Raw genomic sequence first — 56,764 nt, 5'->3', positions numbered from 1 at the left:
GTCGTGACCTTAGGCATCAGAACGAAGACCAGAAACCACGCGACAATATAGGCTGCCACGGCGCCTTTTAGGAATTCCGTGGTGCCAAGGACGGGATTTTCCTTCGTGGCGAAAAGCCCGCAGACCAGCGTCGTGATGGCAATGAAGCCAAGGCCGTTCGGCCAGGCCGTTACTTCATAAATATAGGCTGTGATCAGAACCGCGCAGGCACCACGCAGGCCGTTATGCACGGCTTCACGGGTGTCTCGATGGGTTTCGAGCTGGAAATGGAAGTGATCGCCTTTGATGCGATGCGTGCTGGCCTCGTATTCCTTGATGGCCTGTTCCAGATCGCCCAGAAGCTCTCCGAGCGAGACGAAAAGCACGCGCTCGTCCAGTCGGTCATCCAGCATCTCCGGGCTGGCATCGGCCGCGTCAAAGGGCTCATGCCCGGGGATGGGTTCAAGATCGGGGCGAATATCGGTTTCGCGATGCGGTGCAGCATACAGGCGGCAGACATCGCGAAAATGCTGTAAATCCGCCAGGAGGGCAGGGACGGAATTTTGGTCGGGCAGGCGCTTTGGGAACTGCTTCAGAAAAGCGAGGATCTCGTCTGCGGTTCTGGTAAATGCCGGGTGATTATGGTTGAGCACCTGAAGGCGCATGGCCATTCCGAAGCCGCGTGACAAAAGGGCTGAGACAGCGGCGAGGGCAGCGCGCGCATGGTCGCCTTCATGACCGTGTGGCCCCATTTCAACTTCGGCAAATTCGATCTGGTCATTGATGGTGAGGATTGTGCCGAACTGACGGCGGGCTGCGTTCAGTGCGCCGCGTTCTTCGCCCAGAAGGCTGCACAGAGTGGTCGTGACGAGGACAAGTGCCGATTCAAGTTTCTGTCTGAGCTGTGCGCGGGCATGTCGTTCCTGACTCGTGGCAAAAATGAGCCCCATGAAGGCTTCACACAACACGCCGAGCACGATGTATGTGCCGCGCGACATCGCGACCATAAAGATATTGTCGGGATTAGAGGCAGCGCCCATGCAGATGATGGAACAGGTATATCCTGCAAGAACAAGGGCATAGGAGCGGAAGTTGCTAACGAATGTCGCAAACCCGCTGCACAGGCCGATCCAGAGTGCGATCATGGGGAAGAACAGCCATGGCGCCTGTGGGGCAATGGCCATGATGGTGATGGCCGCAATACCGCCACTGATAGTGCCGACGATACGCCATTTGGCCTTGGACTGACTTTCGCCGCGGCTGGTTTGCGCGACGGCCCAGACGGTCATGGCGGCCCAGGCCGGGTCGTCCAGTTCCATCCAGAACGCAATTCCGATCGCCAGACAGGCTGCAATGGTGTTGCGCAGTGCAAACGTGACGGATGAAGGGCTGGGCGCATACAGCCACGAGAGAAAAGGACGCGCCCGCGGCCGCAGAGGTGCCGGCCGTGTGGTCGTATTATCCGGAGTCGGTTGTCCCGAGGAGATGGTGCTGCCACTCATTGCGAGGGTTTCTTAGCCCTAACGGCATTATCCGGCGAGGGCTGAAATTGCCATTCTGAGATCGGTTACGAATTTTGTATATTCGCGTGTCTTCGACTCCTCATCTGGCAGGCGGAGCAGATAAGACGGATGGACGGTTACCAGACCAATACTTCCGTCCTCCAGAGGAATATGTCTTGAGCGTTCGCGCGACACTGTCACCGGACGTCCAAGAACAGCACTGGCGGCTGTAACGCCCAGCATGACCGTAACTCCGGGAGCCAGAACCCGGCGTTCTGCGGCGAGCCACGGCGCGCAGGCAGTCACGTCGGATGCATCCGGTTTCTGATGAATGCGGCGGTTTCCTCTGGGAATAAATTTGAAATGCTTGACGGCATTGGTGATCCACGTGTCGGCACGATGGCCACCAGCTTCGCGCAGGGCACGATCGAACATTTGTCCTGCTGGTCCGACGAAGGGGCGTCCCTGAAGGTCTTCCTGATCTCCGGGCTGTTCGCCAACGAAGATGATGCGGGCCTTGGGGTTGCCTTCTCCGGAAACGGTCCGTGTCGCTGGCCCGCACAGTTCACACATCCGGCAGTCGATCGCCCTGGCGCGGAGGCTGGCGAGTGAAGGAGAAGACGCAATATCTTCGGAGGCAGGATGCAGGCGCACCGGCGCAATTCCGTTCCACCAGGCATTGCTGCTGCCAGCGGTCGCGAAACTGCGTGCGGACTCGACAAGCCCGGACGAGGGCAGATCATCACCTGTAAAGCCCGGTCCGAAGTGAGGATGCCGACCGTCCCAGTAAAGCGTTCGTTCAGGCGCCATCACGATCCACGGTGTGGGGCGCAGATTTGACAATGCCTCTGTCTGACTGTCGATCAGTGCAGCGGTATGAGACGTGCGAATGATCTGACATTCCGGGGTGCGGGCATCTGGCATCTGACAGCGCAGGTCGAGCGCTTTTTCCTGACTTCCCCGTGCGAGCCCTTGCAGGCGCTGAGTCAGCTCATCAGGTAATGGCATGCCGTCACGTAAAGTCTCGAGTGTGAGATACAGAAGATGCAGCCTGTCAGGGGCTTCAGATACGAAGACAGCCGGAAACAGCGCAGCAAGCGCGCGTGGGAGGCTGGTCGTCGAGGGGGCCGCAGGAAGGTCCCGCATGGCAGAGGGGGCATAGAGGGACGGTGGGGCTTTTATGATCCATTGTATTGAATCGGCCGGAACCCTGTCATGGAGCAGTTTGCGCGCCCATGCACGCCAGCCGGAAAAATCACTTGTTGTTGAAAGCGTGACAGTTTCTCGGGTCATGTCGTCGTTCCAGTTGTAAGGCTCAACACAGGAGACTTTTGTAGGCGCATACGGCTATTTTTGTTTGCGGGTTATTTTGATATGGTGATAATCAAGGTTAGGAACAGGAATACGTCAAATATTTCCATGCCGCATTTACCTGACCCTTTGCAGGCGTTAAGGGACTGAAAAATCATTCGAACGGATAGGATGAGATATTATGTCTGAAAATACTTCCAATACAGGCCTTCTGGAACTTACAGCCAGAATCGTTGCTGCCCAGGCATCCCGCGGATCGCTCGAAGCGGAAGCGCTGCCAACCCTGATCCGGCAGGTGTATGACGCATTGTCAAAGGCTGGAGTTCCTGAAGAAGCGCCGCAGCCTGAGCGCCCGCAGCCGGCAGTGCCCGTCAAACGCTCTGTTTTCCCCGACTACATCATCTGTCTCGAAGACGGCAAAAAGCTGAAGATGCTCAAGCGCCATCTTCAGAGCGCCTATGATATGACGCCGGAACAGTATCGCGAACGCTGGGGTCTGCCCGCGGACTATCCTCTGGTGGCTCCGAACTACGCACAGCGCCGTTCTGCCCGGGCACGTGAAATCGGTCTGGGACGGAAGATCAGTGCGGCAACCGGCGATGGCAAGAAAGAGGCCGCTCGTGGACGTCGTGCCAAGAAAGAAGACTGATCTTTTTTGACCGTGTCCGGAAAGCAGGAGCAGAATTCCCGTCATGAGTGCTGAACTGAATCTTTTCCTGACCAATCAGGTGAAGCATCGTCAATTACTGTTCTGGCGGATCGGAGCGCTCATTGCCTTTTTCGGCGCGGTCGTCATTTCCATGATGGGTCATCGTGGTTCTGTCGGCCCGAATTTCAGCCACAAACCGCATATCGTCCGTCTTGCCATCAACGGTGTCGTCCAGAACGATGTGACGCAGATCGTCCGTGCCCTGAAACAGGCTCAGGGCGCACCCGATGTGACCGGACTGCTTCTGGTTGTGGACAGTCCGGGTGGAGGCGTAACAGGCGGTGAAAGGCTTCATGACGCGGTCAAGCGCTTTGCCGCAGTCAAGCCGGTATCTGTTTCGATGGGAGATATGGGGGCATCTGCGGCCTATATGCTCTCCGTGCCGGCGCAGCATATTGTTGCCTTGCCTTCAACACTGACCGGGTCGATCGGTGTTATTTTCCAGCGTCCTGATGTCTCGGCTGGTCTGGGGCGTCTGGGCATTGGCGTGGATGCGATTACATCCGGCGCCATGAAAGACCAGACAGATCCGACCAGCGCCCTGACTCCCGAAGGGCGTCAGATGCTTCAGGGCATTGTTAATGATCTGTTCGCTCAGTTCGTTTCGATGGTTGCGGATGGCCGTCATCTGACGGAAGAAAAAGTCCGCAGTATGGCGGACGGACGTGCCTATACGGGACGGCAGGCCATCTCTCTGGGACTTGTCGACGAGCTTGGAGATGAAGATGCGGCCCGGCTGTGGCTCAGAAAGCGGCTGAATATCGGGACGTCCTCCTACCCTGTGGTGCCGCTGATTCCTGAACGCTCGAAGCGCTGGTATCAGTGGCCGGGGAAAAAGGCGCTGCTGACAGGGTTGCTCGGGCGAAGTTTCTCCAGTGCTCTTGACCGCGAGGGCCTTGACGGAGCCGTTGCGATTTTGCAACTCTGATGACCTGTTTCAGAAGGCGGAGTCAGGTGGAACAACTGTCATGACTCGATCCGAACTTATCGCCGAACTGGCGGAAGCTTATCCGCACCTTCTCACCCGCGATATAGAACGCATCGTTCACGCGGTCTTTGACGAAATCGGCTCCGCACTGGCTCGTGGAGATCGTGTGGAGCTGCGCGGATTTGGGGCATTTCTTCCCCGTGAACGGGCCGCCCGGACAGGGCGGAATCCCCGGACAGGCGATATCGTGCCTGTTGAGGAAAAGAGCGTTCCATTCTTCAAGGTTGGCAAGGAACTCCGGGAGCGTGTCAACCAGCGCCTGTCCTCACCTAAATCCAGAAACTAATCCCATTGTGTCCAGGCGGCATCAGGTGCCTTGCAAGGTGATGTCTGGAGCCGGTCAAGGCTGGTTTGGCAGAGGGCTTCCGCGGTATGATGAGGCCATGAAGCCTTTTCCGCATTTTCTGGTGGTATCTGTCTGGGTCGTGGGTTTGTCTCTTGGGGCTTCGTTTCTGACCCCCTCGGCGGCATGGGCTCATGGCTTGGTGAAGCCTGTCGGGAAATCCATGTCCCACCATAGGGAAAAGACCCGTGCATCGCAGGCGGCTGTCTGTTACCGAATGGCTTCCGGCGTTATTGTACTCGAACAGATGCCCAACAACGCACGCCGCCTTGGGCGGGGCGGCGGATTTGCGCCAATTGGGGAAGCAGTTTTCCGATCCAGCAATCGGCCTCATGCCTGTACCCCGACCCATGGTCGCAGAGGATAGGAGGCACAAAAGCCTCTTGGTTTTTTCCCCTTATTCCTGGCCTTTGAGATTGCTGATTTCGGAAAGAAGGAAATCGCGGAATACTGCGATCCGCTTTGAAGTCCGCAGTTCTTCCGGATAGACGAAATACGCCTCAACCAGAGGAACCTGCTGGTTCGGCAGAATCCTCACAAGGTCGGGATAGCCTGTTGCGGCATAAAGGGGCAGGGAGCCGATGCCGGTTCCGGCCGCAATGGCATTCGCGACGGCCGAGATGTTGTTGATCGCCAGACGACGGCTGCCCTGCCGCGCAACGCCTTCCTGACGCAGAAGATCAAGCAGCCAGTTCACATTCGGTAAAGGCAGATGCCAGCCCGCAAAGCTGATGATCTGGTGGTTGGCGAGATCTTCGAGCGTCTGCGGGGTGCCGTGGCGCTCAAGATAGGCGGCGCTGGCATAGATCGGCATGGGAAAGTTGGCGAGATGACGCTGCACCAGATCGGGCTGTGTGGGCGGGTGCAGTCTGATGGCGACATCCGCTTCACGCATGCCCAGATCCAGATCCGCATCTTCGAGCAGAAGTGTGACCTCGATGTCGGGATGCAGTTCCAGAAAGCGGTTCAGACGTGGAGAAAGCCATGACAGGCCAAAGCCCGTTGTCGTGGTAATCTTGATCTTTCCAGCTGCCCGTTCCTTGCTCTCGCTCAGGAAAGCCTGGGTCAGAGCCAGTTTGGAGAAGACTTCGCGGACCGTACGGTTCAGGACATCACCCTGTTCCGTCAGAATCAGTCCACGCGCGTGCCGATGGAACAACGGCACGCGCAGGACGTCTTCAAGCGCAGAAATCTGACGGGAAACCGCCGACTGGCTCAGTCCCAGCCGGTCACCGGCATGGGTAAAGGAACCGGCTTCAGCGACGGCATGAAAAATCCGCAGCTTGTCCCAGTCCATCTGGTTTTCTCCCCGTTCGCCAAGGCGACGGTCCTCGTCCTTTTTACCCATATGTCCCGGCGTTATCCGTCAAGATATGTCGTTGAATGGACGAAACTGTCTGAAGCACGCGCGAGGGTCAAGTTTTTGTCATGGCAGGTATGCCAGAAAGATATCGTTCGGCTTCCAGAGCGGCCATGCAGCCCGTTCCGGCCGCGGTGACAGCCTGTCGGAAAATGCGATCCTGAATGTCGCCGGCTGCAAACACGCCTTTGACGGATGTTTCGGTTCCGCTGCTTTCGGTCAGGATATATCCGTCGCTGTCACAGGCGACTTCGTGCAGGAAAGGACCCGTGTTCGGCGTGTGACCGATGGCCACAAAAACTCCATCGACATCCAGCCGCGAAAGCGCGCCCGTCTGGGTGTCCTTCAGTACAATCCCGCAGACCACTTCCGGTTCGCCCGAGCCAAGAACCTCCTCGACAGCCTGATTCCAGTGAACTTCGATTTTCGGGTTGGAAAACAGGCGTTCCTGGAGGATGCGCTCGGCGCGCAGGCTGTCCCGGCGATGGATCAGATGCACTTTGTCCGCGTGATGCGTCAGATACAGCGCCTCCTCGACCGCCGTGTTGCCGCCACCGATCACAGCCACCGTCTTGCCGCGATAGAAGAAGCCATCACAGGTCGCACAGGCAGAGACACCGCCGCGCTGCAGGCGCTTTTCCGATTCGAGACCGAGCCACCTGGCCTGCGCGCCCGTCGCGATCACGACAGTGCGGGCCCGGAATTCGTCTCCCGAATCTCCGGTCAGCCGGAAGTATCCGTCCGGCCCCGGACCTTTTTTCAGGTCAGCCTGAACGATCAGGTCATAGATCAGGCGCGTTCCGACATGTTCGGCCTGAGCGCGCATCTGTTCCATCAGCCAGGGCCCCTGCACAGGAGTCGCAAAGCCAGGATAGTTTTCCACATCCGTCGTGATGGTCAGCTGGCCACCGGGCTGCATTCCGGTCACGAGAATCGGCTTAAGACTTGCGCGGGCCGCGTAGATTGCCGCCGTGTAGCCAGCAGGGCCAGCGCCCACAACCAGCAGATCCGTATGATGGATTTCGGGCATGATTGGTCCTCAAATGATATCAGGCCCCTTCATATAGGGACTTCGGACGCATGTGCCATCTTTGCGGATCATGTCGGCTGACATATACGTCAGATTGAAATGAACGCTTCTCCGCACTCCGCACCGATTGAACTGGATGCCATCGACCGGCAGATCATCGCCGAACTCCAGGCCGATGGACGCATGACCAATGTGGAACTCGCCCGCCGCACCGGGATTTCCGCGCCTCCCTGCCTGAGGCGGGTCCGCCGGCTCGAGGAGCTGGGAATCGTCAAGGGGTATCATGCCGAAGTCGATGCCGCCCTGCTGGGGTGGTCCCTGAATTTCTATGCCCTGATCGGCCTTGATAGCCAGAAGGGGAGTGTCCTTGAGGCCTTCGAAGCCCAGGTCGGCGCATGGTCCGAAACGCGCGAATGTCACATGATCCGGGGCGGCGGCGATTTTCTCGTGCGTCTGGTCGCCCGTGACGCCGCCCATCAGAATGCCCTGACACGCCTGCTGACGGACAGCCCGCATGTCGTCCGTGTCCAGACCCTCCAGACCATCCATACGAGCCGTGATCTTGCCGGCGTGCCGATCTGACCGGCTGAACCCATGACTGCTTCCCGGTTGCTGTCTCTTCCGGCCGAACTGAGCGTCATCGTTCCCTGCTACAACGAGGTTTCCAATGTGGCACCGATGGTTGCCGCACTGGAAGGCGCGCTTGAGGGGAGGGCATGGGAAGTTATTTTTGTTGATGATAACTCACCGGATGGCACCGCGTCCGAAGTTGTCCGTCTTGCACGTCTGGACCCTCGGGTCCGGGTGTTGCGACGGGTTGGGCGCCGTGGGCTCTCTTCTGCTGTCATCGAAGGCATCCTTTCGTCCAGTGCACCCTGGGTGGCGGTCATGGACGGGGATCTGCAACACGATGAATCCGTTCTGCGAACCATGCTTGCTGAATTGCAGGGTGGCGCCGAGCTTGTGGTGGCAAGCCGACATGTGGATGGTGGCGATAGTGGAGGGCTGGCCGGACGCTGGAGGCATATGCTCTCCGATACCGGGATCCGGGCTGCACAGGCCGTCATGCCGCACCCGCTGAGCGATCCGATGAGCGGCTTCTTCGCCATGCGACGGGATCTTTTTGAATCCTTGTTGCCACGCCTCTCCGGGACCGGGTTCAAGATCCTGCTCGATCTGGTGATGTCTGCTCCCAGAACTGTCCGGATCGTCGAAGTGCCGTTCGTGTTTCGCCCCCGGCTGGCGGGCGAGAGCAAGCTTGATGTCATGGTCCTGATCCAGTTTGCGACCATGGTGCTCGACAAGCTGGCCCATGGCTGGCTGCCCACACGCTTCATGGCCTTTGCGCTGGTCGGTCTTATGGGCGTGGTCGTGAATGTGAGCGTCATGAATTTTGCGGGGGCGTGTGGCCTGAGCTTTTCCTGGGCACAGCTCGCCGGAACCGCGGCTGCCATTCTGACGAATTTTCTGCTCAACAATCGCTTCACCTACCATGATCGCCGCCTCAAAGGGCAGAAACTCTGGAGGGGGCTGGCCATCTTCGTCGCAGTCTGTTCGCTGGGGGCGGTCGCCAATATCGGCATTGCCCGCATGATGCTGGACAGCGCGGGTCATGGTCACTGGGACCGCTCGTCTGCTGCGGGAGCTGTCGTTGGTGTGGTCTGGAATTACGCGGTGTCCTCCACACTTGTCTGGCGCTGAAACCGTGAGTGAAAATATGCGGAATATCCGGCTGTTCTGGGGGCTTCTTGCGGGACTGACGATCATCCGTCTGTGTCTTGCCGCCAGCGTTCCGCTGACGCCGGACGAGGCGTATTACTGGGTCTGGTCGCGCAATCTTCAGCCCGGCTATCTGGACCATCCGTTCATGGTGGCCCTGTGGATCCGTATCGGAACGTGGGTCGCCGGGGATACGACAGTGGGAGTCCGTCTGCTGGGCCCCCTGTCTGTCCTGCCGGGAAGCTGGGCGCTGTATCAGGCGGCCCGGCGGCTTCTCCCCGGCTGTCCGTGGCCACAATCGGGACTTAGTGCCGCGCTTTTGCTGAATGCCACCCTGATGCTCGGACTGGGTGCCGCGACGATGACGCCCGATACGCCACTGCTGTTCTTCATTACGCTGTTTCTCTACACACTCAGCCGCGCGATTGATCCGGAGCTGACATCGCGCGCGGCTCTTCCGTGGTGGATTGGCTCGGGCCTTTTGTTGGGTCTGGCTTTTGATTCAAAATATACCGCTGTCCTGATCGGTCTGGGGTTGGGGGGGGCGGTCCTGACGACGAAGCGCCTGCGTCAGCAGCCCGGTCCCTGGCTGGCTCTTCCGGGACTGTGTCTGGCGACGTCCCCTGTCATCGTGTGGAATGCGATGCATCAATGGGCCAGTTTTCTCAGGCAGGGCGGACGGACAGGAGACTGGCATCCGGCGCGGGCGCTCCAGTTTTTGGGGGAACTGTTGGGCGGGCAGATCGGGCTTGCCACGCCGCTGGTTTTCATTCTGTTTGCGGCCGGACTTTGGGCCTGTCTCAAGCGTAACAGGCTTCTGGCGTGGCTGGCTCTGGTGCCGACGGTCGTGTTCGTGACCCATGCTTTCGGGGATCGCGTACAGCCCAACTGGCCTGCCGTCATCTATCCGGTTCTTGCCCTCGCAGCACTGGAAGCCGGATGGCGCATCCGCTGGGCTGTAACCAGCGGACTGGTCATCACCATGATTGTTTGCATCCAGGCAATGTTTTCGCCGCTTCATCTCGTCCCGCATCGTGACCCTGTGCTGCGCCTTACGGGAGGATGGGATGAGTTTTCCCGTAAGGTTGCGATGCAGGCAAAAGCGCAGGGCGCGACGGCTCTGGCCGCGGAGGATTACGGTCTGGCATCCCGTCTGGCATTCACGCAGAATATTCTTCCCGTTACCGGAACGGATCAGCGCTGGCATCTTTTCCACCTTCCTGCGGTAAAGGCGGCCAAAACGGTCATGGTTGAAGAGCAGAGGCATGGTGTGGAGGCGCAGGAGGCCGCAACATTCTGCCGTAAAGTCCGGGGGCAGGCCATCCGCTGTTATATTGTACACGGGCCGGATTTTGTCGCTGGCGTGCAGCTTCCGGGGCGTTCTTAAACCTCTCCTTAAGAACTCGCCTGTCATACTGAGGCCACTCAGGAGGCGGGATGTCCAACCAGAACGGCAAAGAAGCACGAAAGATCATCATCAAACGTTTTGACGTTGTTGAAGGTGGTCATCACGGCGGGGCCTGGAAGATCGCCTACGCCGATTTCGTAACGGCCATGATGGCGTTCTTTCTGGTTATGTGGCTCATCAACGCCACGACGGAAGAGCAGCGGAAGGGTATCGCCAACTTCTTCAATCCGATGGCCGTCTGGAAAGACATGCCTCCTCCCGTCGATAATGTTCTGCCTGCGGCTCCTGAGCCCGTCTCCCTGGAAACAAAGGCCGTGGCCCTGAAACCGGGCAAAGACCAGTACGGAAAACCGGTTCAGGGAGGCGCTTCGGGCGCACAGACGGCCAGGGACCAGAACGCTTCCAGCGCTCATACGGCCCAGATCGTCGTTCTGCATGACAGTCAGATCCAGCCCGGAGAACCGCCTGTTACGTCCTCTCCTCCGAGCCCGGATCAGAAGGCCGAACAGGCTGCCAGAGTGGCTGCGGCCCAGAAAATTCAGGCTCTGATCGGCACAACGCCGGAACTCGCCGACGTCCGCTCGCAGGTTTCGGTTACGGCGGGTGATGACGGTCTTCATATCCAGATTGCAGATTCCGAACATCAGCCGATGTTCGCCCTCGGCAAGTCTTCTCCTGATGCCCATGCGGTTCAGTTGATCAAGGCAATCGTGCCCTATCTCGAGAAACTGCACGGCAAGCTGTCCATCGCCGGTTACACGGACGCCGCGCCTTATCGTCCCGGACAGATGAGCAACTGGAGCCTGTCGAGTGCAAGGGCAGTCGCCGTGCGGGATCTGGTGGTTCAGAACGGCTTTCCGGATGGACGCCTGAAATCCGTCAGCGGATATGCCGACCGGAACCTGTTTGACCCCACTCAGCCTCTCAATCCCCGGAACCGTCGCATCGTGCTGGTGCTGTCGCCCGATATTTCTCAATAAATTCAGGTCAGTCAGGAAGTTTTCGGATGTTCATCATTATCGGTCTGGTTGTTGTTCTGGGCTGTGTTTTCGGATCGTTCGTAGCATCCGGCGGGGCCATTGGCCCTCTCGTCTCCTCAATGCCTTTCGAGCTTCTGACCATTCTGGGGGCTGCTGTCGGAACCTTTCTGATGGCCAACTCCATAGCCGCCGTGAAGCACCTGCCGGGTGGCCTGAAGAAGGCCATGAAGGGCTCGCAGTATGTCCGGTCAGACTATGTCGACCTTCTGAGTCTGCTTTTCCATATTTCGAAACTGGCCTCTTCCAAGGGGTTCATGGCGCTTGAATCCCATATCGAAGATCCACAGGGCAGCACGGTTTTTGGCGCTTTTCCAAAAATCCGGGACAATTCCCATGTCTGTTCGTTCATCTGTGACTATCTGCGTATGGCAGGCATGAATGCCACCGATCCGTATCAGATGGATGAGGTGATGGGGAATGAACTCAAAAAAAACATGCGGGAGGAAATGCACCTCTCCCACGCACTCCAGTCTATCGCTGATGCGCTGCCGGCACTTGGGATCGTGGCGGCGGTTCTTGGCGTGATCAAGACAATGGCCTCCATCAGCAAGCCTCCAATCATTCTGGGTGAAATGATTGCGGGCGCTCTGGTCGGAACATTCCTTGGTATTCTTCTGGCCTACGGAATTGTCGCGCCGATTGCCAGCCGACTGGGGGGCGTGGTGGAGGAAGAATCCTCTTATCTCGATCTCGTGCGATCCGTGATTGTGGCGCATCTTCAGGGGAATGCCCCTCAGGTTAGTGTCGAAATCGGTCGTAAAAGCATTCCCTCCGATCTGATGCCGAGCTTTCAGGAAGTAGAGGAAGCTGTCAGCGCAGCAGCTGTGGCCTGATTGTCCGGATGTCTTTACGATGCCGATATTGTCGGTATCGTAAAGGCGTTCCATGTCTCCTGTTCTTGCGAGAGTACTCTGTCTGTCTCTCTCCATCCTGCCGCTGGCAGCGTATGCGGGTCCATCTTCTCTTCCATCGCCTGCCGAGCTGAGTCAGACGGACGGTGCCACGGCGCTGAAATGGGTGAGGGCACAGAACGCCCACACAGAAGCGACGCTCACTTCTGATCCCCGCTACAAGCCTCTCTACCAGAAAATTCTGACGGCCCAGCAATCTCCGGCACGTCTTGCGCTCCCTACACAGCAGGGCGGGGAAATCTGGAACTTCTGGCAGGATGATCGTCATACACGCGGGATATGGCGCAGCACTTCGACATCCTCCTTCCAGTCCGGCCATCCGGAATGGAAGATGCGTTTCGACCTTGATGCGCTGGCACAGAATGAGCATGCCAACTGGGTCATGGAGGGTCTGGACTGTCTCAGCCCGCAGGACCGGTTCTGTCTCATGTCGCTGTCAGAGGCGGGAGAAGATGCTCATGTGGTCCGGGAATACGACACACAGGCAGATACTTTTGTTAAAGACGGCTTTGATCTTCCTTCCGGAAAGCAGACGGCCATCTGGGTTGACGCCAATACACTTCTGGTCTCGCGAGACTGGGGGGCAGGCAACGCCGGGCTGACGCGTTCGGGCTATCCCTATTCGGTTCGGCTTTTGCATCGTGGGCAGAAACTGGCCCAGGCTGTCGAAGTCTATCGTGGTCAGATCACGGATATGGATGTGGCGCCAGAGCGCCTGCGTGATGAAAAGGGCCGTGAACTTTTCCTGATCAGCCGTCATCGGGATTTCTTCCACACGGAAGTCAGTCTGTTCAATCCTGCAACGCAGACGCTGACCCGGCTGCCTCTGCCGGAAAAATATGACAGCCTGTCCTATCTGGATGGCCAACTGGTTCTGCATCTGTTGCAGGACTGGACACTGGCCGGTCAGACATTTCATGCAGACAGTATTGTTGCGCTCGACCTGAAAAATCCTGCGGCTCCCCGGACCATCCTCTCGCCGACATCCCGTCAGACGATCGGGGATGGCATGGGGGACGCCCTTGCCGTGACAAAAGATGGTCTGGTGGTTGTTGTGTACGACAACGTCCAGCCTGTCCTGAAGCTCTATCGTCATGGCGCGAGCGGAGCATGGACGTCGCGGTCGATTTCCTTACCTGGGAATATGGCGGCTGAAATCGTTTCGTCAGATCCCGGACTGTCGCAGGCCTATCTCCAGCTTGAAGGCTTCATTCAGGCGCCACAGATCTGGAGCCTGAATACGACGGCCCAGACCGCTCAGCCTCTGTATCGCCAGCCCAATCTGTTCGATGCATCCAATCTGGCTGTCGAGCAGATGTCGGCCACCAGCGCGGATGGTACGGCCATTCCTTATTTCATTGTGCATGCCAAAGACTGGCGGAAGGATGGCGCCCGTCCGACGTTGATGACGGCTTATGGTGGGTTCGGGCTGTCCTATCTGCCGGTCTATCATCCCGATCTCGGGATTACATGGTTTGACCGGGGTGGCGTTTACGTCATGGCCAATATCCGTGGTGGCGGAGAATTCGGACCCGCATGGCATGATGTCGCGCGTCGGGAAGGGAGGCAGAAAGCCTATGACGATTTTGCGGCCGTTGCCCGGGATCTGACGGCACGCCATATCACATCGCCACGGCATCTGGGGCTGCGGGGACGGTCCAATGGCGGTCTGCTGGCGGGTGTGGAGTTCACCCAGCATCCGGAGCTGTGGAATGCTGCCATTATCGGCGTGCCGCTTCTGGACATGATGAATTACGAGCAGATGGCGGCAGGAGCGTCCTGGGCCGCCGAGTATGGCAGCGTCTCGGAGCCGGGGCCGCGCGCGTTCTGGGAGAAGATGTCGCCTTTGCAGAACCTGAAGGCGGGCGTGTCCTATCCGGAGCCGTTTATTTTCACCTCAACGCGTGATGACCGGGTCGGTCCGATCCATGCGCGTCGCTTCGCGGCCCGGCTGGAAAGCCTGAAACAACCCTTCCTGTATTATGAGGATGTGGAAGGCGGCCATGCCGGTACGGTCAATGCGGCCGAGGTCGCGCATGAGCGGGCTCTGGAAGCCATCTATCTCAGCCATCGACTGATGGACGCGCAGTAAGCCGTACTCATCCCCTGTCCGCAGATGGCGGGCAGGGGAGTAGGAAGCCTTTGGGCATAAAAAAAGCCGCACTTCCGAAGGAGGCGGCTTTTTTTTCCGTTCGGAGGACGGGAAAGCTTAGAAGCCTTCACGCTCCAGACGCTTACGCTCCATCTTGCGGGCGCGACGAACAGCTTCAGCTGCTTCGCGGGCGCGCTTTTCGGAGGGCTTTTCGAAGTGGCGACGCAGCTTCATTTCACGAAACACGCCTTCGCGCTGCATCTTCTTCTTGAGCGCCTTAAGCGCCTGGTCAACATTGTTGTCACGAACGAGAACCTGCACGGTGCCGTCAACTCCTTATGGGCCCGCTCTTCAGCGCCACCCGTGATATGGCAATCCAACTAAGGATGGTGCCCTTAACACATCTTTTGCGGGGAACGCAATTCATTCGGCCATGCTTGAATGGATTCTTCGCAAAGCGCACTCTGCGGCGTGCATTTGCGTTCCCTAGGATGCACAGCCCGTCGGAAGGAAGATGATTTCATGGCCCTGCTCAAGATTGCCCGGATGGGCAACCCCGTCCTGCATCAGGTGGCACAGGCCGTTTCTGACCCGAAAGCCCCGGAAATCCAGTCTCTCATCGCAGACATGATGGAAACGATGGCAGATGCGCGCGGGGCAGGACTGGCAGCGCCTCAGGTTCATCAGCCGCTGCGGATGTTCGTCTATCACGTTCCTGCAAGCCGTGTGGCGAATCCCGAGGAGGCATTGCTGCCCCGCGTTCTCATCAACCCCGAAATTGTGCCTCTTGGGGAAGAGATGATGATCTGCACCGAAGGGTGCCTGTCGATTCCGGGGCTGCGGGCGGACGTGCCGCGTTATGCAGCGGTGCGCTATTCCGGGCTGGATCAGGACGGGGTGCTCGTCGAAGGCGAGGCGACGGGGTTTCATGCCAATGTCCTGCAACATGAAAACGACCATCTGGACGGCATTCTCTATCCGCAGCGGATTACCGACTTCGATCGCTTTGGATATGTGGAGGAAGCTCTCCGGTGACAGCCAGGTCCATGGACATTCCATCATCTGCGACGGCGCATCTTTATCTGCGGGAAGACCGTATCCGGCAGTCCTATGAGGCCATGATGCTGGCCTGGCGGACCCTGAATGCCGACTGCGAAATTCTTCTGCGCGAGAGAGGGCTAGGGCCGGCGCATCACCGCATTCTTTTTCTGACAGCCGCGCATCCGGGAATTACCCCGGGCGCGCTTCTGAACAGCCTCGGCATCACCAAACAGTCTCTTGGCCGCGCTCTGGGGGATCTTCGGGAGCGCAGGCTGCTTGTGCAGGAAGAAGACCGTCACGACCGCCGCAAACGTCCCCTGCGCCTGACGGAAACCGGGGAAGCCCTTGAACGCGAGCTTTTCCTTATGATCCGCGAAGTCATGACCAAAGCCTATCGTGAAGCAGGCATGACGGCCGTGGAAGGGTTTCGCCGTGTCCTCACGCCCCTGCAGGCACCAGTCGGAAATCCTGTCCCATGAGTGACGAGCATATTCTGGTCGTTGATGATGATCCGCGCCTTCTGCGGCTTCTCCAGCGTTATCTGTCCGAGAATGGCTATCGTGTGAGTACGGCCCTTGATGCTCTGGCGGCCCGCGACGTCCTGCAACGGATTCAGCCCGATGCACTCGTTCTCGACGTGACCATGCCGGGCGAGGACGGTCTGTCCCTGACCAACAGCCTGCGCAGGGATGGTCTGTCGCTTCCGATTCTGCTTCTGACGGCACGGGGAGAGCCTGCGGATCGGATCGGTGGTCTTGAAGCCGGTGCGGACGATTATCTGGGCAAGCCATTCGAACCGCGTGAGCTTCTGCTGCGTCTGCGGGCCCATCTTCGACGTGTGGTGCCCTCATTGCCAGTGGTGGACGAAGTTCCCGACATCCTGCGGCTGGGAGAGCTGGAATTCGATGTCAAACGCGGGCTCCTTAGTGGCCCTCAGGGAGCCGTGCATCTGACGGGAGGAGAATCCGCACTCTTGGGCGTTCTCACCAGCCAGCCCGGAACGGTTCTCTCGCGTGAAGCCATCGCCAGGGCGCTGGAGATGGACGAGATCGGCGAACGTGCCGTCGACGTTCAGGTCACGCGCCTGCGGCGGCGGATCGAGGTGGACCCCAAGGAACCCCGTTTCCTTCATACCGTGCGGGGCAAGGGCTATGTTCTCAAACCGGGACGCTGACCCGGCGCTCGAGCGGGACGATGCCTGGCAGAAGCTGGACCGTCCGTTAAGGCGTATCCTGCCGCGCTCCCTCATGGGGCGGTCGATGCTGATTGTGCTTATTCCCCTGCTGGTCACGCAGGCGATTGCGCTGGGCCTGTTTTACGGGACCTATCTGAACGTCGTCTCCCGCCGTCTGTCAGATGGCGTGACGGGGGAAATTTCGCTTGTCATTGCCATGATCGAGCACACTTCTTCCGGCGCGGAACGGGCGCTCATCCTTCAGGACGCGTCCTCACGGACCCAGCTGGGCTTTTCGTTCCATCCTGCCGAAACGCTCTCCCGGCACGGGACGAATCATGTTCTGGGTCCGATGGATGACGATTTCGCCCGTTCCATCCAGCAGACTCTCGGCAGCTCCTATGATGTGGACTGGTCTGGAGCGCCCCAGACCGTGCGCGCCTCGATCCAGTTGCCGCAGGGCGTGATGGTGGTCATGGTCCCGGCCAAACGCCTGAATATCGGGCCGATCTGGCTTTTCGTCGTCTGGGCTGTCAGCAGTTCCATTTTGCTGTTCCTGATCGCCGGGCTGTTCATGCGCAATCAGGTGCGCGCCATCCGTCGTCTGGGGCATGCTGCCGAACTGTTCGGGATGGGGCGGGATCAGGGACCGATCCGCCCTCAGGGCGCGCGGGAGGTACGGCAGGCCGCCGTTGCGTTCAATCGCATGCAGGCGCGGGTGAACCGCTTTGTGGCGCAACGTACGGCTGTTCTGGCCGGGGTCTCGCACGATCTGCGGACGCCCCTGACACGACTGCGTCTGACGGTTGCCATGATCCCCGCCTTCGGCCCGATCCGTGCCGAAAGCCTCAAGCCAGATCTGGCGGATATGGTCACGGATATCGAGGACATGGAGCGCCTGATCGGCAGCTATCTGTCATTTGCGCGTGGAGAGGGGGCGGAAGATCCCGTCCTGACAGATCTGAGGGGGATGCTTGAGGATGTTGCGGCTGCCACGCTGCGGGCGGGCGGGCATGTGCTGGGGGTCGAAGGCCGGGAGGGCGTGGAAGCTGTGGTCCGGCCTGATGCCCTGCGACGCGTTCTGACAAATTTGGCAGAAAATGCCCGCCGTCATGGAGGGGCGATGCGGTTTTCCCTGCGTGAAGGGACGCGGAATATCGAAATCGCTGTGGAGGATAACGGACCGGGCCTGTCGGCCAGCCGTCGTGCCGCCATTTCGGAACTCAATGGCACGAGTGGCAGCCAAGATGGACAAAGCGGGGGTCTGAGGCTGACGATCGTACGGGACATCATTCATGCCCATGGCGGGTCCATCCGCCTGATGGATAGCCCGCTGGGAGGTCTGGGCGTTCTGCTCAGCCTCCCGAAATAATCAGGCTTTCAGAAACTTAGGGCAGCGAGTTGCCGGCGCCGCCATTGCCGGTGCCCTGACCGCCCATCGGTCCGGTGCTTCCGCCGAACTGGCTGCTCATGCCGCTCATCGGGTTGTAGCGGCCGACATTGCCCAGCAGTTCCTGCAGGATGGACGAACTGGTGCCTGGCGTTGGTGTCTTCGCGCCCACCATGCCGACATACATCGCATTCTTCTTGTTGAGTGTGTCCACCTTGCGCAGGACGCCCCCATTATCGAAATTCAGGACAACAACCTCCTGTTTCTTGACGCTCGGGAAGGTCAGCGGCGTAGGCGACGTGATCATCGAGACGTAGATCCAGGTATTGTCGTCGAAGGTCGCATGCGCCGTCGGCGATCCCAGCAGATCGAGCACGTCCGTGCGTGTGCTCGTTCCGGGCACGAGCTGGGCATAATCGGTCTTTTCGATCAGGGAGCCACGCGGCTCGGGAATCGGGGAAAAGAACGAGCATCCGCCGAGCAGCAGCGGAACGCATGCCACTCCGGCCTGTGCGAAACGGCGAAGGAAGCGTGTTCTGCTTTGGGGCGTCGGGGAAGATGCGTTATTCATGGATCCGGAAACTATCCTGTGCAAGAGAACCGCTTCACTGAGCGCGTGCCCGAATGGCGCCTGCATGTCAACGATTTCCCCCATATTCCGGGGGCTGGAGTGTCTGAATGTCCCATTCTCCTGAATTTTCCCGACGCATCCCTTTCAACCGGCTGGGATCGGGGCTGGGCGAGACGATCGAGGCCTCACCTGCCGAGCGTGCGGCCCTTGCAGCCCGTCTGGGACTCCCCGAAATCGAAGCGCTGACCTGTCGCTTTCGTCTGACGCCCGCAGACAACCGGAGCGTTCTGGCAGAAGGCCACCTTGCGGCGAAAGTCACGCAGACCTGCGTCATCACGTCCGAACCTTTCAAGGATGTTCTGGCCGAGACTTTTTTCCTGCGGTTCATCCCCCTAGAGGACATGCCCGAGGACGAATTCGACATTGATTCCATTGATCTGGATGGTCCTGACGACGTTCCGCATGATGGAAAGGCCCTTGATATCGGTGAAGCCACAGCGGAACAGCTTGCCCTGATGCTGGACCCTTATCCGCGCAAACCCGGCGTCGGTCTGGAAAATGCGGTTGACGTGGCGCCCGCAGAAGGGGAAGAAGGGGCTGAGTTGTCTGGCGAAGGGCCGGATGGTCCGCGCCGTCCCAATCCGTTTTCAGCACTTTCCGCGCTGAAAAGCGGGGACAGGAAAGAATAAAATCCGACGTCTGACTTGCGGGTTTCCTCAGGCTCTGCTAGAGCCGCCCGCCTGAACTCGACGTAAATACGAGACGACGAACAACAGGGCACCGGATGCCGCGGGGAGCGGAGCAGGGGTGCCGACACAGAAGCAGAAAGAGGCATAAAAGCCATGGCCGTCCCTAAAAGAAAGACTACGCCGTCCCGTCGTGGCATGCGTCGCAGCCACGATGCCCTGACCGTCGAGGCTCACGCAGAGTGCTCGAACTGTGGCGAACTGAAGCGTCCGCATCACGTTTGCAGCCACTGCGGTCACTATGACGGCCGTGAAGTGGTCGCTGCTGGAAACAGCGGCAAGGGCCTGAAGACCGCCGTCCGCGCCTGATCCCTACCTGCGGGTCCGCCATCTCTCAGGAGTACGGCCCCGCATCTGTGATGCTGTCCGGGAAACTGTCTCAATGACCAAAGCGCCTGTCACGCCCGAACGTGACATCGCGGCCTCCGGGCCTTATGCCCTCGCCGTCGATGCAATGGGTGGTGACAGGGCCCCGGATATCGTCCTTGCCGGACTTGATCTGGCTGCCGACCGGCACCCGAAGGCCCGTATTCTCCTGATCGGAGATGAAACCCTTCTCAGGGCCGCGCTGGCCAAACATCCCAAAGCTGCAGGCCTGTGTGATATCCGTCACTCAGAAGCCAGTATCCCCATGGATATGAAGCCGACGTCCGCTTTGCGCGTTCGGGGCTCTTCCATGCGCATGGCTATGGAAGCGGTCGCCGCAGGTGAAGCTCGCGGTGTTGTTTCTGCAGGCAACAGCGGTGCCATGCTGGCTCTTGCGAAAATCATCGTCAAAGCCCTGCCGGGGATTTCCCGGCCTGCCATGGCCGCGGTTCAGCCGTCGGCCCGTGGTGATGTCGTGATGCTTGATCTGGGTGCGAACATTGCCTGCGATGCGCGCAATCTGGTCGAATTTGCGATTATGGGCGAAGCTTTCGCTCAGGCCGCGCTCGGTCTTCCGTCTCCGACCATCGGCCTTCTGAATGTCGGTTCAGAGGAGTTGAAGGGAGACGATCGGCTGCGGCAGGCTTCTGAACGTCTGAGAGAAAGCCCTCTGGCGCCACAGTTTCATGGCTTTGTCGAAGGACATGACATTACAGCCGGAACAACCGACGTGATCGTGACGGACGGTTTTACCGGCAATATTGCGCTGAAAACCGGCGAAGGTGCACTGAAACTTGCCTTCGGACTCCTGCGGCGCGTTTTTGAAACCAATCTGCTGACCCGCCTTGGATATCTTCTGGTCAAACCGGGACTGGAGCGGATGCGGGAATGGATTGACCCGCGTCGCTACAATGGGGCCCTGTTTGTCGGTCTGAACGGAATTGTCGTAAAATCACATGGTGGAGCGGACGGTGAAAGCTTTGCCGCAGCCGTAGATGTTGCCATGGATGCCGTCACGCACCACCTGAACGACAAGATCCGTGATCGTCTGGAGCAGCTTGGGATGGGAACGTCCGAGCCAACTGAGACCGTATCCACCAGGGCTGTTCCCGAACCTGTGAGCTGAAAAATTATGTCCGATCCCATTCGTGTCCGCCTGACGGGTGTTGGGGGCTATCTGCCGCGCGACGTCGTGACCAATGACGACCTTGCCCTGAAATATGGCATCGAGACTTCGGACGAATGGATCAGGACCCGAACCGGCATTGCCCAGCGGCATATCGCTTCCGGTGACGAAACCACGGCCAGCATGGCTGCCAAGGCTGCCCGGCAGGCTCTGGACTACGCAGGCGTCGATGCTTCCGAGGTCGATGCGGTTCTGGTCGCCACGGCTACTCCGGATCAGGTTTTCCCCGCCATGGCAGTGCAGGTTCAGGCTCTCCTGGGCATGACGACAGGTTTTGGCTTCGACCTCAGCGCCGCGTGCTCGGGTTTTGTCTATGCTCTGGCGACGGCCCGGGCGTTGATGCAGGCTGGTCAGACGAAAAAGATTCTTGTCATCGGAAGTGAGGTTTTCTCGCGCTTGTTGGACTGGACGGACCGCTCCACCTGCGTCCTTTTCGGGGATGGTGCGGGCGCGGTACTGCTGGAAGCCAGCAGTGAGGGCGAGGAGGGTATCCTCTCCACCCATCTGCACTCCGATGGCCGGACGGGCGATATTCTTTATGTGGACGGTGCTGCGGGATGTGCATCAGCAACGCAGCAGTTGCGGATGCAGGGACGCGAGGTGTTCCGCCACGCCGTGGTCAAGCTCTCGCAGGCCGTGGATGAGGCGCTGGCGGCCAATGGTCTGACCGGTCAGGATATCCAGTGGATGGTGCCGCATCAGGCCAATCTGCGGATTATCGAGGGTATGGCGAAGAAGCTGGCACTGCCGTCGGATCGGGTCGTGGTGACGGTGGACCGTCATGCCAACACCTCTGCGGCGTCCATTCCGCTGGCTCTGAATGAGGCTGTGCGGGACGGCCGGATTCGCAAGGGAGATCTGGTCCTGATGGAGGCGCTGGGTGGCGGACTGACATGGGGGTCCGCTCTCGTCCGGATGTAGGCCCGCGCCCCATTCGGGGCTGGTTAATGATTGATTCCTTTGACTGTTCTGTGCGTCATGATACGCAAGTGACATGAGCACAGTCACGCGCGCGAATCTTGTTGAGCATCTCTATAGCCGTGTTGGTCTTTCCCGACACGACTCCTCCATGATTCTCGAGAGCCTTCTGGGCGTGATCTCCGATCGCCTCGAAGCAGGCGAATCTGTGAAACTGAGCGGATTCGGAACGTTCTCCGTCCGCCAGAAGGGAGAGCGCATCGGACGCAATCCCAAGACTGGTGTGGAGGTTCCCATCCTTCCCAGAGCCGTATTGGTGTTCAGACCTTCCCAACTTCTGAGGGATCGGATGAACGGTTCCGAGAATGCCGTTACCGAGGCATCGTTCCATGACAGATAAGTCCATATCCGAGGCCAATGCGTTGCCGCCGAATGACGATCTCCCGACAGGTCTGGAAAAGGTCAGAAAGGCCCCGGATGCCTATCGGACCATCAGCGAAGTTGCCGAGGAACTGCATATTCCCCAGCATCGCCTGCGGTCATGGGAGACCATTTATCCGGGCGTAAAGCCGTTTCGCGGGGAAAGTGGGCGGCGCTATTACAGTCCCGAGCATATCGAGACGCTTCGGTTGATTTCGGACCTGCTTTACGTGCAGGGCTACAAAGGGCAGGGAGTTTTGCGGGTGCTGCGAGAGCGCCGCGCTCAGAAAGCACGGGCCGGTCAGAAAGCCGTTGCCGAGATCGTGCCGGAAGCGCTGCCTGAGATTCCAGCCGCGGCTGTGGAGCTGGTGTTTGCTCCGGCGGTGACTGCTGTTGCGCTGGTTGAGGAAGATCAGTCATTTGCGGAGACGCCGCTGGTTGCAGACATTGTTGGCGATGAAGACGTTAATGCTGCTCCCGCAATCCATCCTGACGACGAGGTTACTTTTCCGGAACGTCCAGCCGAAGCTCACAATATTATCGTAGCCGAGACGCTTGACGCTCCGGAAGAAAATGAGATCGCCGAAGCCGAAGCCGAAGCCGAAGCCGAAGCCGAAGCCGAAGCCGAAGCCGAAGCCGAAGCCGAAGCCGAAGCCGAAGCCGAAGCCGAAGCCGAAGCCGAAGCCGAAGCCGAAGCCGAAGCCGAAGCCGAAGCCGAAGCCGAAGCCGAAGCCCACGATTCTGCACTTCTTCTGACCCTGCGTGACGAAAACGAACTTCTGTTCAGCGCGCTCGAAAAGACCGAGGCCGAAAACGGCCTGCTGCGGGCGGAACTGCGGGAAATTTTCGAAGAGCTTCAGAATTTGCGAAATCTTCTGCCAGTTTAGTCACAATCCCCCATTGCGGTGAGGGTGGGACACTGCTAAACCACCGCCACCGCAGGACGACGGGCAGTAGCGCAGCCTGGTAGCGCACCAGTCTGGGGGACTGGGGGTCGTGGGTTCGAATCCCGCCTGCCCGACCAGTCCTGCGGTAATATTTTTTCCTTAAAACTCAGTGTCTTTTGCATAGATCCCTTTGCGGGGATTTGTCTCTGTCCAGAGCGTCCATAGCAGATGCAGGGCGGACATGATGGCCGGACCAAGGAAGAGGCCCAGCAGACCCCAGGTCTCGGCGCCCCCAAGAATTCCCAACAGAACCCACAGGAACGGCATTTTCGTGCTGCCACCAATCAGTGCGGGGCGGATGAAATGGTCCGCTATGAAGATCACGACGGAGCCGATGGCAGCCACGACGATCGCTCCGATCATGCTGCTTTTTGCCAGCAGCAGCAGCGCCACCAGCCCGACTGTCGGCCATGCCAGAAACGGGATCATGGCGGCTACAGCCGTGACCATCGCAAACAGCAGGGGCTGTGGGGCGCCCGTCGACATATAGACGATCCCCATGATCGCCCCTTCGCCCAGACCGACCAGAACAAGCCCGGCCAGCGTCCCGTGGACTGAGGAAATCATCTGCTTGGCGAGGCTTTCTCCCTGCTCACCGAACAGCCGCTGTGATCCCAGAAGGCATTTGCGGATAACACTGTCGCCATCCTTCAGCAGGAAAAACAGTGTCAGGAGCGAGAAGGCGAACAGGGTGCCCCGGCGGGCGAGCTGCGTGCCTACCTGTCTGGTCATCTGCATTCCATGTCCAACATCGACGGAATGAAGCAGATGGGAGAGGCGCTGCGGGCTGGTCATGTGGTTCTGCCACCAATTGGTGGCCTGGGTGGCCATGAAAGGCAGGTGTGGCACCCATTCCGGCATCGGAATGCCGTTGTTGCGCACGTCATCAATCCATTCCAGCGCGCTTCGTGCCTCATCCGCGACTTTCACCCCAACCAGCGAAACAGGCACCAGAAAAATCAGCGCCACGGCCAGGGTAAAGATCATGGGCAGCCAGTCGCTGCGGCCGAAGCGCAGTTCAGCGCGGCGGTAGAGCGGCCAGATGGAAATGGTGAACACGCAGCCCCACAGAAGGGCCGGCAGGAAGCCCTTGAGGGTATAAAGGCCTATCGCCACGAAAAAGAGTGCCAGAAAGCCCCGTGCGCGCCGCTGGATCGTTCCCGTGGAGGCTGAAGCCTCTATCGTGATGGTGTCGGGTGATGAGGAAGAAGAAAGATCGGTCATGGGACTTCCGGAAGAAAAACATGCCTGAACTGTCGTCTTGCGCAGGGAGAACTGCCTTGACGAAAAGAGTCCGGATGAAAAGAGGCGTCAAAAAAAACCGGGAAACGTTGTTCCGCATGGGCGGAACTATTCCACGGGAAGGCTTTCAAATGAAGAGCAGCCGGACTGGATGGCCAGTCCGACTGCCTGCTGGCTGAAACGTTTCTGATAGATCTGGCGAATGGTTCTTAAATGAGCCTGAAGGCTGCGGTCTGTGGCAGAGGCGATAATCCAGACGATTCGCGATTTTTCCTGAATGACCCTTTGTCCGGCAGCATCATACCACTGCCCCTGAGCGTCGATAATGGTAAAACCTGCCGGAAAGCGTGGTGTGATTTCACTGTCCACGAACTGTTGCCAGTCCTGCGTGTCAATCACGCTGCCATCAGGGCGGGTCAGGCCGAATGCCAGACGGATCTGCAATCCGTCTTTCGCGCCGATTTCCCGACACAGATTGGGCGTGACGCTGACGGGCACAATGCATCCGCCCAGCAGAGGGCTCGTCAGGATCAGGGAAGCGAATGCTCTTCTCACGCTGCCTGTCCGGAGAGGGCGCGGCGTAGAATGGAAGCGTCGGCGGGATCGAAAAGACCACGCCGGAGGAAGAGGTCGATCAGGACGAGATTGACGTTGAACTTGAAATCATTCGTATCCCGGACCAGTGCCATGACCCGCTGAATGGGCAGAAGATGGAAGCTCTCCACTTCTCCGTCCTCCGCGACGGGCACGAAGTCTTCGGGAAGCAGAAGATCATAGCAGTGCAGGACATCACGCCGCAGCCCTTCAGGCCGCTCAAGAGCATAATGGATCCGCCCAACACGCTGTGCTTTTGCGGCCAACCCGGCGGGGATACCGGCTTCTTCCTGCGCTTCCTTGATTACGGTCGTCTGCGGATCGAGGCCGGCACTCATGCCCCCGGCAACCAGATGATCCAGTTTTCCCGGATCAAGCCGCTTGCTCATGCTGCGTCGCGCCACCCAGAGGAAAAGCCCGTCTGCCCGCTCGACCAGTCCGTTCAGATGCACACCTTCGGCCGCGAGGCCCAGAACCGGAATGGCCCCCCGGTCCACCTGTCCGAGAACGGCGCCGCTGTCATCGCGTACGTCGAAGGCTTCGTGATGGGAGGTGTAGAGGCCCATTTCGCAGAGCGTGCGGGACAGGGGAAAGAGGTCTGCTCCGGAACTCACTCCGAATGTCCCCGATTTGTGAGCCTCAAGAGTTTCAAGCGCCTGAATCGTAGAAGGGGTGATCCAGCCGATCTGTGAGGCATCGCAGAAGAACGGAGTGCGGCTGCCTGGCAGGCCGGCGTTGTTGCAGGCTGCGATATGCCGCAGAAACGGCGCAAGGGTGCGGGAGAAAGATTTATTCGACACAGCAAGATATGTCGCATGCAGGGCGGCCATTTGCAAAGCACCGTCAGCACTTCCACATAGTCGATCCATGCTCAAAAAAACCGATTCGACGTCTGAAGCGCTTTCCCTTCGTGTTCTGTGGCCCCTGATTCGGCCTGAGAAGCTCTGGCCCGACGCGACGCGTATCGGCTTTGCACTGGTCATTCTTCTGGTGGAAAGTGCGACCGCCGTTGCGACGCCCTGGCTCTTCAGTCGTATGGTGAGCAGTCTTTCGCGTCCGGAAACCCTTCTGGCTGTCCCGGTGTGGCTGATAGCCCAGTATGCCGTCATCCGCATTATTTCCGGACTGGCGAGCCCATTGCGGGAATTTCTGGTCAAGCCGGTTGAAACGGATCTTGAGCGTCGTGTTGCTGTCCTCGGGTTGCGGCATCTGCATGATCTGAGTGTCCGCTTCCATCTGGACCGGCAGACGGGCTCCCTGACCCGGACGCTCGATCGTGGGGCCGATGCTGTCGGAACACTGCTGTCATTGGCGCTGTTCAACGTTTTGCCCAACGTCATTGAACTCATCATGACGCTGACTGTCATCCTGAAAATCTTCGACTGGCGGTATGTCGCACTGCTTCTGGTGGCGCTGGGGCTGTATTCCGCCGTGTCTTACGTTTTTACCCGCCTGAGGATGACGGCTAGACGGGCCCGGAACCGTGCCAGCAATCAGGCCCAGCACCAGCTTGTGGACAGTATCCTCAACTTCGAGACGGTGCGAAGTTTTGCCAATGAAACCCATGAAATTGACCGTTACGACGCGGCCCGCAGAGATCTCCGGAAGGCGGAAATCAGCCTTCAGCGTTATGTCAGCCTGTCCCAGATCAGTCGGGGATTTCTGATAGCCGCAACGACCACGACGCTTCTGGCTATGGCGGCGCATGATATCGTATTGCACCGTCTCGCGGTGGCGCAGTTTGTCCTGATCGGCAGCTATCTGAGCGGGCTTTATTCGTCCGTGGGGGCCCTGAACTATGTCAGTGCCGGATGGCGCAATGCCCGCGTCGATCTGGAAAACTATCTCGAGCTTCTCGCCATCCGCTCGGAAATCACCCAGGCTCCGCAGCCCGTGCATCTTGCGGGGAAACTGTCGGAGGCCGGAGCAGCTGCGGTTGCGTTCCGCCATGTCTCCTTCGGCTACAGTCCTGCACGGCAGATCCTGCATGATGTCTCCATCAGCGTACCCGCAGGGACGTCTCTCGCGATTGTCGGCCATACAGGCTCGGGTAAATCCACTCTGGGGCGCCTGCTGACCCGCGCCTACGATCCCACGGAGGGCTCGGTCTGTATTGACGGGCATGACCTGCGTGACATCGCACCAATCGACATCCAGAACATCATCGGGACGGTCCCGCAGGATACGGTGCTCTTCAACTCCAGCATTGGCGACAATATTGCTTATGGCGATCTGTCGGCCTCCCGCGAAGATATTGAAAGCGCGGCCCGAAGTGCGCAGATCGACGCGTTCATCCGGGGGCTTCCCGACGGGTATGAGACCGTGGTCGGGGAGAGGGGGCTGAAGCTTTCAGGGGGGGAAAAGCAGCGTGTGGCTATTGCCCGCGTCATTCTCAAGGACCCGCGCATCCTGCTTCTGGACGAGGCCACGAGTGCGCTTGATACCCGCACCGAGGTCGCCATCCAGAAGGAGCTGGCCATCCTCTCCCGAGCGCGCACGACGATCATTGTCGCACATCGTCTGTCCACCGTTCAGGATGCAGATTGCATTGTCGTACTTGACGCGGGGCGTGTGGTGGAGCAGGGAAGCCACATGGAACTGCTGTCCGCAGGTGGTCATTATGCCGCAATGTGGGCCGCACAGGCCGGGGAAAACGTCTCCGGGGGTTGACGAAGCCCCCAACCATACGTCATAAGCCGCGCCTGATTTACGGAACACGCCGGACCTCGCTGTCCTGCGTCATCCAGCATCGAGGAAAGTACCACCATGTCTCGCCGTTGCCAGATCACGGGCAAGGGCGTGCTGACGGGCAACAACGTCAGCCACGCCAATAACAAGTCCCGCCGTCGTTTTCTCCCGAACCTGCAGGAGACCACGCTGATCTCCGATATTCTCGGTGCTTCGGTGCGTATGCGCCTGTCCACCAACGGTATCCGCACGGTTGAGCACAACGGTGGGCTGGATTCGTTCCTGCTGGGTACGCCGAACCGCAAGCTTCCGACGGAAGCCCAGGTCATCAAGCGCCGTATCCTGCGCGTTCAGGAACGCAAGGCTGCCCAGACCGCCTGAGGAATCTTTGCCGAACTTTGTTTGGTAACAAGATTGCTCTTGAAAACCATGGCGGTCTGGGTCATTCAGCCGCCACTGGGATAAATCAGGTTCGGTCCTTTCACAGGGCCGCAGCGGAGGTGTTTCGGTCCAGGCTGAAACACCTTTCATTGTATTTTGGAGGTTCTCCGTGTCCGAAAGCGTTCAGGAAGCCAAGTCGGCTCTCTCGAAGATTCGCAACATCGGTATTACCGCGCACATTGATGCCGGTAAGACCACGACGACCGAGCGTATCCTGTATTACACGGGTGTCTCTCACAAGATCGGTGAGGTCCACGAAGGCAACACCACCACTGACTATATGGCGCAGGAACGTGAGCGTGGCATCACGATCACCTCGGCAGCCGTAACCTGTGAGTGGAACGACCACCGCATCAACATCATCGACACCCCGGGCCACATTGACTTCAACATCGAAGTCAACCGTTCGCTCCGCGTGCTCGATGGCGCGATCTTCGTGATCGAAGGCGTGGCCGGCGTGCAGCCGCAGTCCGAAACGAACTGGCGCCTTGCCGACCGTTACAACGTTCCGCGCGTCATCTTCATCAACAAGCTCGACCGTACCGGCGCCGACTTCTACTACGCTTTCAGCACGCTGAAAGAGAAGCTGGACATCGTGGCCGTTCCGCTGCAGCTCCCGATCGGCGCCGAAGAAAACTTCGTTGGCGTGGTTGATCTGGTCGAGATGCGCGCCATCGTGTGGGAAGGCGGCGAACTCGGCGCCAAGTTCCACTACGAAGAGATCCCGGCTGACCTGAAGGAAAAGGCTGACGAAGCCCGCCAGGTCCTGCTCGATACGGCTCTGGCCGTCGACGACGCAGCCATGGAAGAGTACTTCGAGAAGGGCGACGTGGACGTTGCAACCCTCAAGAAGTGCATCAAGAAGGGTGCCATTTCCGGTGAATTCCGTCCCGTCATGTGCGGTACGGCCTTCAAGAACAAGGGCGTGCAGCCCCTGCTCGACGCAGTCATTGACTACCTGCCGGCTCCTGACGAAGTCGAAGGCATCCGTATTGCTCCACCGGAAGGTGAAGAAGTCGATGAAGACTTCCTGCCGATCGTTCCGGTCGATCCGGATGGCAAGTTCGCTGGCCTTGCGTTCAAGATCATCTCCGACAAGTACGGCACGCTGACCTTCGTTCGCGTCTATCGTGGCGTTCTGAACTCCGGTGACACCATCCTGAACACGACGAAGGGTCACAAGGAACGCGTCGGCCGCATGTTCCAGATGCATGCCGACAAGCGCCAGGAAGTGAAGTCCGTCGGTGCCGGTGATATCGCCGCATTCGTGGGCCTCAAGGACACCGTTACGGGTGACACGCTTGCCGATGCCGCCGATCCGGTGGTTCTGGAGCGTATGCAGTTCCCGGTTCCGGTTATCGACATCTCTGTCGAGCCGAAGACCAAGGACGGCGTCGAGAAGATGACGCTGGCTCTGCAGAAGCTGACGGCTGAAGATCCGTCCCTGCACCTCAAGACCGATCAGGAAACGGGTCAGACCATCCTGTCCGGCATGGGCGAGCTTCACCTGGACATCATTGTTGACCGTCTGCGCCGTGAATACGGTGTCGATGCCAACATCGGTGCGCCTCAGGTGGCCTATCGTGAGACGATCACGAAGACCCACGTCGAGACGTACACCCACAAGAAGCAGTCTGGTGGTTCGGGTCAGTACGCTGAAGTCAAGATCGAGTTCGCTCCGTCTGACAAGCCGGACGAGATCATCTTCACCAATAAGGTCGTCGGTGGTACGGTTCCGAAGGAATACATCCCGGCTGTCGAAAAGGGTATCCGCATGCAGAGCACCACGGGTGTTCTGGCCGGCTTCCCGACCGTGGACTTCCAGTTCACGCTTCTCGACGGTAAGTACCATGACGTTGACTCGTCGGCTCTGGCCTTCGAAATCGCCGCCAAGGCTGCTTTCCGTGAAGGCATGAAGAACGCCGGTCCGGTGATCCTCGAGCCGATCATGGACGTTGAAGTCACGACCCCGAACGATCACGTCGGTGACGTGGTGGGCGATCTTAACCGCCGCCGCGGCATCATCCAGAGCCAGGAAACGTCTGGTTCGACCGTGATGATCCGTGCACAGGTGCCGCTGAAGGAAATGTTCGGCTACATCTCGCACCTGCGTTCTGCAACGAAGGGCCGTGCGTCCTTCACCATGCAGTTCCATCACTACGAAGCCGTTCCTCGTAACGTGGCTGACGAAATCATCGCGAAGTCCGCCTGATTTTTTCGCCCCGGTGAAACATCAGACCCCGCCAGAGCAATCTGGCGGGGTTTTTTTGTGTCCAGTACCGTCAAAGAGAGAGCGATGTCCTCGTGTGAGCCTCTGAGATCCGTTATTGCTATTTTGCCCGTGAACAATCTTCTGCAGGCCGAGCAGTTCTTTGCGGCACTGGGCTTTTCGCCCCAGGCTGGCAGTTCAGCTGAATACCGGCTTTTGCAAACCCCGGACGGAGAGGAGCTTCATTTGACGCAGGCCGTTTCCGGCTGGGTCGAAGCAGGACGCAATCCTTTCGGTCTCTATTTCCGTCGTCCGGATGTGGATGCGCTGGCACGGCTCTTCGCGGGCCAGGTTCTTGAAAAGGAAGGGCCGTCGATCAAGCCCTGGGGCATGTATGAATTCGCGGTCAATGGACCGGATTGTGTTCTGGTCCGCATCGGCTGGCCTGCTCGTACAGTCTGAGCATAAAAAAAGGCTGCGGAAGGTTTCCCCTCCGCAGCCTTGTCTGATTTTTCAGGGATCAGTGCAGATTGTCTGTCCGGCGGATGAAGGCCGCAACATTGTCGTGCAACTGCTGGAGCGTCGCCGGATCCACATAGACCATGTGGCCGGAAGGATACTGGGCGTATTCGATGTTCTTCTGCAGGCTTTTCGCCATCGGCAGGTGCTTCATCTCATAGACGCCTTCGAAATACGGCGTTGCGAGATCGTAGTAGCCTGCGTTGAGCATCACGTGCAGGTTCGGATTGGTCTTCATCGCCATGGCCAGATCCGTCATGACGTTCGGCTCGCCCTTGGGCTGGTAGCCGTGACCGGGCTGCCGGTGGTGGCTGTCCCAGTGGCCCTGGCTGTTATAGAGGCGATAGTCCTCGTCCGTGCCATATTTGAGTGTGTTGCGGACATAGTCGTTGAAGGCCGTGACATAAGCAGAGCTGATGGCGCTGGACTGCGGATCGTAATCCACTTCCTGGCTCATCGGGTCAATCGTCGGGCTTGAATAGCGCGTATCCAGACGGCCCGTCGCCATTCCGGTCTTGGCCTGAAGCTGCTGGTCGAATTCGCCGCCATTAACGCGCAGATCGGCCCGCAGGATGTAATCGACCGGCAGACCTGTGTAATCATGCAGCTTCGCCGCAATCGCCTGACGCTGGTCTTCCGGCAGATCAGCACCCTGACGCAGGGCCAGCGTGTAGTCGGTCATCGCGAAATGCTCGACTTCGCGCAGGAACGCCTTCAGATCCGGATGTTCGGCAGGCAGGCAGTGATGATACCACGCGGTTGCTGCATAGGTCGGCAGAGCCAGCACATAGGGGTCGTCCATGCCGGCATTGAACTGCGGACTGTCATCGCTGTTGTCGTAGTTCAGGATCTGTGACAGCAGGATTACGCCGTTGAAGTCGATGTTTTCGTCCTGCTCAAGGTCATTGATGACCACGGCCGAACGCATCGTGCCATAGCTCTCGCCGAACAGGTATTTCGGCGAATTATAGCGATGATACTTGGCGAGGAACTTTGAGATGAAATGTGTGAAAGCTTCGCCGTCACCGTCAACACCCAGAAATTCCTTGTCGGCATCCTTCCCGGCAATTCGGGAGAAACCTGTTCCCGGCGCATCGACAAACACCACGTCTGAAACATCCATCAGGGACTGCGGGTTGTTGATGAGCGCGTAGGGTGCGGCCGGAAGGTGTGTGTCACCCGGCGTGTTCACACGACGCGGACCAAAGGTGCCCATATGCACCCAGACCGAAGCTGATCCCGGCCCACCATTATAAAGGAACGTGATCGGACGTTTTTCCGACGGAACACCTTCCTTGAAATAGGCGGTGTAGAACATGGACGCGACCGGAGCAGTTTTGCTGTCGTCGTCCTTGCCGCCATCAATCTTCGTGCCGCGCTTGGCCAGAACGTCGCTGGAATCGTTGTAGTCGGCGCCATGTACCAGAATGGTTCCCGCGACGGCCCGGTAGGGGATCGTGGCGCCATTGACCGTCACCGTCCCGTTCGTCACGCTGTCAGCATTGGGTGCCGGTGTCGCGGGACCTGCGGCCAGAGCAGGCACAGCCATCATGGCTGCGCCCAGAAGAAGGGCCTTGCGAAGCATGCAGGGGAACTTTCCGTTAGGGTTTGTTACAGGGAGCTTTTAGACGGACGTAGCCCTCACCGACAAGGGTTCCGGCTACGTATCATTCTTCAGCCGAAAGCCCTGTTGGCGTGCATGATGGCGATCCCCACCTCGCGCAGCAATGCAAAGCACTGCGACAGCGGCTCGAAAATTTCCTGATGCTCCCGCGCAAAACCGCCAGCCTCAGCCGCATCGCCCGGTTCTCCGAAATCGAGATTGGCAACGCTGGGAACCGTGAGGGGGAACAGGTCGTCCAGAAGGTGCAGCGCACGCGGCACATCCAGACAGAGGATCAGGTTCGTGATGGACTCCCGTGTCAGGCTGTTGCGGGGTCCGAAATACGGAATACGCGTCGAGAGGCACCACAGGCGGTCGATAAGAGCGAAGCGGATCGCATGGAGCAGCTTTTCACGAGCTGCCATGCGTGGCGCATCAGGCCATGCAGCGCGCAGTGCGATATGGTCTGCCTGAATACGCCGGAACATTGCAGGGCCGCTCGTCCAGAAACGCAGCAGCTCCAGTCCGTGCGAAATGCCTAGCAGGCTCTGCCGTTCCTCGTCGCTCTGGGCGTTGGCTGCGCGGTCCAGCCAGGTTCCGGGGTCGAGTTGATGGATCGTTGTCCGCAGGACGTCCAGATCGGAATGAGCCAGTGCCTGACGGGCGAAATCCATGGCTTCGCGGAAGCGCGATGATTCTGTTGCGAACTGCTCGAACGTCTCGGGATGGCGTTGCGCCGCATTGCCCAGCCCGTGCAGCACATTCGCCCACCAGCCGAGCTGCTGGAGGATCGCGTTATTGGGAATGGCCCGAAGCTGGCCGGGATGGGTGATGCGCGTCACGGTCGCGGCATCCGACTGACGTGCGGATGGGCGGGAGCCCGTCTTGTCGATCAGTGACGGCCCGAATGCGCTGAGCAATGCGGCATAGCCCGGATCATCGACCAGCGCGCCCATGTCGAGTGCGATGGTGGAGAAGAAATCGGCTGCGAAATCGGGGCGTGCATAGACCGGATCTTTCGTGTCCTGCGGGACTTCGGCCGTATGCTCGGCAAGAGTGGCAATCGTGGACGCCGCAAGAGCCTTCGTTCCGAACAGCGTGTAGCCGTCGCCACCCTGAAACGCGGTTTCAACGCGGCAGCCGATCCCGGCTTCGCGCATGGCCAGTCGCGTGCGGGCAGGGGAGAAATAATCCAGGCGCTGACGCAGGCTGAAAGGATGCGCGCCGCGTCCGATGCTTTCGCCGTGCGTATCGAACAAGGTGAGGGAAACATCCTCCAGTCCGTGTTCCGCCAGCAGGGAGAGGGTCCGCATCCGCAGGCGCTCGACCAGATTGGTGGCGGCAAGCTGTCCGACATAGCGTCCCGAATCGGAATAGCCGAACTGAAGCGATAGTCGTCCGTTCGCCTTCAGATAATCGCGCCAATGGCTTGAACGGAAAGCTTCTTCCAGAATGGTCTCGCCATTTTCGAGCGCGCTTTCCGTTTCAAAGAGCGGCGAAATTTCGATCTGGTGATCCTCGATCCCGAACAGCCGTGCCAGCCAGAGCGTCGCCAGCAGTGTATACCCGCTTTCGGTCTCGGCGATGAGGAAGCGGATCGGCGATCCTGAGTCGATGTGCTTGAGGATCTGCGCCATGGTCATCATCAGCCGCGCGGCGGAGGCAGGCTCGACCAGCAGCGAGCCGAAATCCACGGCACGGGGCGTCAGGTTCGAAAGGGCCTCGTCGATCTTCGTCAGCAGAACGCGACGACGCGAGGGCAGGGCCGGATCGTCGGTCAGGCCCAGTCGTGTGCGCGCGACATTATAGATCTGTGCCGCGTTCAGACGGGTATGGATGCGGGCAATTCCGAGGCCGTGGTTCATGAACCCGGCACGCAGCGTCCGCAGGTGCAGCAGGCTGTCTTCATCCAGTCCGGAAGCGGCATCCTGAAAGAGCGGCAGAAGCTCGGCGGCATCCAGAAGCGCCTTGTCGCGGTGTGAAATCAGCGTCTGGGCAAAATCACGGATGGTTTCCGGCGCGGCATCCCGTCCGGTCGGGCAGGCCGCGTGCTGCGTCTTGACGGCTTCGATGGCCCGGCGCGTGCGCATGGCCAGCGCACTTTCCTGCAGACCCAGCCGCTCCAGCCCATCCGTCAGACGATGAAGCTGGGACGACTTCAGTTCGAGCCGGATGCGCAGCGTATCCCACCAGCCGATATCGTTACGTCCATCCGTATCGAAGCCGACCCAGCTCGCCAGAATCACGGGAGCGGGATCAACGTGGCTGTTTTCGCCCGACCAGCGCTGGGACATCTCCCGCAGGAGTGCTGCTGTCAGGTCATCGAGGGCATCCCGGCCCCGCAGGATGGCCGCCAGTGCAAGGGCCTGCTCCTGCGCCAGTGTCGGCGGTCCGGGACGGCGGTGCGTTTTCAGGCACGGGATCGGCGTTTCCGGATTTTCTGCCCGCTGGGTCAGGATGTCATACACCCCGTCTGCCAGTGCGAACGTCGGATGTGCGGTGAAAACCGCGGCAATCTTCGGCACGGTCAGCGAAACCGCGTCCGGAACCTGAGCCACCAGACGCTTTGCCACGGCCTCAAGCCGCTCCTGCGGGGCAGTCTCATCAAGGCCGACATAGGCGCGCAGATGTGCGGCGCGGTCCACGAAATGCTCGTCACGCAGGGCGCGTACGACGTTCCCGATCTCGGCAAGGCGCGCTCTGCTCGCGTCCGGATCGTCGTTGGACAGATCCTGCCCGATGGAGGCAATCAGGTCTTCGAGACCATCACGTTCGTGGAGCAGCCGGGACGTCATCGCGTCAATACGGTCATGGAGAGACGGATCGAGCCGGGAGGCGCAGTCAGACATCGGGAGCAGTCTCGCTTCTGCGGAAAAAAGAAAAAATGGACCGAAAACGGGCCGCAATACTTTTCACGCCCTGCTGCCAAGCGCAACCTTGCTCTGTACGCGACAGCCCGTCGGAATGATGCTATCTGTCCGCAGATGCATGCGGACACGCCCCATCCCGTCTCCAAATCCGGCCCCGCAGGTCTTTCGCCCCGGTTCATGGCCGGTGGCCTGCTCGTTGGCATGGGAGTGCTTGCCGCAGGCACGACGCTGGCGGCGGCCCGTCATATCGGCGATGGCAGTCTGGCGTTCGGTCTGCTGCGGGCGGGTTCGAGAGCGGGCGTGGTCGGTGGTCTTGCCGACTGGTTCGCCGTAACTGCGCTGTTTCGGCACCCGCTTGGCCTCCCCATTCCCCACACGGCTATTCTGCCGCGTCAGAAAGAGCGTCTCGGACAGGCGCTGGGCCGCTTCATTTCGGGCCAGTTCTTCACTGAAGAAGATGTGCGCCGTGCTTTGTCGAAAATTGATCTTTCCGGCCTGATCGCCGACATGCTGAGCGAACCTGCGACACGCCAGACACTCGTCAACAGCATGCGCTCCGCCATTCCCGTGATGTTCGACCGTCTTGAGGACGGACGTGCGAAGGCTGCGATTTCACGTGCCCTTCCGGTCCTGCTCAATGGTGAGGAAATGGCGCCGCTGGTCTCCCGTGGCATGCGTGCCATGGTGGATAGCGAGATGCACCAGGAGGTGCTGTCTTTTCTGCTTGAGCGCATCAAGACCACCGTAACGTCCCGGGAGTCGGACCTGCGGCATTTCGTTGAGGAGCGCGTGCGGGAGCAGGGCGGCCGTTTTCTGGGCTGGGCGATCGGCGGCTCCGTCGCCAGCCGTGTGCTGATGGCGCTCCATGCCGAGTTTGAACGGGTCGATCCCATGGACTCGGACCTGCGGCACGGATTTACAACATGGGTTCGCGGCGAAATCGACCGGATCGAACATGACCCCGTCCGTCGCAAGGACATGGCCGACACCATTACCTCCGTCCTGACCCATACCAGCCTCAAGGGCTGGAGTTCAGAACTGTGGGACCGTCTGCGGCGCATGGTTGAGGAAGACAGTGCCCGCGAAGAGGGCTGGAGCGCCACGGTCATTGATGCCGCGATCGTTCAGCTTGCGAGTGCGCTGCGGTCCAGTGATGCCCTGCGCCTGAAAGTCAATCAGGCTGTTGAAAGCACGGTCCAGCGGATCCTGCCAGGTCTGCGCGAGAAGCTCTCCGGGTTCATCGCCGCCGTCATGGCAGGATGGGACGGAAACGATCTGGCGATGCGGCTGGAGTCGCGTGTCGGCCGTGACCTTGCCTATATCCGCATCAATGGCACGGTCGTGGGTTTTCTGGCCGGAGCCGCGCTTGACGGCGTTTCCCGACTGTTTTTTGGTGTGTGACATTCCATGTCAGGGAAAGGTCGGGCACAGAAGCCTTGACCTTTGCTCCGGTATGGGCCATTTGGAACAAATCAGGACTTACCAAGTCTTGAATTAGAACAAGATGCGAGTGTGCAAGCGATGCTGAGGCTCTCCAAACTGGCCGATTGCGCCACTGTCCTTCTGGTCCATCTCGGTCGTCATGAAGGACTGGCAACAGCCGCAGCCCTTGCAGTAGAAACCGGCGTTCCCGAACCCACCGTGGCCAAGCTCCTCAAAGGGCTGGCCTCCAGCGGCCTGGTGCTGTCCCATCGCGGCGCCCGAGGCGGCTACCGCCTTGCGGGCGAGCTTGAAAAGGTGACCGTCGCCGCCGTTATTGCAGCCGTGGACGGACCCATCGCCATTACGGCCTGCTGTGACGGGCGCGAATGCGAACACAGTTCCCTGTGCGGCCTATCGGGCCAGTGGGACGTTGTGAACGATGCCATCCTCAGCACACTCAACAGCATTACACTGGCGGATATGGGCCGACATGCGGAGCGCCTGCCAAGGCGCGGCCCCGCGTTGGCCCCTGTCACCACCGTTGGAGCGGAGTCTCCCTCCGTGACCGAAGCGGTCAGTTAAGGACAACACACCATGCCAGCCGTGACGGAAACCCGCGAGACAGTCGAAAAACTCGCGAAATCCAGCTACGAATGGGGCTTTGAGACCGATATCGAAATGGATATCGCGCCCAAGGGTCTCAATGAGGAGACGGTGCGCCTGATCTCCGAGCGCAAGGGCGAGCCGCAATGGATGCTGGACTGGCGTCTGAAGGCTTTTCGTGCGTGGCTGGAAATGGAAGAGCCGACCTGGGCTCATATCCATCACCCGCCGATTGATTATCAGGACGCGCATTACTTCGCCCAGCCGAAGAAAAAGCCCGGCCCCAAGAGCCTTGATGAAGTCGATCCCGAACTTCTCAAGACCTACGCCAAGCTGGGCATTCCACTGCATGAACAGGCCCTTCTGGCTGGCGTGGAAGGGGCGGAAGAGGCGCGTCTGCCTGTTGCCGTTGATGCCGTTTTCGACAGTGTGTCCGTCGCAACGACCTTCCGCAAAACGCTTGCGGAAGCCGGCGTCATCTTCTGCCCGATCTCCGAGGCTATCCGCGAACATCCCGAACTGGTCCGGAAATATCTGGGTACGGTCGTGCCGGTGTCCGACAATTTCTTCGGAGCGCTGAATTCCGCTGTCTTTACCGATGGCTCTTTCGTCTACATCCCCGAGGGTGTTCGCTGCCCAATGGAGCTGTCCACCTATTTCCGCATCAATGCGCGCAATACGGGGCAGTTCGAACGCACTCTCATCATCGCTGAAGACCGCGCCACCGTCTCCTATCTGGAAGGCTGCACGGCGCCGCAGCGTGATGAGAACCAGCTTCATGCAGCTGTGGTCGAACTGATCGCGATGGAAGACGCCTCGATCAAGTATTCCACCGTCCAGAACTGGTATCCGGGCGATGATGAAGGTCGTGGCGGCATCTATAATTTCGTCACCAAGCGTGGCATTTGCCGTGGCGCACGGTCCAAGATTTCGTGGACGCAGGTCGAAACCGGCTCTGCGATCACATGGAAATATCCGTCCTGCGTGCTGGCGGGTGAAGGGTCGGTCGGCGAGTTTTACTCGGTTGCGGTGACCAACAACCACCAGCAGGCCGATACCGGTACGAAAATGATTCATCTGGCGCCCAATACGCGCTCGACGATCATCGCCAAGACGATCTCGGCCGGTCAGTCGGACAGCACCTATCGTGGCCTCGTCCGTATGCAGCCAAAGGCCCGGAACGCGCGTAATTTCACGCAGTGCGACAGTCTTCTGATCGGCGATCAGTGCGGCGCGCATACGGTGCCCTATATCGAAAGCCGTAACATGACGGCACGCGTGGAGCATGAAGCGACCACGTCAAAAATCTCTGAAGACCAGCTCTTCTACTGCCGTTCGCGCGGCCTTTCGGAAGAAGATGCGGTTGGTCTGATCGTCAATGGTTTCTGCCGCGAGGTGCTCAAGGAGCTGCCGATGGAATTCGCGGTCGAGGCGCAGAAGCTTCTGCAGATCAGCCTCGAAGGAAGTGTGGGTTAATATGAGCGATTTTCTGAAAATTCAGGGGCTTCAGGCCCGCATCGATGCCGATGGCACGCCTAAGGACATCCTCAAGGGGCTCGATCTCGAAATCCCCAAGGGTGAAGTCCACGCCATCATGGGGCCGAACGGCTCGGGTAAATCCACGCTGTCCTATGTGCTTGCCGGTCGTGACGACTACGAAGTTACGGGTGGGTCGGCCACGTTCAAGGGACAGGATCTTCTGGCTCTCGAACCCGAAGAACGCGCTGCTCTGGGCTTGTTCTTGGCGTTCCAGTCGCCGGTTGAGCTACCGGGTGTGAACAACGCGAATTTCCTGCGGACTGCCGTAAACGCCGTTCGCCGGGCGCGTGGTGAAGCCGAACTGGATGCCGTGGCCTTCCTCAAGGCTGTCCGTGCCGAGACCAAGCACCTGTCCATGTCCGACGACATGCTCAAGCGTGCGGTTAATGTCGGTTTCTCGGGCGGTGAGAAGAAGCGCAACGAAGTGCTCCAGATGCGGCTGCTTCAGCCGTCTTTCGCTATTCTTGACGAGACGGATAGCGGGCTCGACATCGACGCTCTGCGCATCGTCGCGGAAGGCGTGAACTCTTTGCGCAGCCCGGATTTCTCTGCTCTGGTCATCACGCATCATCAGCGTCTGCTCGACTATATCGTGCCGGACCGGGTGCATGTCATGGCGCATGGCCGCATCATCCATAGTGGCGGCCCTGAGATCGCCAAGACGCTTGAAAAGCAGGGTTATACCCAGTTCCTCGAGGCGGCAGCGTGAGCGTACAGCCAATCGTGGCGCAGGAGACCCAGGCTCTGGAGGCGTTCATCCAGCGCGCTTCCGGTCACGGGACGGCTCTTGCCGAAACCGGCCTGCCGACGCGTCGTGTCGAAGCATGGCGCTATACGCCGCTGCGCACTATCGCGGAAACGGCCTGGCAACAGGCCGCGCCTCTGGCGTCTGAATCAGTTGCAGCGCTTCTTGATGGTTTGCCGCTGCCCGAAAGCGGCGCACGGATGGTATATGGCAATGGCAGGCTGCTGGACGGTCTGTCCGCTCTGCCGGAAGCCGCCGGACAGGGCTCGGACCCTGTTTCTCCGCTCAGGGGTGTTTTCTCCGCCACTCTGAATATGGCGCTGGGCGAAAAGGGCCTCGATCTGCGTATTCCGGCAGGAACGGACGCGGGACTGTTGACCCTCATCAGCCTCTGCGATGGCGCGGATGTTTCGACGCATCTGCAGCATCGCATCGTGCTGGAAGACGGTGCATCGCTCACGCTCTATGACGTCAATGCTGGCGAGGGGCGGTATGTCGCCAATCCGCGTTTCGACATTGTCGTGGGCAAGGGGGCTGCGCTGCGTCACATCAAGCTGCAGCGCGAGAGCCTGAGCGGTACGCATCTTGCCATCGTGTCTGCTGATGTGTCGGAGAAGGGCGAGTATGACAGCTTTACCCTGAATCAGGGCGGGAGCCTCGCCCGGCACGAAGCTGTCGTCACGCTGAATGCCCCCCATGCCATGGTTCATGTGAATGGGGTGCAGATCGTGGACGGCCAGCGGCTGAACGACCTGACCTCCATGATCCATCATGCGGCTCCGGATGGTAGTTCGCGCCAGACCGTCAAGACGGTTCTGTCAGACGCCGGGCAGGGCGTGTTTCAGGGCAAGATCCTTGTGGATCGTGTGGCCCAGAAAACCGATGGCTATCAGATGAACCAGGCGCTTCTGCTGTCTGAAAAGGCGCAGATCAACAGCAAGCCCGAGCTGGAAATCTATGCTGACGACGTCAAGTGCAGCCATGGTGCCACTGTAGGCGCCCTTGATGATGAGCAGCTTTTCTATCTGCGCTCCCGGGGTGTTCCCGAAGCGCAGGCCCGCGATATTCTTGTGCGGGCGTTCCTGATAGACGCGCTGGATCTCGTTGCCGATGAGACCCTGCGTGATCTGCTGGGCCGGAGCATGGAGTCATGATCGGCAGCAGCACCCCGTCCGGAAAAACAACGGCTGAAATCCGCGCCCATTTTCCGATCCTGAACGAAACCGTTCATGGCCGCCCGCTGGTTTTCCTCGATAGTGCGGCATCTTCGCAGAAACCGGATGCCGTGATCGAGGCTATGCGGGATGCGGCCTATCACCAGTATGCCAATATTCATCGTGGCCTGCACTGGATGAGTGAACGCACGACGGAAGCCTATGAGCGCGCCCGTCATGACGTTGCCCGTCTTCTCAATGCTCCTGACCACCATGAAATCGTTTTCACCCGCAACAGCACCGAGGCGATCAACCTCGTGGCCTACAGTTTCGGCAGTCTGCTGAAGCCAGGGCAGGCGGTTCTGATTTCCGAACTGGAACACCACGCCAATATCGTGCCCTGGCTCATGCTGCGGGACCGGGCGGGGATTGATCTGCGGGTCGCGCCCATCAATGACGCTGGCGACATTGATCTGGATGCCTATGAGGCGCTTTTGTCGGATGGCAAAGTGGCGCTTGTGGCCATCACGCATATGTCCAACGTGCTTGGGACCATCACGCCGGCTCGCAAGCTTGCGGACATTGCCCATGCTTACGGCGCGCGCATTCTGCTGGATGGGTCGCAGTCTGTCGTGCATCGCAGGATTGATGTGCAGGACCTCGGCGCGGATTTCTTCACCTTCACCGGGCACAAGCTCTATGGTCCCACAGGCATCGGTGTGCTCTGGGGCAGAATGGAGCTTCTGGACGCCATGCCGCCTTTCATGGGTGGCGGTGACATGATCGAGACCGTGTCGTTCGAGCGCGCCACTTGGGCGCATGTTCCGCACAAGTTTGAAGCCGGAACGCCGGCCATTCTGGAAACTATTGGTCTGGGGGCTGCTGTCCGCTTCGTGGAAGAGATCGGCTATGAAGCCATCTCCCGCCATGAAGCGGAACTCACCCGCTACGCATTGGAAAAAATGCGTGGAATCAACAGCCTGCGTGTTCTGGGGGAGCCGCAGGAGCGAGGCGGCGTGATTTCCTTCGTCATGGATGGCGCACACCCGCATGATCTGGCGACGCTGCTCGACCAGTTGGGAATCGCCATCCGTGCGGGGCAGCATTGTGCGGAGCCGCTGGTCCGGCGTCTGGGCGTGCAGGCAACAGCGCGTGCCAGCTTCGGCATCTATACCACGACCGATGAAATCGACACGTTTATCGAAGGCCTTGAACGGGCCCGGATGATGCTCACATGAGTGTAGCCATGACCGATATCCCCACCAGTGAAGACACAGCCTGCGTTCCCGCCACCGGAACCGCGCCGGATCAGGAGGAGGTTATTGCCGCCATCGCCACGGTTTATGACCCGGAAATTCCGGTGAATGTCTACGAACTTGGCCTGATCTACGCGATTGACCTGCACGACGACGGTCGCGTCCATATGGAAATGACGCTGACGGCGCCGAACTGTCCCAGCGCGCAGGAACTGCCCGAGATGGTGCGCGATGCCGTGTCGCATGTTCCGGGCGTCACTCAGGCGACGATCGAGATCGTCTGGGATCCGCCGTGGGATATGAGCCGTATGAGCGATGATGCCCGTCTTGCCCTCAACATGTTCTGATCCGGAAAAAACCATCATGTCCGATGTTGCAACGCGTCGCCCGCTGCCTGCTCTCATGACTGTTTCAGATCAGGCTGCAAGACGTCTGAAAGCCCTTTATGAAGGCTCTCATCAGGGCCAGCTCCTGCGCATCAGCGTGGGGACGCGCGGCTGCTCGGGACTGTCTTACGAAATGAATTTCGTCACAGACCCGCAGCCTGCCGACGAGCGGGTCGAGGATCAGGGCGTGACCCTGCTGGTGGACCGCAAGGCCACCCTGTTCCTGACCGGTACTGTAATGGATTACGAGGTCAAAGACCTCGAATCCGGCTTTACGTTCAGGAATCCGAACGAGAAGGGTCGTTGTGGCTGCGGCGAGAGTTTTCACGTCTGATCCGCTTCACATCACGCGATAGCACCACTACGGCTTCGACTTCCGTGGACCACAGGAACTGGTCCACGATGGTCAGACCAACGACTGAAAATCCTGCGTTCCACAAAGCTTTGCCGTCTTTTTCAAGCGCGGCAGGATTGCAGCTCACATACACGATATCCGGCACAGCAGACTTTGCCAGAGGCACAGTCTGCGCACCTGCGCCTGCATAAGGCGGGTCCAAGACGACAGCCCGCGTTGATTTCAGATCATGCGGGAGCAGGGGTTGACGCCCAAGATCACGATAAAAACCATCCACGCGTCGACCGCCAGCTGCCGCCTTGAGGCAGTTCGCCGCGGCCAGATTGCCCTCATAGGCCATGACCCGGCCCTTCTCCGACATCGGAAAGGTGAGTGTGCCACAACCGGCAAACAGTTCGACCGTCACGTCCTTTTTGTTCAGCGACGGCAGACCGTCCAGAACGGCTGTGACAATGGCTTTCTCTGCGTCCGCCGCTGCCTGAAGGAATGCCGAAGGGGGTGGCGAGACAGTCACACCACCGAAGTTTTCCCGCACAGCCCCAAACTGGGCTACCGTTTCGATGCCCAGATCTTTCGGGTCCTGCCAGGAAATTCGTGATAGATCGTGCTCGCGTGCAAAGGCCGCAAGCTTGATACGGTCTGCACTCGTCAGTGGAGCAGATGTCTGAAGTGTCAGGTCCGGGCCGCTGTCCAGTAGGTTGACCATCAGGCTGCCGCGGCCTGTCAGGGCTCCCAAGCTGCCCAGAACGTCGCGCAAAGGCGCGAGAAGTCCAAAAATCGCTGGGTGGAGAACACGACATTCCGTCATGTCCACGGGATCGCCGTTGCGGCGGTGCAGCCCGATGATCACGCCACCCGGCACACGCTGGACAGCAAAATCCATCCGCCGTCGTGTTTCAGGCGCTGTCTGGAACATCCGTGCCGGTGGCAGATCTGTAAAACCAGCGGCGGTCAGGGCCTGGAGGACGCGCTGCGACTTCCATTCCAGCAGAGCTGGGAGGGAAAGATGCTGCAACGCACAGCCGCCGCACTCACCAAACAGGTCGCAGGGTGGCGTTACGCGCTCGGGAGATGAGTGAACGATTTCAATCAGCTCAGGATGGCCGGAAGCAAGGCGGACTCGAATTTCTTCTCCGGGCAGTGTGCCCGGAATGAAGACGCTCTGGCCATCAAGATGCGCAACGCCGTCGCCTGCCGCACCCAGTCCTTCAATCCGGAGTTCTGCAACTCCGGTCAAGGTATCATTCATTACCGTAATGGCGCCCATCATGCTGAACGGGAGCAGCGAGATCGGTCTCGCCGGAGACCGTAATTTTCCGACGACGCGGGACCAGCATGAAGGCGGGCGTATCTCCGCCAAAGCCGGTCTTCGGGCCATCGTTCTCGAATGCAGGAGCCAGTTCAACGGAACGATGGCTCACGGGGGCTTCGATCACCGAGACAGGTGTGGGAGTTGCAACAGGCACTGCCTGCTGAACGCTCTCGTGTTCGTTACGCTCGCCACGGTTGCGCTTGCGACCACCTCGGCGGCGCTTGCGCGCACGATGCTCGCCGTCTTCCGAAGCCTCCTGGGGGGCAGGAACAGGAGCAGAGACGGATTCCGTCGGACGGCGGTCGCCCTCTTCCGGAGCCCAGTCAACAGTCGTGATGCCTTCGAGAACCGGGCGTGCAATGACCTTGCCAGTCAGGGTCTCGATTGCTTCGAGCAGTCTGCGATCGCGTGGTGTGGCCAGGCTGAAGGCGTGGCCTTCCTTGCCGGCCCGTCCGGTGCGTCCGATCCGGTGGACGTAATCCTCGGCATTGAACGGCAGATCGTAATTGAAGACATGAGACAGGCCGCCAATGTCGATACCGCGTGCAGCCACGTCAGAGCAGATCAGGAACTTCAGTTCCCCGGAACGGAAACGCTCCAGCGTCGAGAAACGCAGCGACTGGGCCAGATCTCCGTGCAGATGCCCGGCCTCTATCCCGTGTTTGGTCAGATACTGCTGGATCATGTCCACATCGCGTTTGCGGTTGCAGAAAACGATCGCGCTCTGGACGTTTTCACGGCGCAGAAGCTTCTTGAGGGTGCGGCGTTTTTCGTCTTCGGGAACAATGACCAGTGCTTCTTCGATCGTCGTCGCGACGGAAGACTGGCGCGAGACCGTGATTTCAACCGGATGACGAAGAAATGCATCGGCCAGGCGCCGAATTTCTTCAGCCATGGTGGCGGAGAAAAACAGGGTCTGGCGATGGGCTGGCAGCAGCCCGACAATTTTCTCGATATCGGGAATGAATCCCATGTCCAGCATGCGGTCGGCTTCGTCGATCACGAGCGTGCTGGTCTGCGTGAGCAGCAGACCCCCACGCCCGAACAGGTCGAGCAGGCGTCCCGGCGTTGCAATGAGCACATCGACGCCACGATTCAGGACATCGCGCTGTTCGGCCATGCTTTCGCCGCCGATCAGCAGGGCGTGCGTCAGGCGAAGATACTTGCCGTAGAGCTTGAAGTTTTCAGCGACCTGCAAAGCGAGTTCACGCGTCGGCTCAAGGATCAGCGAACGCGGCATCCGTGCGCGCGCGCGCGATCCGGACAGCTTTTGAAGCATTGGAAGCGTAAAGGAAGCCGTCTTGCCGGTGCCGGTCTGGGCGACACCCAGAACGTCATGGCCCTTCAGAACTTCGGGGATAGCCTGTGCCTGAATGGGGGTAGGGTGCTCGTAACCCAGTTCCTCAATGGCGCGCATGATCGGTTCGCCCAACCCCAGATCGGCAAAACGGGGCTTGTCGAACGATTCTTCGGCGACAGCGACGGTTTCAATGATGGCAGGGGGGACCGCAATGTTCTCTACGGTGACGGCGGGCTCCGTAGCGACAACAGTCCTGGCGCGTCTGCGACGGGCCGTGGCTTTCTCGCTCTTTGCCGGCTCAACCTGTGCCAAAGGCGTCTCTTCGGAGACGGGCGCAGCGACGACCTCCTCAACCGGGACACTCGCCTTGCGACGTGTCGGACGTGCCTTCTTTTCGGCTTTTTCTGCAGAAGGTTTTTCCACAGGAGCTTCCGTGGCGACAACGTCCGTTTTGCGCGGACGACCGCGGCGACGCGGAGCTTCGGCAGGCTTCGGAGTATCTTCAGTTACGATTTCGGGTGCGGGCTGCTCGACGGCGGCGACCTTGCGTGGACGACCGCGGCGTTTGGGAGCAGCTTCGGTGACCGTTTCATCAGCCACTTTCGTGGTGCGACGACGGGGGGCAGGAGATGTTTCGTCGGTATCGACGGTTGTCTTCGGCTCCGCAACCGCCTTTCTGCGGCGTACGGCAGGTTTGGCAACGGGAGCGTCGTCTTCGGTCAGGGTCTCGACAGCCGGAGAGGTCACCTTGCGGGCGCGGCGTGTGGCAGGCTTTGCCGCGTCTGTCGCATCCGGGATTGCAGGAACTGCGGTCTTCGAGCGTCGCGCTCGCGGGGCCTTGGCGGCAGGGGCTTCCGATGTCGCAGGCGTGTCGCCTTCATCGGCAGGCGTCGGGGAAACCTCGGCTGCGGCGCTGCGCGAAGCAGAAGGGCGACCACGCTTGGGCGTGGCAGTCGTACGGGATTTGGAAGGACCGGAGGTCGTTTTCGCGCTCAAATGACTCTCGAGACTCTCGTTGACGGTGCGCACCCCAATGGATGCGGGCCGGAGTTGAGGGCGGGGCAGTGACCCGCAGCTATAACTGGTGCGTTATCGACAAATGGCGGAAATGGCAAGCGATACGGCCCTAAAAGCGCCGTATCGCATACGATTTCAGATGCCGCGTGCCATTGCGGCGACAAGGATGGTCAGGACACCCAGTGCCGCCATGATTGCAGTGCGGCTGCGCAGCGTATCGAACAGGGCAGGCTGGGGGCGCATGGCCCGGCGTGCGCGGCGGAAGGGGCCCTGAACGGTCAGGATGAAAACCACTGCCATGACCAGCCCCAGAAGCTGCATCGCATTGACGGGCCAGGGTACCGCGGCAAATCCACCTTCATGAAAAACCAGCCCCCAGCCGCTCAGCAGCGAAAACGGTACAACCTGATACAGGCCGCGGAAAAAGCGCGTATAGCCCTGAAGCAGCACTGAATTGCGCGGTCCGGGGTCAAGCAGCCCGACTGTGGAACGAACGACCAGGGTCGAATAGATCGAACCGCCAACCCAATAGGTCATGCACAGTACGTGAATTGCGAGCACGAGGCTCCAGATGATCGATCCTGTCATTGATCCTCGTCAGGGTTGAAAATTGAAAGAGAGGGAAAGATCATTCCCGAAATGCGTTTCCCCTGAATACCTGACGCACCCCTCATTGCGCCAGAGTGATTGCAAAAGTGTCATTGTAAACCGGACAGCGCAGAAGCGGCTTACGCTTTTGCATGATGAGTCCGGCAGGAGATTGCCTCGATATGTCCCGCTATCCTTTTGCTCTGCTGCTTCCCGAGGAAAGCGACCGGATGGACCGTGCGGCCGCAGCCATCCTTACGCCCGTGCTTCTGATGGAAAACGCCGGGTGGGCCGTTGCACGCATCATACGCAACCGTTTTTCGCCGTGTCGCGTCACCGTGGCCTGCGGGCCGGGAAACAATGGCGGCGATGGCTATGTCGTTGCCTGTCATCTGGCGCGCTGGGGCTGGCCGGTCCGTGTGGCTGCTCTCTCCAGCCCCAGATCCGGCACGCCCGCAGCCGAAATGGCTGACCGCTGGACGGGGCCAGTGGTTCCGTTCACGTCTGAAGAGGTCGGGCGTGCGGATCTGGTGGTGGATGCGGTCTTCGGCTCTGGGCTGAAACGACCTGTTTCGGACGAGACTGCTTCCGTTCTTGCTGCGGCTCCTCAGGTTGTTGCGATCGATATGCCCAGTGGAGTTTCGGGGGCATCGGGTGAAATTCTTGGCCGGGCGCGCGGCTGTCATTTTACGGTGACTTTTGTTCGCCCGCGTCCCGGTCATTTCCTGCAACCTGGCGCCGGTCTGTGTGGCGAAGTGATCTGCGTCGATATCGGTATGCCCGAGCGTGCCTGGGATGGGATCGACCCTGCCATCCAGCATAATGAGCCCGGCCTGTGGAGCCTCCCGATCTCGGGTGAGGGCGATTACAAATATCACCGCGGGGTCGTCAGCCTGTGTGGTGGAACTGAAATGCCGGGCGCGACCCGTCTCGCGGCGGGAGCGGCCCGACGAAGCGGCGCGGGGCTGGTCAGGATCTCGGCGGGTGAGGGCGCTCCGGCTTATCGACTCGGCGATCCCAGCCTGATTGTGGATGGAGCACCCCTCGCTGAGTTGCTGGAAGATGCCCGACGCAAAGTTTGGATCTGTGGACCTGGTCTGACCGAAGGGGAAGTCGCGGCAACCCTGCCACAGCTTCTGAAGTCCGGTCGCATGGTCCTCGCTGATGCCGGGGCGCTGACCTGGGGTGCCGGCGATCTCACGCGCCTGAAAGGTGTTGCGGCCATCACGCCCCATATCGGAGAGTTCCGGAAGCTGTTTGGCCCCGTTGAAGGCAGTCGGATCGACGCCGCTCGCGAGGCTGCAAAACGCCTTGATGCTGTCATTGTGATGAAAGGGCCCGATACCCTGATCGCGGCGCCTGACGGGCGCGTCGCCATCAATACCCATGCGTCTTCTGCTCTGGCGACCGCAGGCTCGGGTGACACGCTGACGGGTGTGATCGCCGCCTTGCTGGCCGCAGGGATGGACGTCTGGGAAGGCTGCTGTGCTGGCGTGTGGCTACATGGCGAAGCGGGAATTGAAGCCGGGAAAGCCCATGGCGGCTGGCCTGTGGCGGAGGATCTGGACCTGCCGCTCGGTCCGGCCCGTGCGACCGCCACACGCCTCGCGCAGGAGGCTGGACGCAAAAAGGCGGTCGGCTCCCTGTTGTGAAGTCGCGTTTCATGCGCTAAAGGCCGCGCTTCCGAGGTTCGGTAACACGAGCCAGGAAGCCGAGCGCTGCGGGCGTGGTGAAATTGGTAGACACGCCAGATTTAGGTTCTGGTGGCGCAAGTCGTGGGGGTTCAAGTCCCTCCGCCCGCACCAACCCGGCTTCCCGAGAAAGAGATTTGACCAACCTACCGACCGAGAGGATCGCCTGGCTCATGCAGGTTACGCCCACGCTCAACGAAGGACTTAAGCGCGCCTTCACCGTCGTTGTCCCGTCTGCTGACCTGCAGGCCCGCCGCGATGCACGACTCGCTGAAGTCGCCAAGACGATCAAGCTTCCCGGCTTCCGTCCGGGCAAGGTGCCGGCTTCCCTCGTCAAGCAGCGTTACAGCGATTCCGTGAATGCGGAACTGCTTGAAGAAATCGTCAACGACGCGACGGCTAAAGTGTTCGAAGAGCAGAAGGTCCGCCCGGCCATGCAGCCGAAGGTCGAAGTGACCTCTGCTATCGAAGACGGCAAGGATCTCGAGTTCAAGATTGAAACCGAAGTCCTTCCCGAAATCACGGTTCCGGATCTGTCCGGCCTCAAGCTGACACGCCTCGGTGCGAAGGTCAGCGAAGAGACCGTTGAGAAGGCCCTGAACGACGTGGCCCGTCGCAGCCGCAAGTTCGAGACGATCGAAGAAGACCGTCCGGCCGCCAAAGGTGATGTCGTCTGTGTTGATTTCGTGGGCAAGCTGGATGGCACGCCGTTCGATGGTGGCACGGCTGACGATGTGAATGTCGAAATCGGCGGCGAAGGCTTCATCCCCGGCTTCGCCGAGCAGATGGAAGACATGAAGGCTGGCGAAGAGCGCGTTATCAACGTGACGTTCCCGGCCGATTATCAGGCTGAAGAGCTGGCCGGCAAGGCCGTGACCTTCGACATCAAGGCGAAGTCCCTGAAGAAGGCTGTTGATCCGGCCATCGACGACGAGCTTGCCAAGACGATCGGTTTCGAGAACCTCGAGCAGATCCGCAAGATCATCACCGAGCAGGCTGAAGGCGAATACCAGCAGCTCTCGCGTCTGCGCATCAAGCGCGATCTTCTGGATGCCCTGTCCGAGAAGACAGACTTCGAAGCACCGTCCAGCATGGTTGACGCCGAGTTCAACCAGATCTGGGCCCGCGTCGAAGAAGACCGCAAGGCCGGTCGTCTGGACGAGGAAGATGCTGGCAAGGACGAAGAGACCCTCAAGACCGACTACCGCCGCATTGCAGAGCGTCGCGTGAAGCTGGGTCTGCTGCTGGCTGAAATCGGCCGCAAGCAGGAGATTCAGGTTTCCCGTGAAGAGCTTCTGGGTGCAATGCAGCAGGAAGCGCAGCGTTATCCGGGTCAGGAACAGATGGTTTTCGAGTTCTTCTCCAAGAACCCGCAGGCCGTCGAAGGGCTCCGTGGCCCGATTCTGGAAAACAAGGTCGTCGATTACCTGATCGAGCTGGCCGACGTCACCGACAAGGACGTGACGCCGGAAGAACTGGCAGAAATCCCGCCCGCCGAACTCTGATCTTTCGGCGGGGGAACCAGCGGGCACTCTTCGGGGTGCCCGTTTTTTCCTGCCTGCTCCCTTTGACGGAACGCCATGTCGGGTCCATGTTAGGGAGCAGAAGAAAGCCCATCGGGCATTGAGGAACAGACAGCATGGCCATTCGGGATCGTGATCCCCTCGAGGTGTTGAGCAACTCTCTGGTGCCGATGGTGGTCGAGCAGACTGCCCGCGGAGAGCGCGCTTTCGACATCTTTTCGCGTCTCCTTCAGGAGCGCATCATTTTCCTGACCGGACCCGTTTACGATCAGGTTTCCTCCCTGATCTGTGCGCAGCTTCTCTATCTTGAGAGCGTCAATCCCACCAAGGAAATCTCGTTTTATATCAACAGCCCGGGCGGTGTCGTCTCCGCCGGTCTCGCGATCTATGACACCATGCAGTATATCCGCTGCCCGGTCAGTACCGTCTGTATCGGTCAGGCTGCCTCCATGGGGTCGCTGCTGCTCGCAGGTGGCGAGAAAGGACATCGTTACGCCCTTCCGAATGCTCGCGTGATGGTCCATCAGCCATCCGGCGGTGCGCAGGGGCAGGCTTCGGACATCGAGATCCAGGCTCGCGAAATCCTCATTATCCGTCAGCGCCTGAACGAGATCTATCGCGAGCATACCGGTCAGACACTGGAACAGATCGAGCAGAAGCTCGAGCGTGACAGCTATCTCTCGGCGCATGAAGCACGCGAATTCGGCCTGATCGACAAGGTCGTTGAGCGTAATCCGCATGAGACGACAGCAGACCCGAGTTAAGGCGTTTCCAGCGCGGGGGAGCCTGATGCTCCTCTTGGAACCGAAAAGCGGCATCCCGATATGCCGCTTTTCGTGTCTTGGGGCTTTCAGGCTCCGGGGTTGCCGAAGGCTTTGACCTCGGCCTAAAGTTAAAGTTCTTTCGCATGTCTGCTGCGTGAATGCGGTCATGTCGTGCGCAAGGGAAAGGAAGCAGCAGTGAGCAACAAATCCGGCGATTCCAAGAACACCCTGTATTGCTCGTTCTGTGGGAAATCCCAGCACGAAGTCCGCAAGCTGATCGCGGGTCCCACGGTCTTCATTTGTGATGAATGCGTCGAGCTGTGCATGGATATCATCCGTGAGGAGCACAAGACCCATCTCGTGAAGTCGCGTGATGGTGTTCCGACGCCCAAGGAGATCTGCAAGGTTCTTGACGATTACGTGATCGGTCAGTTCGAGGCCAAGCGTGCGCTTTCCGTAGCGGTTCACAATCACTACAAGCGCCTCGCCCATGCCGCGAAGAGCTCCGATGTCGAGATCGCGAAGTCCAACATCCTTCTGATTGGTCCGACAGGCTCGGGCAAGACGCTGCTCGCCCAGACGCTGGCCCGTATTCTCGACGTACCTTTCACGATGGCTGATGCCACGACCCTGACCGAAGCCGGATATGTCGGCGAGGACGTGGAAAACATCATTCTCAAACTGCTCCAGTCCGCGGACTATAACGTGGACAGGGCGCAGCGCGGCATCGTCTATATCGACGAGATCGACAAGATTTCCCGCAAATCCGACAATCCGTCTATTACCCGTGACGTCTCGGGCGAAGGCGTGCAGCAGGCGCTTCTGAAGCTCATGGAAGGCACTGTTGCTTCCGTGCCGCCGCAGGGTGGGCGCAAGCATCCGCAGCAGGAGTTCCTGCAGGTCGATACGACCAATATGCTCTTCATATGCGGCGGAGCGTTCTCCGGTCTGGACAAGATTATCTCGGCTCGCGGCAAGGGTTCGGGGATCGGGTTTGGCGCAGATGTGCGTTCCGAGGATGAGCGGCGTCTGGGAGCCATCCTTCAGAGCGTTGAACCGGAAGATCTGCTGAAATTTGGCCTTATCCCCGAATTTATTGGCCGTTTGCCGGTGATCGCTGCTCTGAATGATCTGGACGAATCTGCTCTGATCCAGATCCTGAGCAAGCCCAAGAATGCTCTGGTGAAGCAGTATGGTCGTTTGTTCGAGATGGAAGGCGTCAAGCTGACCTTCACGGATGATGCACTCGCGGCCATCGCCAAGCGTGCCATCGAGCGCAAGACCGGTGCGCGCGGATTGCGCTCGATCCTGGAAAATATCCTGCTCGGTACGATGTTCGATCTTCCCGGCCTTGAGGGCGTGGAAGAAGTCGTCATCAACCGTGAAGTGGCCGAAAGCAAGGCGCAGCCGGTCTATGTTTATGGGAAAGGCAAGTCCGAGCCCGCTGAGCAGTCTGCGTAAAAATGGTTTCGGCTCTTGTGTCGGAGCTTCCGGGTTTCGACATAACTGACTGAGGTTGTCCCAATTCATGCCTCTCAGGCATGAAAGAGATGCGATGCTGGCGCTGCAAGGCAGGTTGGCATCGCAAGATCGTCCCTCTGGAGATCAAGTGAATGACTGACGATACCAAGCCGAAAACCCGTCGCCGGACGAAAAAAACGGATGACGTGGTTGTTGCCGAAACGCCAGTGGCGGCTCCAAAGAAAGCCGTTCGCAAGCCTCGCAAAACTGCGGCGCCTGTTGTGGCGGAAACCGTACAGGAGCCTGTGTGCCACGATGTGATGGCTGTTCTGCCATTGCGCAATATCGTGGTCTTCCCCCACATGATCGTGCCGCTGTTTGTCGGGCGTGAAAAGTCGGTGAAGGCGCTGGAAACCGTGACCCGTGAAAGCAAGCAGATCCTGCTTGTGGCGCAGAAAGACGTCTCGCTGGACGATCCTTCGGTCGACGATATCTACCGCTACGGGACGGTCTCGACGATCCTCCAGCTGCTGAAGCTGCCGGACGGGACCGTCAAGGTTCTGGTCGAGGGGACGCGTCGTGTGCACATCACGCGTCTGTTCGATGTGGATGGTCATTTCGAAGCTGAAATCGAGGAAATTCCCGAAGAGGCCGTTGATGCGGCGCCGGGAAGCGAAATTGAGGCGCTGAGCCGCTCAACGGTTTCGCAGTTCGAACAGTATATCAAGCTCAACAAGAAAATTCCGCCGGAAGTCATGGTCTCGATCAACCAGATCGAGGGTGTTTCCAAGCTGGCTGACACGATTGCGAGCCATCTGAATCTCAAGATTTCCGAAAAGCAGGAAATTCTTGAAACTGCTTCGCCTGCGCGTCGTCTGGAACAGGTTTTCGCGCATATCGAGACGGAAATCGGTGTTCTTCAGGTCGAGAAGCGCATCCGCAACCGCGTGAAGCGGCAGATGGAGAAGACCCAGCGCGAGTACTACCTGAACGAGCAGCTCAAGGCCATCCAGAAGGAACTCGGGGAGGGCGAGGATGGTAAGGATGAGAATTCCGAGCTTGAGGAAAAGATCAACAAGACCCGCCTGAGTCGTGAAGCCAAGGAAAAGGCCCATGCCGAGCTGAAGAAGCTGCGTGGCATGAGCCCGATGTCGGCCGAGAGCACGGTTGTCCGCAACTATCTCGATTGGCTTCTGGGAATTCCCTGGAAGAAGCGTTCAAAGATCACACGCGAGTTCCAGCATGCTGAAGATGTGCTGGAAGCCGAGCATTACGGTCTGGAAAAGGTCAAGGAGCGGATCCTTGAGTATCTTGCAGTGCAGACGCGTTCGCAGAAGCTCAAGGGGCCAATTCTGTGTCTTGTCGGGCCTCCGGGCGTGGGTAAAACCTCTCTGGCACGCTCCATCGCCAAGGCGACGGGCCGTAACTATATCCGTATGTCACTGGGTGGGGTTCGCGATGAATCCGAAATCCGTGGTCATCGACGGACATATATCGGCTCCATGCCGGGTAAGATCATTCAGGGCATGAAGAAGGCGCGGACGTCCAATCCGCTGTTCCTGCTCGACGAGATCGACAAGCTGGGTGCCGACTGGCGTGGTGATCCGTCCTCGGCGCTGCTTGAGGTGCTGGATCCGGAACAGAACGCTACGTTCGCCGATCATTATCTTGAGGTGGATTATGATCTGTCGGATGTGATGTTTGTCACGACGGCCAACAGTCTGAACATGCCCCAGCCGCTGCTGGATCGCATGGAGATCATCAACCTGTCCGGCTATACCGAAGATGAGAAAGTGCAGATCGCGCGCCGTCATCTTCTGGGCAAGCAGGCCGAAGCACATAATCTCAAGCCTGGTGAGTGGACGGTTACGGATGATACGATCCGTGAACTTATTCGGGCGTATACCCGGGAAGCCGGTGTGCGAAATCTTGAGCGTGAGCTTGCCAAGCTGGCGCGCAAAACGGTCAAGGAAATCATCACGACCGGCGTTAGTCATGTCGAGATCACTCCGGCAAATCTCGAGAAATATGCGGGCGTCCGCCGTTTCCGTCATGGTGAGACCGAGACGGAAGATATGGTCGGCGTCGTGACAGGCCTGGCCTGGACGCAGGTTGGTGGCGAGATCCTGACAATTGAAAGCGTGATGGTTCCGGGCAAGGGGAACGTCAAGCAGACCGGCAAGCTCGGCGAAGTCATGCAGGAAAGCATTTCTGCCGCGCTCTCCTATGTCCGCTCGCGGGCCCAGGATTTCGGAATCCGGCCGCCGCTGTTCGAGAAGAGGGACATCCATATCCATCTTCCTGAAGGTGCGACCCCCAAGGATGGTCCGTCCGCCGGTATTGCGCTTGCGACGTCCCTGGTGAGCATCATGACGCAGATCCCCATCCGCAGGGATGTGGCCATGACGGGTGAGATCACCCTGAGGGGCCGGGTTCTGGAGATTGGGGGACTCAAGGAGAAGCTGCTCGCGGCCCTGCGGGCTGGAATCAAGACGGTCCTGATCCCCAGGGACAACGAGAAGGATCTCGCGGAGGTGCCGGACAATGTCCGTCATGCGCTCAAGATCATTCCGGTGAGCCATGTGGATGAGGTGCTCAAGATTGCGCTGACTCGTATGCCGGAAGCCATTGAATGGGATGAAAATGTTGATCCGATCAGTGAAATAACGGTGGATAAAGCGGCTCCGCAGGCACTTCCCCACTAACACGGATGATCTTCTGCGATTCTGACAGTTGACGCGGGCAAAATCCGCTTCATAGTGCGGCCGCAGATCGAACAAGGCGCCTGAGCCAGAAGGGACTCACCAGAGCCCGGCTCAGGCCCTCTAACACCAGAAAGGCACATCATGGAGAAGCCCCTCAACAAGCAGGAACTGATCGCCGCCGTTGCAGACGCTGCCGATCTTCCGAAGGCCAAGGCTAGCGAAGTTGTCGATGCGGTGTTCAGCACGATCGAAGCGACGCTTGCCAAGAAGCAGGAAGTCCGTCTCGTCGGCTTCGGCAGCTTTGTGACCGCAACGCGTAAGGCTGCCAAGGGCCGCAACCCGCGTACGGGCGAAGAGATCGACATTCCGGCATCCACCTCTGTCCGCTTCAAGCCGGGCAAGGGTCTGAAGGACGCCGTGAGCTGAGAAAGCTCACAAAACGGTTCCGGGTGGCTTTACCGCCATCCGGAACCGTGTATATAGACCTCACAAACATTCTGAGGGCGATTAGCTCAGCGGTAGAGCGTCTCGTTTACACCGAGAGGGTCGGCGGTTCAATCCCGTCATCGCCCACCATCATGAATACTATGCAGCCATGAATTGGCGTTTCGAATACCATGAAACGCTCGGCTCCACTTCCGATCTGTGTAAAATCAGAGCTGAAGCGGGTGAGCCGGAATATCTGGCTGTTCAGGCTTTTTCCCAGACATCAGGGCGCGGTACACGCGGACGAACCTGGACTGATCCGGGTGGGAACCTTGCGATCTCGCTCCTGTTCCGGCCCGTTGATCCTGCGACGTTCATAGCAGCTCTTCCATTTCTTGCCGCGGTTACTTTGTACGAGACCGCCATGCATTTCTGTCCCGCAACTGTGGGGCCTACGCCTTTCATGGTGAAATGGCCAAACGACCTTTTGCTGGATGGTCGGAAGATGGCTGGTGTCCTGATTGAGACGGGAGGCCCGCAGAGCATGCCGTGGGTTGTAGTGGGAATCGGAGCCAATCTGACGCAGGCCCCCGAGATCCTTGGTCGCAGTCTTGCGGCGCTTTCTGAAAAAACTGCCGTACCGTCTGCGAAAGCATTTGGTGAAATTCTGGTCGCGCAGATCGAGCGCTGGACCGCCATTCTGGCAAAGCAGGGGTTTGCACCGATCCGGGCGGCGTGGCTGGCCCGCGCGCACCCTGTCGGGTCGCGGCTTGCGGTTCAGGGTTGTGAAACCTATATTACAGGTTCGTTTTCAGGGCTCGACGCGCAGGGACGCCTGCTGCTGACCCTTCCCAACGGTGAAACCATTCCGGTTGTAACCGGCGATATCCTGCTGGACTGAAGGACCGGACCGCAACGTGCTTCTCGTCATTGATGCTGGAAACACCAACATCGTGTTCGCTGTACACGACGGGAAGTCGTGGCTCGGGCAATGGCGAATCTCGACGAATGAAGCACGGACAGCGGATGAATATGCGGCGTGGCTTCTGACGCTTTTTGACCGGGTAGGTCTGGATGCCTCAAAGGTCAGCCGCGCCATCATCGGGACCGTTGTTCCCGTTGCCCTGTATGAACTCCGTCGGTTCTGTCGTGAATGGCTGGATGTCGTGCCTCTTGTCGCCAATGCAAGGCTGGACTGGG

At 59.3% G+C, this 56,764-nt stretch carries 53 protein-coding genes and 3 tRNA genes (2 of these 56 cut by a window edge); 42 read left to right on the top strand and 14 right to left on the bottom strand.

The window, feature by feature from the left end; translation table 11 throughout:
* Window positions 1–1,481 carry the 5' portion of an FUSC family protein gene (locus tag GAL01_RS10035; RefSeq protein ID WP_062027240.1) on the bottom strand. The gene continues 763 nt to the left of window position 1, outside the view, so only the first 1,481 of its 2,244 coding nucleotides appear in the window; its start codon is at window positions 1,479–1,481; its stop codon lies beyond the left edge, outside the window.
* 27 nt (window positions 1,482–1,508) lie between these two features.
* The gene (locus tag GAL01_RS10030) at window positions 1,509–2,774 is read right to left on the bottom strand and encodes a UdgX family uracil-DNA binding protein (protein WP_062027238.1); all 1,266 of its coding nucleotides are present in this window, start codon (window positions 2,772–2,774) and stop codon (window positions 1,509–1,511) included.
* A gap of 199 nt (window positions 2,775–2,973) precedes the next feature.
* Between GAL01_RS10030 and GAL01_RS10025 the strand changes: the two genes are divergently transcribed.
* Genes GAL01_RS10025 through GAL01_RS10015 form a run of 3 tightly spaced genes read left to right on the top strand, consistent with a single transcriptional unit; the run spans window position 2,974 to window position 4,775 of the window.
* Window positions 2,974–3,441, top strand: a complete 468-nt coding sequence (locus tag GAL01_RS10025; RefSeq protein WP_062027236.1) for a MucR family transcriptional regulator — start codon at window positions 2,974–2,976, stop codon at window positions 3,439–3,441.
* A 43-nt stretch (window positions 3,442–3,484) separates the two neighbouring features.
* Entirely contained in the window at window positions 3,485–4,429 is a 945-nt protein-coding gene (gene sppA, locus GAL01_RS10020) for a signal peptide peptidase SppA (protein WP_062027235.1), read from the top strand.
* Between the two features lie 40 nt (window positions 4,430–4,469).
* Window positions 4,470–4,775 carry an integration host factor subunit beta gene (locus GAL01_RS10015; protein WP_062027234.1) on the top strand — a complete coding sequence of 102 codons (306 nt, stop codon included), beginning with the start codon at window positions 4,470–4,472 and terminating at the stop codon, window positions 4,773–4,775.
* Window positions 4,776–5,229: 454 nt separating this feature from the next.
* Here GAL01_RS10015 and GAL01_RS10005 read toward each other — a convergent pair whose 3' ends face one another.
* Entirely contained in the window at window positions 5,230–6,129 is a 900-nt protein-coding gene (locus GAL01_RS10005; RefSeq protein ID WP_062027243.1) for a LysR family transcriptional regulator, read from the bottom strand.
* Window positions 6,130–6,247: 118 nt separating this feature from the next.
* A complete protein-coding gene (trxB, locus tag GAL01_RS10000; RefSeq protein WP_099253225.1) occupies window positions 6,248–7,222 on the bottom strand; it encodes a thioredoxin-disulfide reductase in 975 nt (324 codons plus the stop codon).
* Between the two features lie 99 nt (window positions 7,223–7,321).
* Between trxB and GAL01_RS09995 the strand changes: the two genes are divergently transcribed.
* The 6 genes from GAL01_RS09995 to GAL01_RS09970 are packed head-to-tail and all read left to right on the top strand — an operon-like array spanning window position 7,322 to window position 14,392.
* Window positions 7,322–7,804: an Lrp/AsnC family transcriptional regulator gene (locus GAL01_RS09995; protein WP_062027293.1), complete on the top strand. Its 483-nt coding sequence runs from the start codon at window positions 7,322–7,324 to the stop codon at window positions 7,802–7,804.
* Window positions 7,805–7,816: 12 nt separating this feature from the next.
* Window positions 7,817–8,923 (top strand): glycosyltransferase, encoded by a 1,107-nt coding sequence (locus tag GAL01_RS09990; RefSeq protein ID WP_062027291.1) that lies wholly within the window; start codon window positions 7,817–7,819, stop codon window positions 8,921–8,923.
* Window positions 8,924–8,927: 4 nt separating this feature from the next.
* The gene (locus tag GAL01_RS09985) at window positions 8,928–10,328 is read left to right on the top strand and encodes an ArnT family glycosyltransferase (RefSeq protein ID WP_231865206.1); all 1,401 of its coding nucleotides are present in this window, start codon (window positions 8,928–8,930) and stop codon (window positions 10,326–10,328) included.
* 50 nt (window positions 10,329–10,378) lie between these two features.
* Window positions 10,379–11,329, top strand: coding sequence for a flagellar motor protein MotB (locus tag GAL01_RS09980; RefSeq protein ID WP_062027289.1), 951 nt, complete (start codon window positions 10,379–10,381; stop codon window positions 11,327–11,329).
* Between the two features lie 26 nt (window positions 11,330–11,355).
* Window positions 11,356–12,222: a flagellar motor stator protein MotA gene (motA, locus tag GAL01_RS09975; protein ID WP_062027286.1), complete on the top strand. Its 867-nt coding sequence runs from the start codon at window positions 11,356–11,358 to the stop codon at window positions 12,220–12,222.
* Window positions 12,223–12,274: 52 nt separating this feature from the next.
* Entirely contained in the window at window positions 12,275–14,392 is a 2,118-nt protein-coding gene (locus GAL01_RS09970) for a prolyl oligopeptidase family serine peptidase (RefSeq protein WP_062027285.1), read from the top strand.
* A 117-nt stretch (window positions 14,393–14,509) separates the two neighbouring features.
* Here the strand turns inward: GAL01_RS09970 and rpsU are convergent, their stop codons facing one another.
* Window positions 14,510–14,713 carry a 30S ribosomal protein S21 gene (gene rpsU / locus GAL01_RS09965; protein ID WP_011251722.1) on the bottom strand — a complete coding sequence of 68 codons (204 nt, stop codon included), beginning with the start codon at window positions 14,711–14,713 and terminating at the stop codon, window positions 14,510–14,512.
* A 201-nt stretch (window positions 14,714–14,914) separates the two neighbouring features.
* Here rpsU and def point away from each other — a divergent pair, with 201 nt between their 5' ends.
* Genes def through GAL01_RS09945 form a run of 4 tightly spaced genes read left to right on the top strand, consistent with a single transcriptional unit; the run spans window position 14,915 to window position 17,979 of the window.
* Window positions 14,915–15,427 (top strand): peptide deformylase, encoded by a 513-nt coding sequence (def, locus tag GAL01_RS09960; RefSeq protein ID WP_062027283.1) that lies wholly within the window; start codon window positions 14,915–14,917, stop codon window positions 15,425–15,427.
* Complete coding sequence (locus GAL01_RS09955) at window positions 15,424–15,912, top strand: MarR family winged helix-turn-helix transcriptional regulator (protein ID WP_062027281.1); 489 nt, start codon at window positions 15,424–15,426, stop codon at window positions 15,910–15,912. Before def ends, GAL01_RS09955 begins: the two co-directional genes overlap by 4 nt.
* Window positions 15,909–16,607, top strand: a complete 699-nt coding sequence (locus tag GAL01_RS09950; protein WP_062027279.1) for a response regulator — start codon at window positions 15,909–15,911, stop codon at window positions 16,605–16,607. Before GAL01_RS09955 ends, GAL01_RS09950 begins: the two co-directional genes overlap by 4 nt.
* Window positions 16,585–17,979: an ATP-binding protein gene (locus tag GAL01_RS09945; RefSeq protein ID WP_099253223.1), complete on the top strand. Its 1,395-nt coding sequence runs from the start codon at window positions 16,585–16,587 to the stop codon at window positions 17,977–17,979. Before GAL01_RS09950 ends, GAL01_RS09945 begins: the two co-directional genes overlap by 23 nt.
* 16 nt (window positions 17,980–17,995) lie before the next feature.
* Here the strand turns inward: GAL01_RS09945 and GAL01_RS09940 are convergent, their stop codons facing one another.
* Entirely contained in the window at window positions 17,996–18,568 is a 573-nt protein-coding gene (locus GAL01_RS09940; RefSeq protein WP_062109799.1) for an outer membrane protein assembly factor BamE, read from the bottom strand.
* Window positions 18,569–18,675: 107 nt separating this feature from the next.
* Between GAL01_RS09940 and GAL01_RS09935 the strand changes: the two genes are divergently transcribed.
* From GAL01_RS09935 to GAL01_RS09905, 7 genes are all read left to right on the top strand, one after another.
* Complete coding sequence (locus GAL01_RS09935; RefSeq protein ID WP_062026924.1) at window positions 18,676–19,257, top strand: DUF177 domain-containing protein; 582 nt, start codon at window positions 18,676–18,678, stop codon at window positions 19,255–19,257.
* A gap of 153 nt (window positions 19,258–19,410) precedes the next feature.
* Window positions 19,411–19,623 (top strand): 50S ribosomal protein L32, encoded by a 213-nt coding sequence (gene rpmF, locus GAL01_RS09930; protein ID WP_062026921.1) that lies wholly within the window; start codon window positions 19,411–19,413, stop codon window positions 19,621–19,623.
* A gap of 73 nt (window positions 19,624–19,696) precedes the next feature.
* On the top strand, window positions 19,697–20,806 hold the full coding sequence (plsX, locus tag GAL01_RS09925; protein ID WP_077803001.1) for a phosphate acyltransferase PlsX: 1,110 nt from the start codon (window positions 19,697–19,699) through the stop codon (window positions 20,804–20,806).
* A 6-nt stretch (window positions 20,807–20,812) separates the two neighbouring features.
* A complete protein-coding gene (locus GAL01_RS09920; protein WP_062029631.1) occupies window positions 20,813–21,787 on the top strand; it encodes a beta-ketoacyl-ACP synthase III in 975 nt (324 codons plus the stop codon).
* A 73-nt stretch (window positions 21,788–21,860) separates the two neighbouring features.
* Window positions 21,861–22,184 (top strand): integration host factor subunit alpha, encoded by a 324-nt coding sequence (locus tag GAL01_RS09915; protein WP_062029633.1) that lies wholly within the window; start codon window positions 21,861–21,863, stop codon window positions 22,182–22,184.
* Window positions 22,174–23,091, top strand: a complete 918-nt coding sequence (locus tag GAL01_RS15815; RefSeq protein ID WP_176579579.1) for a MerR family transcriptional regulator — start codon at window positions 22,174–22,176, stop codon at window positions 23,089–23,091. Before GAL01_RS09915 ends, GAL01_RS15815 begins: the two co-directional genes overlap by 11 nt.
* Window positions 23,092–23,151: 60 nt before the next feature.
* Window positions 23,152–23,228 (top strand) — tRNA-Pro (locus GAL01_RS09905).
* A gap of 22 nt (window positions 23,229–23,250) precedes the next feature.
* Here GAL01_RS09905 and GAL01_RS09900 read toward each other — a convergent pair.
* The 3 genes from GAL01_RS09900 to GAL01_RS09890 all read right to left on the bottom strand — a co-directional run bounded on the left by GAL01_RS09900 (window position 23,251) and on the right by GAL01_RS09890 (window position 25,817).
* Entirely contained in the window at window positions 23,251–24,375 is a 1,125-nt protein-coding gene (locus GAL01_RS09900) for an AI-2E family transporter (protein WP_062029635.1), read from the bottom strand.
* A gap of 126 nt (window positions 24,376–24,501) precedes the next feature.
* The gene (locus tag GAL01_RS09895) at window positions 24,502–24,948 is read right to left on the bottom strand and encodes a DUF3574 domain-containing protein (protein WP_062029638.1); all 447 of its coding nucleotides are present in this window, start codon (window positions 24,946–24,948) and stop codon (window positions 24,502–24,504) included.
* Entirely contained in the window at window positions 24,945–25,817 is an 873-nt protein-coding gene (locus tag GAL01_RS09890) for an NUDIX hydrolase (protein WP_062029640.1), read from the bottom strand. The genes GAL01_RS09895 and GAL01_RS09890 overlap by 4 nt, the downstream gene beginning before the upstream one ends.
* Window positions 25,818–25,854: 37 nt before the next feature.
* Here GAL01_RS09890 and GAL01_RS09885 point away from each other — a divergent pair, with 37 nt between their 5' ends.
* The 4 genes from GAL01_RS09885 to GAL01_RS09870 all read left to right on the top strand — a co-directional run bounded on the left by GAL01_RS09885 (window position 25,855) and on the right by GAL01_RS09870 (window position 30,787).
* Window positions 25,855–27,657, top strand: a complete 1,803-nt coding sequence (locus GAL01_RS09885; RefSeq protein WP_062029643.1) for an ABCB family ABC transporter ATP-binding protein/permease — start codon at window positions 25,855–25,857, stop codon at window positions 27,655–27,657.
* Window positions 27,658–27,753: 96 nt separating this feature from the next.
* A complete protein-coding gene (rpmB, locus tag GAL01_RS09880; protein ID WP_041110511.1) occupies window positions 27,754–28,056 on the top strand; it encodes a 50S ribosomal protein L28 in 303 nt (100 codons plus the stop codon).
* A 169-nt stretch (window positions 28,057–28,225) separates the two neighbouring features.
* Window positions 28,226–30,328, top strand: coding sequence for an elongation factor G (gene fusA / locus GAL01_RS09875; RefSeq protein ID WP_062029645.1), 2,103 nt, complete (start codon window positions 28,226–28,228; stop codon window positions 30,326–30,328).
* Between the two features lie 129 nt (window positions 30,329–30,457).
* The gene (locus GAL01_RS09870) at window positions 30,458–30,787 is read left to right on the top strand and encodes a VOC family protein (protein WP_197458984.1); all 330 of its coding nucleotides are present in this window, start codon (window positions 30,458–30,460) and stop codon (window positions 30,785–30,787) included.
* Window positions 30,788–30,845: 58 nt separating this feature from the next.
* Here GAL01_RS09870 and GAL01_RS09865 read toward each other — a convergent pair whose 3' ends face one another.
* Window positions 30,846–32,429 carry a S10 family peptidase gene (locus tag GAL01_RS09865; RefSeq protein ID WP_062029650.1) on the bottom strand — a complete coding sequence of 528 codons (1,584 nt, stop codon included), beginning with the start codon at window positions 32,427–32,429 and terminating at the stop codon, window positions 30,846–30,848.
* Between the two features lie 89 nt (window positions 32,430–32,518).
* On the bottom strand, window positions 32,519–35,296 hold the full coding sequence (locus tag GAL01_RS09860) for a phosphoenolpyruvate carboxylase (RefSeq protein WP_062029652.1): 2,778 nt from the start codon (window positions 35,294–35,296) through the stop codon (window positions 32,519–32,521).
* Window positions 35,297–35,431: 135 nt separating this feature from the next.
* Between GAL01_RS09860 and GAL01_RS09855 the strand changes: the two genes are divergently transcribed.
* From GAL01_RS09855 to GAL01_RS09820, 8 genes are all read left to right on the top strand, one after another.
* Entirely contained in the window at window positions 35,432–36,718 is a 1,287-nt protein-coding gene (locus GAL01_RS09855) for a DUF445 domain-containing protein (protein WP_062029711.1), read from the top strand.
* A gap of 120 nt (window positions 36,719–36,838) precedes the next feature.
* Window positions 36,839–37,321 carry an SUF system Fe-S cluster assembly regulator gene (locus GAL01_RS09850; protein ID WP_062029654.1) on the top strand — a complete coding sequence of 161 codons (483 nt, stop codon included), beginning with the start codon at window positions 36,839–36,841 and terminating at the stop codon, window positions 37,319–37,321.
* Between the two features lie 12 nt (window positions 37,322–37,333).
* Window positions 37,334–38,818: a Fe-S cluster assembly protein SufB gene (sufB, locus tag GAL01_RS09845; RefSeq protein ID WP_062029656.1), complete on the top strand. Its 1,485-nt coding sequence runs from the start codon at window positions 37,334–37,336 to the stop codon at window positions 38,816–38,818.
* Between the two features lies 1 nt (window position 38,819).
* Entirely contained in the window at window positions 38,820–39,590 is a 771-nt protein-coding gene (gene sufC / locus GAL01_RS09840; protein ID WP_062029658.1) for a Fe-S cluster assembly ATPase SufC, read from the top strand.
* Window positions 39,587–40,780 (top strand): Fe-S cluster assembly protein SufD, encoded by a 1,194-nt coding sequence (gene sufD / locus GAL01_RS09835; protein WP_062029659.1) that lies wholly within the window; start codon window positions 39,587–39,589, stop codon window positions 40,778–40,780. The genes sufC and sufD overlap by 4 nt, the downstream gene beginning before the upstream one ends.
* The gene (locus tag GAL01_RS09830; protein WP_062029660.1) at window positions 40,777–42,018 is read left to right on the top strand and encodes a cysteine desulfurase; all 1,242 of its coding nucleotides are present in this window, start codon (window positions 40,777–40,779) and stop codon (window positions 42,016–42,018) included. Before sufD ends, GAL01_RS09830 begins: the two co-directional genes overlap by 4 nt.
* A gap of 8 nt (window positions 42,019–42,026) precedes the next feature.
* Entirely contained in the window at window positions 42,027–42,383 is a 357-nt protein-coding gene (locus GAL01_RS09825) for an SUF system Fe-S cluster assembly protein (RefSeq protein ID WP_373317690.1), read from the top strand.
* 16 nt (window positions 42,384–42,399) lie between these two features.
* Window positions 42,400–42,756, top strand: a complete 357-nt coding sequence (locus tag GAL01_RS09820) for a HesB/IscA family protein (RefSeq protein ID WP_062029662.1) — start codon at window positions 42,400–42,402, stop codon at window positions 42,754–42,756.
* Here GAL01_RS09820 and GAL01_RS09815 read toward each other — a convergent pair.
* The 3 genes from GAL01_RS09815 to GAL01_RS09805 form a co-directional block, all read right to left on the bottom strand.
* Window positions 42,701–44,044, bottom strand: coding sequence for a class I SAM-dependent RNA methyltransferase (locus GAL01_RS09815; RefSeq protein WP_062029713.1), 1,344 nt, complete (start codon window positions 44,042–44,044; stop codon window positions 42,701–42,703). The two genes, GAL01_RS09820 and GAL01_RS09815, sit on opposite strands and share 56 nt — an antisense overlap.
* Window positions 44,019–46,385 carry a DEAD/DEAH box helicase gene (locus tag GAL01_RS09810; protein ID WP_231865311.1) on the bottom strand — a complete coding sequence of 789 codons (2,367 nt, stop codon included), beginning with the start codon at window positions 46,383–46,385 and terminating at the stop codon, window positions 44,019–44,021. Before GAL01_RS09810 ends, GAL01_RS09815 begins: the two co-directional genes overlap by 26 nt.
* Before the next feature lie 156 nt (window positions 46,386–46,541).
* Window positions 46,542–46,994, bottom strand: coding sequence for a hypothetical protein (locus tag GAL01_RS09805; protein WP_062029664.1), 453 nt, complete (start codon window positions 46,992–46,994; stop codon window positions 46,542–46,544).
* 182 nt (window positions 46,995–47,176) lie between these two features.
* Between GAL01_RS09805 and GAL01_RS09800 the strand changes: the two genes are divergently transcribed.
* The 10 genes from GAL01_RS09800 to GAL01_RS09755 all read left to right on the top strand — a co-directional run.
* On the top strand, window positions 47,177–48,646 hold the full coding sequence (locus tag GAL01_RS09800; protein ID WP_062029667.1) for a bifunctional ADP-dependent NAD(P)H-hydrate dehydratase/NAD(P)H-hydrate epimerase: 1,470 nt from the start codon (window positions 47,177–47,179) through the stop codon (window positions 48,644–48,646).
* Window positions 48,647–48,714: 68 nt separating this feature from the next.
* Window positions 48,715–48,799 (top strand) — tRNA-Leu (locus GAL01_RS09795).
* Between the two features lie 59 nt (window positions 48,800–48,858).
* Window positions 48,859–50,190, top strand: coding sequence for a trigger factor (tig, locus tag GAL01_RS09790; protein WP_062029670.1), 1,332 nt, complete (start codon window positions 48,859–48,861; stop codon window positions 50,188–50,190).
* Window positions 50,191–50,324: 134 nt separating this feature from the next.
* Window positions 50,325–50,972, top strand: coding sequence for an ATP-dependent Clp protease proteolytic subunit (locus GAL01_RS09785; RefSeq protein WP_062029672.1), 648 nt, complete (start codon window positions 50,325–50,327; stop codon window positions 50,970–50,972).
* Between the two features lie 195 nt (window positions 50,973–51,167).
* Window positions 51,168–52,433 (top strand): ATP-dependent Clp protease ATP-binding subunit ClpX, encoded by a 1,266-nt coding sequence (clpX, locus tag GAL01_RS09780; RefSeq protein WP_062029674.1) that lies wholly within the window; start codon window positions 51,168–51,170, stop codon window positions 52,431–52,433.
* 152 nt (window positions 52,434–52,585) lie between these two features.
* Window positions 52,586–55,138, top strand: a complete 2,553-nt coding sequence (lon, locus tag GAL01_RS09775; protein WP_062029676.1) for an endopeptidase La — start codon at window positions 52,586–52,588, stop codon at window positions 55,136–55,138.
* A gap of 141 nt (window positions 55,139–55,279) precedes the next feature.
* Window positions 55,280–55,564 (top strand): HU family DNA-binding protein, encoded by a 285-nt coding sequence (locus GAL01_RS09770; RefSeq protein ID WP_011251684.1) that lies wholly within the window; start codon window positions 55,280–55,282, stop codon window positions 55,562–55,564.
* A 75-nt stretch (window positions 55,565–55,639) separates the two neighbouring features.
* Window positions 55,640–55,714, top strand: a tRNA-Val gene (locus GAL01_RS09765).
* A 19-nt stretch (window positions 55,715–55,733) separates the two neighbouring features.
* Window positions 55,734–56,465, top strand: coding sequence for a biotin--[acetyl-CoA-carboxylase] ligase (locus tag GAL01_RS09760; RefSeq protein WP_062029678.1), 732 nt, complete (start codon window positions 55,734–55,736; stop codon window positions 56,463–56,465).
* A 16-nt stretch (window positions 56,466–56,481) separates the two neighbouring features.
* A protein-coding gene (locus tag GAL01_RS09755) for a type III pantothenate kinase (RefSeq protein WP_062029681.1) crosses the window boundary here: on the top strand, window positions 56,482–56,764 show its 5' end (the start). Its footprint extends 530 nt past the window's final position; only the first 283 of its 813 coding nucleotides appear in the window; the start codon lies at window positions 56,482–56,484; its stop codon lies off the right edge, out of view.

This window comes from Gluconobacter albidus, from assembly GCF_002723915.1.
Taxonomy (GTDB): Bacteria; Pseudomonadota; Alphaproteobacteria; order Acetobacterales; family Acetobacteraceae; genus Gluconobacter; species Gluconobacter albidus.
Note: the sequence above shows the minus strand (reverse complement) of the source record. Positions and strands in the feature narration are given on the sequence as shown.

Excerpts from the sequence above, each read along its gene's own strand:
- GAL01_RS10030 (WP_062027238.1), bottom strand. The coding sequence starts at position 2,774 with ATGACCCGAGAAACTGTCACGCTTTCAACAACAAGTGATTTTTCCGGC.
- GAL01_RS10025 (WP_062027236.1), top strand. The coding sequence starts at position 2,974 with ATGTCTGAAAATACTTCCAATACAGGCCTTCTGGAACTTACAGCCAGA.
- sppA (WP_062027235.1), top strand. The coding sequence starts at position 3,485 with ATGAGTGCTGAACTGAATCTTTTCCTGACCAATCAGGTGAAGCATCGT.
- GAL01_RS10015 (WP_062027234.1), top strand. The coding sequence starts at position 4,470 with ATGACTCGATCCGAACTTATCGCCGAACTGGCGGAAGCTTATCCGCAC.
- GAL01_RS10005 (WP_062027243.1), bottom strand. The coding sequence starts at position 6,129 with ATGGACTGGGACAAGCTGCGGATTTTTCATGCCGTCGCTGAAGCCGGT.
- trxB (WP_099253225.1), bottom strand. The coding sequence starts at position 7,222 with ATGCCCGAAATCCATCATACGGATCTGCTGGTTGTGGGCGCTGGCCCT.
- GAL01_RS09995 (WP_062027293.1), top strand. The coding sequence starts at position 7,322 with ATGAACGCTTCTCCGCACTCCGCACCGATTGAACTGGATGCCATCGAC.
- GAL01_RS09990 (WP_062027291.1), top strand. The coding sequence starts at position 7,817 with ATGACTGCTTCCCGGTTGCTGTCTCTTCCGGCCGAACTGAGCGTCATC.
- GAL01_RS09980 (WP_062027289.1), top strand. The coding sequence starts at position 10,379 with ATGTCCAACCAGAACGGCAAAGAAGCACGAAAGATCATCATCAAACGT.
- motA (WP_062027286.1), top strand. The coding sequence starts at position 11,356 with ATGTTCATCATTATCGGTCTGGTTGTTGTTCTGGGCTGTGTTTTCGGA.
- GAL01_RS09970 (WP_062027285.1), top strand. The coding sequence starts at position 12,275 with ATGTCTCCTGTTCTTGCGAGAGTACTCTGTCTGTCTCTCTCCATCCTG.
- def (WP_062027283.1), top strand. The coding sequence starts at position 14,915 with ATGGCCCTGCTCAAGATTGCCCGGATGGGCAACCCCGTCCTGCATCAG.
- GAL01_RS09950 (WP_062027279.1), top strand. The coding sequence starts at position 15,909 with ATGAGTGACGAGCATATTCTGGTCGTTGATGATGATCCGCGCCTTCTG.
- GAL01_RS09945 (WP_099253223.1), top strand. The coding sequence starts at position 16,585 with ATGTTCTCAAACCGGGACGCTGACCCGGCGCTCGAGCGGGACGATGCC.
- GAL01_RS09940 (WP_062109799.1), bottom strand. The coding sequence starts at position 18,568 with ATGAATAACGCATCTTCCCCGACGCCCCAAAGCAGAACACGCTTCCTT.
- GAL01_RS09935 (WP_062026924.1), top strand. The coding sequence starts at position 18,676 with ATGTCCCATTCTCCTGAATTTTCCCGACGCATCCCTTTCAACCGGCTG.
- rpmF (WP_062026921.1), top strand. The coding sequence starts at position 19,411 with ATGGCCGTCCCTAAAAGAAAGACTACGCCGTCCCGTCGTGGCATGCGT.
- plsX (WP_077803001.1), top strand. The coding sequence starts at position 19,697 with ATGACCAAAGCGCCTGTCACGCCCGAACGTGACATCGCGGCCTCCGGG.
- GAL01_RS09920 (WP_062029631.1), top strand. The coding sequence starts at position 20,813 with ATGTCCGATCCCATTCGTGTCCGCCTGACGGGTGTTGGGGGCTATCTG.
- GAL01_RS09915 (WP_062029633.1), top strand. The coding sequence starts at position 21,861 with ATGAGCACAGTCACGCGCGCGAATCTTGTTGAGCATCTCTATAGCCGT.
- GAL01_RS15815 (WP_176579579.1), top strand. The coding sequence starts at position 22,174 with ATGACAGATAAGTCCATATCCGAGGCCAATGCGTTGCCGCCGAATGAC.
- GAL01_RS09900 (WP_062029635.1), bottom strand. The coding sequence starts at position 24,375 with ATGACCGATCTTTCTTCTTCCTCATCACCCGACACCATCACGATAGAG.
- GAL01_RS09890 (WP_062029640.1), bottom strand. The coding sequence starts at position 25,817 with ATGGCCGCCCTGCATGCGACATATCTTGCTGTGTCGAATAAATCTTTC.
- GAL01_RS09885 (WP_062029643.1), top strand. The coding sequence starts at position 25,855 with ATGCTCAAAAAAACCGATTCGACGTCTGAAGCGCTTTCCCTTCGTGTT.
- rpmB (WP_041110511.1), top strand. The coding sequence starts at position 27,754 with ATGTCTCGCCGTTGCCAGATCACGGGCAAGGGCGTGCTGACGGGCAAC.
- GAL01_RS09865 (WP_062029650.1), bottom strand. The coding sequence starts at position 32,429 with ATGCTTCGCAAGGCCCTTCTTCTGGGCGCAGCCATGATGGCTGTGCCT.
- GAL01_RS09860 (WP_062029652.1), bottom strand. The coding sequence starts at position 35,296 with ATGTCTGACTGCGCCTCCCGGCTCGATCCGTCTCTCCATGACCGTATT.
- GAL01_RS09855 (WP_062029711.1), top strand. The coding sequence starts at position 35,432 with ATGCATGCGGACACGCCCCATCCCGTCTCCAAATCCGGCCCCGCAGGT.
- GAL01_RS09850 (WP_062029654.1), top strand. The coding sequence starts at position 36,839 with ATGCTGAGGCTCTCCAAACTGGCCGATTGCGCCACTGTCCTTCTGGTC.
- sufB (WP_062029656.1), top strand. The coding sequence starts at position 37,334 with ATGCCAGCCGTGACGGAAACCCGCGAGACAGTCGAAAAACTCGCGAAA.
- sufC (WP_062029658.1), top strand. The coding sequence starts at position 38,820 with ATGAGCGATTTTCTGAAAATTCAGGGGCTTCAGGCCCGCATCGATGCC.
- GAL01_RS09830 (WP_062029660.1), top strand. The coding sequence starts at position 40,777 with ATGATCGGCAGCAGCACCCCGTCCGGAAAAACAACGGCTGAAATCCGC.
- GAL01_RS09825 (WP_373317690.1), top strand. The coding sequence starts at position 42,027 with ATGACCGATATCCCCACCAGTGAAGACACAGCCTGCGTTCCCGCCACC.
- GAL01_RS09820 (WP_062029662.1), top strand. The coding sequence starts at position 42,400 with ATGTCCGATGTTGCAACGCGTCGCCCGCTGCCTGCTCTCATGACTGTT.
- GAL01_RS09815 (WP_062029713.1), bottom strand. The coding sequence starts at position 44,044 with ATGGGCGCCATTACGGTAATGAATGATACCTTGACCGGAGTTGCAGAA.
- GAL01_RS09805 (WP_062029664.1), bottom strand. The coding sequence starts at position 46,994 with ATGACAGGATCGATCATCTGGAGCCTCGTGCTCGCAATTCACGTACTG.
- GAL01_RS09800 (WP_062029667.1), top strand. The coding sequence starts at position 47,177 with ATGTCCCGCTATCCTTTTGCTCTGCTGCTTCCCGAGGAAAGCGACCGG.
- tig (WP_062029670.1), top strand. The coding sequence starts at position 48,859 with ATGCAGGTTACGCCCACGCTCAACGAAGGACTTAAGCGCGCCTTCACC.
- GAL01_RS09785 (WP_062029672.1), top strand. The coding sequence starts at position 50,325 with ATGGCCATTCGGGATCGTGATCCCCTCGAGGTGTTGAGCAACTCTCTG.
- lon (WP_062029676.1), top strand. The coding sequence starts at position 52,586 with ATGACTGACGATACCAAGCCGAAAACCCGTCGCCGGACGAAAAAAACG.
- GAL01_RS09770 (WP_011251684.1), top strand. The coding sequence starts at position 55,280 with ATGGAGAAGCCCCTCAACAAGCAGGAACTGATCGCCGCCGTTGCAGAC.
- GAL01_RS09760 (WP_062029678.1), top strand. The coding sequence starts at position 55,734 with ATGAATTGGCGTTTCGAATACCATGAAACGCTCGGCTCCACTTCCGAT.